The sequence below is a fragment of the uncultured Phascolarctobacterium sp. genome (assembly GCF_934190775.1).
Taxonomy (GTDB): domain Bacteria; phylum Bacillota; class Negativicutes; order Acidaminococcales; family Acidaminococcaceae; genus Phascolarctobacterium_A.
On sequence record NZ_CAKPTG010000015.1, the window covers coordinates 1 to 57,671 of the forward strand.

General features: G+C 45.4%; 53 protein-coding genes and 1 other annotated feature (1 of these 54 running past the window's edge). Of the genes, 23 read left to right on the forward strand and 30 right to left on the reverse strand.

Annotated features, from left to right (window positions below):
- Positions 1 to 371 precede the first annotated feature (371 nt).
- Positions 372 to 1,256: a YitT family protein gene (locus Q0G26_RS08405; protein ID WP_293829826.1), complete on the reverse strand. Its 885-nt coding sequence runs from the start codon at positions 1,254 to 1,256 to the stop codon at positions 372 to 374.
- Positions 1,257 to 1,518: 262 nt separating this feature from the next.
- Between Q0G26_RS08405 and Q0G26_RS08410 the strand changes: the two genes are divergently transcribed.
- Positions 1,519 to 1,827 carry a hypothetical protein gene (locus Q0G26_RS08410; protein ID WP_293808641.1) on the forward strand — a complete coding sequence of 103 codons (309 nt, stop codon included), beginning with the start codon at positions 1,519 to 1,521 and terminating at the stop codon, positions 1,825 to 1,827.
- 770 nt (positions 1,828 to 2,597) lie between these two features.
- Here Q0G26_RS08410 and Q0G26_RS08415 read toward each other — a convergent pair.
- From Q0G26_RS08415 to Q0G26_RS08450, 8 genes are all read right to left on the reverse strand, one after another.
- On the reverse strand, positions 2,598 to 2,960 hold the full coding sequence (locus Q0G26_RS08415; RefSeq protein ID WP_009145284.1) for a DUF1667 domain-containing protein: 363 nt from the start codon (positions 2,958 to 2,960) through the stop codon (positions 2,598 to 2,600).
- 12 nt (positions 2,961 to 2,972) lie between these two features.
- Positions 2,973 to 4,241 carry an NAD(P)/FAD-dependent oxidoreductase gene (locus tag Q0G26_RS08420; RefSeq protein ID WP_009145285.1) on the reverse strand — a complete coding sequence of 423 codons (1,269 nt, stop codon included), beginning with the start codon at positions 4,239 to 4,241 and terminating at the stop codon, positions 2,973 to 2,975.
- A gap of 2 nt (positions 4,242 to 4,243) precedes the next feature.
- Positions 4,244 to 5,707, reverse strand: coding sequence for an NAD(P)/FAD-dependent oxidoreductase (locus Q0G26_RS08425; protein WP_293829827.1), 1,464 nt, complete (start codon positions 5,705 to 5,707; stop codon positions 4,244 to 4,246).
- Positions 5,708 to 5,834: 127 nt separating this feature from the next.
- A complete protein-coding gene (locus Q0G26_RS08430) occupies positions 5,835 to 7,739 on the reverse strand; it encodes a P-loop NTPase fold protein (protein WP_293829829.1) in 1,905 nt (634 codons plus the stop codon).
- Between the two features lie 73 nt (positions 7,740 to 7,812).
- Positions 7,813 to 8,634, reverse strand: a complete 822-nt coding sequence (locus Q0G26_RS08435; RefSeq protein ID WP_293829831.1) for an Eco47II family restriction endonuclease — start codon at positions 8,632 to 8,634, stop codon at positions 7,813 to 7,815.
- Entirely contained in the window at positions 8,631 to 9,635 is a 1,005-nt protein-coding gene (locus Q0G26_RS08440; RefSeq protein ID WP_293829833.1) for a DNA cytosine methyltransferase, read from the reverse strand. The genes Q0G26_RS08435 and Q0G26_RS08440 overlap by 4 nt, the downstream gene beginning before the upstream one ends.
- Positions 9,636 to 9,660: 25 nt before the next feature.
- Positions 9,661 to 10,083: a very short patch repair endonuclease gene (locus tag Q0G26_RS08445; protein ID WP_293829836.1), complete on the reverse strand. Its 423-nt coding sequence runs from the start codon at positions 10,081 to 10,083 to the stop codon at positions 9,661 to 9,663.
- A 158-nt stretch (positions 10,084 to 10,241) separates the two neighbouring features.
- Positions 10,242 to 10,979 carry a phosphatase PAP2 family protein gene (locus Q0G26_RS08450; RefSeq protein ID WP_293829838.1) on the reverse strand — a complete coding sequence of 246 codons (738 nt, stop codon included), beginning with the start codon at positions 10,977 to 10,979 and terminating at the stop codon, positions 10,242 to 10,244.
- Between the two features lie 150 nt (positions 10,980 to 11,129).
- Here Q0G26_RS08450 and Q0G26_RS08455 point away from each other — a divergent pair, with 150 nt between their 5' ends.
- Positions 11,130 to 11,690: a hypothetical protein gene (locus tag Q0G26_RS08455; RefSeq protein ID WP_293829840.1), complete on the forward strand. Its 561-nt coding sequence runs from the start codon at positions 11,130 to 11,132 to the stop codon at positions 11,688 to 11,690.
- An 86-nt stretch (positions 11,691 to 11,776) separates the two neighbouring features.
- Here Q0G26_RS08455 and Q0G26_RS08460 read toward each other — a convergent pair whose 3' ends face one another.
- Both Q0G26_RS08460 and Q0G26_RS08465 read right to left on the reverse strand, forming a co-directional pair.
- Positions 11,777 to 12,766, reverse strand: coding sequence for an agmatinase family protein (locus Q0G26_RS08460; protein ID WP_293829842.1), 990 nt, complete (start codon positions 12,764 to 12,766; stop codon positions 11,777 to 11,779).
- 49 nt (positions 12,767 to 12,815) lie between these two features.
- A complete protein-coding gene (locus Q0G26_RS08465; RefSeq protein ID WP_293829844.1) occupies positions 12,816 to 14,060 on the reverse strand; it encodes an Nramp family divalent metal transporter in 1,245 nt (414 codons plus the stop codon).
- A 312-nt stretch (positions 14,061 to 14,372) separates the two neighbouring features.
- On the opposite strand from Q0G26_RS08465, the gene Q0G26_RS08470 reads away from it, so the two are divergent.
- Complete coding sequence (locus Q0G26_RS08470; RefSeq protein WP_293829846.1) at positions 14,373 to 15,149, forward strand: IclR family transcriptional regulator; 777 nt, start codon at positions 14,373 to 14,375, stop codon at positions 15,147 to 15,149.
- Between the two features lie 178 nt (positions 15,150 to 15,327).
- On the forward strand, positions 15,328 to 15,807 hold the full coding sequence (locus Q0G26_RS08475; RefSeq protein ID WP_293829848.1) for an L-2-amino-thiazoline-4-carboxylic acid hydrolase: 480 nt from the start codon (positions 15,328 to 15,330) through the stop codon (positions 15,805 to 15,807).
- Between the two features lie 100 nt (positions 15,808 to 15,907).
- On the opposite strand, the gene Q0G26_RS08480 is transcribed toward Q0G26_RS08475, so the two are convergent.
- A complete protein-coding gene (locus Q0G26_RS08480) occupies positions 15,908 to 16,711 on the reverse strand; it encodes a MetQ/NlpA family ABC transporter substrate-binding protein (protein WP_293829850.1) in 804 nt (267 codons plus the stop codon).
- Positions 16,712 to 16,783: 72 nt separating this feature from the next.
- Positions 16,784 to 17,035: a binding site (T-box leader), on the reverse strand.
- Between the two features lie 443 nt (positions 17,036 to 17,478).
- Between Q0G26_RS08480 and Q0G26_RS08485 the strand changes: the two genes are divergently transcribed.
- The 3 genes from Q0G26_RS08485 to Q0G26_RS08495 all read left to right on the forward strand — a co-directional run bounded on the left by Q0G26_RS08485 (position 17,479) and on the right by Q0G26_RS08495 (position 21,384).
- A complete protein-coding gene (locus tag Q0G26_RS08485; protein ID WP_293829852.1) occupies positions 17,479 to 18,618 on the forward strand; it encodes a PLP-dependent aspartate aminotransferase family protein in 1,140 nt (379 codons plus the stop codon).
- A 29-nt stretch (positions 18,619 to 18,647) separates the two neighbouring features.
- Entirely contained in the window at positions 18,648 to 19,829 is a 1,182-nt protein-coding gene (locus tag Q0G26_RS08490) for a MalY/PatB family protein (protein WP_293829854.1), read from the forward strand.
- Positions 19,830 to 20,142: 313 nt separating this feature from the next.
- Positions 20,143 to 21,384 (forward strand): hydantoinase/carbamoylase family amidase, encoded by a 1,242-nt coding sequence (locus Q0G26_RS08495; protein ID WP_293829856.1) that lies wholly within the window; start codon positions 20,143 to 20,145, stop codon positions 21,382 to 21,384.
- A gap of 106 nt (positions 21,385 to 21,490) precedes the next feature.
- On the opposite strand, the gene Q0G26_RS08500 is transcribed toward Q0G26_RS08495, so the two are convergent.
- The 12 genes from Q0G26_RS08500 to dnaA form a co-directional block, all read right to left on the reverse strand.
- On the reverse strand, positions 21,491 to 22,825 hold the full coding sequence (locus Q0G26_RS08500; protein WP_293829858.1) for an MATE family efflux transporter: 1,335 nt from the start codon (positions 22,823 to 22,825) through the stop codon (positions 21,491 to 21,493).
- 38 nt (positions 22,826 to 22,863) lie between these two features.
- Positions 22,864 to 25,314, reverse strand: coding sequence for a DNA gyrase subunit A (gene gyrA, locus Q0G26_RS08505; RefSeq protein ID WP_293829860.1), 2,451 nt, complete (start codon positions 25,312 to 25,314; stop codon positions 22,864 to 22,866).
- Positions 25,315 to 25,383: 69 nt separating this feature from the next.
- A complete protein-coding gene (locus tag Q0G26_RS08510) occupies positions 25,384 to 26,160 on the reverse strand; it encodes a TSUP family transporter (RefSeq protein ID WP_293829862.1) in 777 nt (258 codons plus the stop codon).
- 188 nt (positions 26,161 to 26,348) lie between these two features.
- Entirely contained in the window at positions 26,349 to 27,086 is a 738-nt protein-coding gene (locus Q0G26_RS08515) for a thiamine diphosphokinase (protein ID WP_293829864.1), read from the reverse strand.
- On the reverse strand, positions 27,086 to 27,385 hold the full coding sequence (locus Q0G26_RS08520) for a hypothetical protein (protein ID WP_293829866.1): 300 nt from the start codon (positions 27,383 to 27,385) through the stop codon (positions 27,086 to 27,088). Before Q0G26_RS08520 ends, Q0G26_RS08515 begins: the two co-directional genes overlap by 1 nt.
- Before the next feature lie 32 nt (positions 27,386 to 27,417).
- Positions 27,418 to 29,358 (reverse strand): DNA topoisomerase (ATP-hydrolyzing) subunit B, encoded by a 1,941-nt coding sequence (gene gyrB, locus Q0G26_RS08525; protein WP_293829868.1) that lies wholly within the window; start codon positions 29,356 to 29,358, stop codon positions 27,418 to 27,420.
- 2 nt (positions 29,359 to 29,360) lie between these two features.
- Positions 29,361 to 29,621 carry an extracellular matrix regulator RemB gene (gene remB / locus Q0G26_RS08530; RefSeq protein ID WP_049897182.1) on the reverse strand — a complete coding sequence of 87 codons (261 nt, stop codon included), beginning with the start codon at positions 29,619 to 29,621 and terminating at the stop codon, positions 29,361 to 29,363.
- Complete coding sequence (locus Q0G26_RS08535) at positions 29,608 to 30,384, reverse strand: DUF721 domain-containing protein (RefSeq protein ID WP_293829870.1); 777 nt, start codon at positions 30,382 to 30,384, stop codon at positions 29,608 to 29,610. Before Q0G26_RS08535 ends, remB begins: the two co-directional genes overlap by 14 nt.
- A 2-nt stretch (positions 30,385 to 30,386) precedes the next feature.
- Positions 30,387 to 31,514, reverse strand: a complete 1,128-nt coding sequence (recF, locus tag Q0G26_RS08540; RefSeq protein ID WP_293829872.1) for a DNA replication/repair protein RecF — start codon at positions 31,512 to 31,514, stop codon at positions 30,387 to 30,389.
- Complete coding sequence (locus Q0G26_RS08545) at positions 31,514 to 31,738, reverse strand: RNA-binding S4 domain-containing protein (protein ID WP_021720090.1); 225 nt, start codon at positions 31,736 to 31,738, stop codon at positions 31,514 to 31,516. Before Q0G26_RS08545 ends, recF begins: the two co-directional genes overlap by 1 nt.
- Before the next feature lie 12 nt (positions 31,739 to 31,750).
- On the reverse strand, positions 31,751 to 32,860 hold the full coding sequence (gene dnaN / locus Q0G26_RS08550; protein WP_293829874.1) for a DNA polymerase III subunit beta: 1,110 nt from the start codon (positions 32,858 to 32,860) through the stop codon (positions 31,751 to 31,753).
- A 261-nt stretch (positions 32,861 to 33,121) separates the two neighbouring features.
- On the reverse strand, positions 33,122 to 34,507 hold the full coding sequence (gene dnaA / locus Q0G26_RS08555; RefSeq protein ID WP_293829876.1) for a chromosomal replication initiator protein DnaA: 1,386 nt from the start codon (positions 34,505 to 34,507) through the stop codon (positions 33,122 to 33,124).
- A 360-nt stretch (positions 34,508 to 34,867) separates the two neighbouring features.
- On the opposite strand from dnaA, the gene rpmH reads away from it, so the two are divergent.
- From rpmH to Q0G26_RS08600, 9 genes are all read left to right on the forward strand, one after another.
- A complete protein-coding gene (gene rpmH / locus Q0G26_RS08560) occupies positions 34,868 to 35,002 on the forward strand; it encodes a 50S ribosomal protein L34 (RefSeq protein WP_021718820.1) in 135 nt (44 codons plus the stop codon).
- Positions 35,003 to 35,061: 59 nt separating this feature from the next.
- A complete protein-coding gene (gene rnpA / locus Q0G26_RS08565; protein ID WP_293695196.1) occupies positions 35,062 to 35,418 on the forward strand; it encodes a ribonuclease P protein component in 357 nt (118 codons plus the stop codon).
- Between the two features lie 15 nt (positions 35,419 to 35,433).
- A complete protein-coding gene (gene yidD / locus Q0G26_RS08570; RefSeq protein WP_044484312.1) occupies positions 35,434 to 35,643 on the forward strand; it encodes a membrane protein insertion efficiency factor YidD in 210 nt (69 codons plus the stop codon).
- A gap of 45 nt (positions 35,644 to 35,688) precedes the next feature.
- Entirely contained in the window at positions 35,689 to 36,333 is a 645-nt protein-coding gene (locus Q0G26_RS08575) for a YidC/Oxa1 family membrane protein insertase (protein ID WP_021720085.1), read from the forward strand.
- A gap of 27 nt (positions 36,334 to 36,360) precedes the next feature.
- Entirely contained in the window at positions 36,361 to 37,278 is a 918-nt protein-coding gene (gene jag / locus Q0G26_RS08580) for an RNA-binding cell elongation regulator Jag/EloR (protein ID WP_293829879.1), read from the forward strand.
- Between the two features lie 106 nt (positions 37,279 to 37,384).
- Entirely contained in the window at positions 37,385 to 38,764 is a 1,380-nt protein-coding gene (mnmE, locus tag Q0G26_RS08585) for a tRNA uridine-5-carboxymethylaminomethyl(34) synthesis GTPase MnmE (protein WP_293829881.1), read from the forward strand.
- A gap of 462 nt (positions 38,765 to 39,226) precedes the next feature.
- Complete coding sequence (gene mnmG / locus Q0G26_RS08590; RefSeq protein ID WP_293829883.1) at positions 39,227 to 41,110, forward strand: tRNA uridine-5-carboxymethylaminomethyl(34) synthesis enzyme MnmG; 1,884 nt, start codon at positions 39,227 to 39,229, stop codon at positions 41,108 to 41,110.
- Positions 41,107 to 41,826, forward strand: a complete 720-nt coding sequence (gene rsmG / locus Q0G26_RS08595; RefSeq protein ID WP_021721202.1) for a 16S rRNA (guanine(527)-N(7))-methyltransferase RsmG — start codon at positions 41,107 to 41,109, stop codon at positions 41,824 to 41,826. The genes mnmG and rsmG overlap by 4 nt, the downstream gene beginning before the upstream one ends.
- A 10-nt stretch (positions 41,827 to 41,836) precedes the next feature.
- Complete coding sequence (locus tag Q0G26_RS08600) at positions 41,837 to 42,715, forward strand: ParB/RepB/Spo0J family partition protein (protein WP_293829884.1); 879 nt, start codon at positions 41,837 to 41,839, stop codon at positions 42,713 to 42,715.
- Between the two features lie 128 nt (positions 42,716 to 42,843).
- On the opposite strand, the gene Q0G26_RS08605 is transcribed toward Q0G26_RS08600, so the two are convergent.
- Together Q0G26_RS08605 and Q0G26_RS08610 are read right to left on the reverse strand one after the other, a co-directional pair.
- Entirely contained in the window at positions 42,844 to 44,097 is a 1,254-nt protein-coding gene (locus Q0G26_RS08605) for a hypothetical protein (RefSeq protein ID WP_293829886.1), read from the reverse strand.
- A gap of 244 nt (positions 44,098 to 44,341) precedes the next feature.
- Positions 44,342 to 46,966 (reverse strand): autotransporter outer membrane beta-barrel domain-containing protein, encoded by a 2,625-nt coding sequence (locus Q0G26_RS08610; RefSeq protein WP_293829888.1) that lies wholly within the window; start codon positions 46,964 to 46,966, stop codon positions 44,342 to 44,344.
- A 287-nt stretch (positions 46,967 to 47,253) separates the two neighbouring features.
- Between Q0G26_RS08610 and Q0G26_RS08615 the strand changes: the two genes are divergently transcribed.
- The 5 genes from Q0G26_RS08615 to gatB all read left to right on the forward strand — a co-directional run bounded on the left by Q0G26_RS08615 (position 47,254) and on the right by gatB (position 51,900).
- Positions 47,254 to 47,808, forward strand: coding sequence for a hypothetical protein (locus Q0G26_RS08615; protein WP_293829890.1), 555 nt, complete (start codon positions 47,254 to 47,256; stop codon positions 47,806 to 47,808).
- 22 nt (positions 47,809 to 47,830) lie between these two features.
- Entirely contained in the window at positions 47,831 to 48,355 is a 525-nt protein-coding gene (locus Q0G26_RS08620) for a hypothetical protein (RefSeq protein ID WP_293829892.1), read from the forward strand.
- A 329-nt stretch (positions 48,356 to 48,684) separates the two neighbouring features.
- Positions 48,685 to 48,972: an Asp-tRNA(Asn)/Glu-tRNA(Gln) amidotransferase subunit GatC gene (gene gatC, locus Q0G26_RS08625; protein ID WP_009145481.1), complete on the forward strand. Its 288-nt coding sequence runs from the start codon at positions 48,685 to 48,687 to the stop codon at positions 48,970 to 48,972.
- Positions 48,973 to 48,988: 16 nt separating this feature from the next.
- On the forward strand, positions 48,989 to 50,458 hold the full coding sequence (gene gatA, locus Q0G26_RS08630; RefSeq protein WP_293812491.1) for an Asp-tRNA(Asn)/Glu-tRNA(Gln) amidotransferase subunit GatA: 1,470 nt from the start codon (positions 48,989 to 48,991) through the stop codon (positions 50,456 to 50,458).
- On the forward strand, positions 50,458 to 51,900 hold the full coding sequence (gatB, locus tag Q0G26_RS08635) for an Asp-tRNA(Asn)/Glu-tRNA(Gln) amidotransferase subunit GatB (protein ID WP_009145483.1): 1,443 nt from the start codon (positions 50,458 to 50,460) through the stop codon (positions 51,898 to 51,900). Before gatA ends, gatB begins: the two co-directional genes overlap by 1 nt.
- A 111-nt stretch (positions 51,901 to 52,011) precedes the next feature.
- Here gatB and Q0G26_RS08640 read toward each other — a convergent pair whose 3' ends face one another.
- Complete coding sequence (locus Q0G26_RS08640; protein ID WP_293829894.1) at positions 52,012 to 52,893, reverse strand: hypothetical protein; 882 nt, start codon at positions 52,891 to 52,893, stop codon at positions 52,012 to 52,014.
- Positions 52,894 to 53,068: 175 nt separating this feature from the next.
- Positions 53,069 to 54,175, reverse strand: coding sequence for a hypothetical protein (locus Q0G26_RS08645; RefSeq protein WP_293829896.1), 1,107 nt, complete (start codon positions 54,173 to 54,175; stop codon positions 53,069 to 53,071).
- A gap of 263 nt (positions 54,176 to 54,438) precedes the next feature.
- Between Q0G26_RS08645 and Q0G26_RS08650 the strand changes: the two genes are divergently transcribed.
- Together Q0G26_RS08650 and Q0G26_RS08655 are read left to right on the forward strand one after the other, a co-directional pair.
- Positions 54,439 to 55,674: a hypothetical protein gene (locus Q0G26_RS08650; protein WP_293829898.1), complete on the forward strand. Its 1,236-nt coding sequence runs from the start codon at positions 54,439 to 54,441 to the stop codon at positions 55,672 to 55,674.
- Between the two features lie 53 nt (positions 55,675 to 55,727).
- Positions 55,728 to 56,237 carry a flavin reductase family protein gene (locus tag Q0G26_RS08655; RefSeq protein WP_293829899.1) on the forward strand — a complete coding sequence of 170 codons (510 nt, stop codon included), beginning with the start codon at positions 55,728 to 55,730 and terminating at the stop codon, positions 56,235 to 56,237.
- A gap of 66 nt (positions 56,238 to 56,303) precedes the next feature.
- On the opposite strand, the gene Q0G26_RS08660 is transcribed toward Q0G26_RS08655, so the two are convergent.
- A complete protein-coding gene (locus Q0G26_RS08660) occupies positions 56,304 to 56,975 on the reverse strand; it encodes a TetR/AcrR family transcriptional regulator (RefSeq protein WP_293829900.1) in 672 nt (223 codons plus the stop codon).
- Positions 56,976 to 57,507: 532 nt separating this feature from the next.
- Positions 57,508 to 57,671: the 3' end of a phosphoribosylaminoimidazolesuccinocarboxamide synthase gene (locus Q0G26_RS08665; protein WP_293829902.1), read on the reverse strand. The gene runs 712 nt beyond the window's last position; only the last 164 of its 876 coding nucleotides appear in the window; its start codon lies off the right edge, out of view — the gene reads right to left on this strand; the stop codon is at positions 57,508 to 57,510.

The following is a 57,671-nucleotide window of genomic DNA, read 5'->3' on the forward strand; positions in this document are numbered from 1 at the left end:
CTAGCTCTTATTATTTAAAAAAGAAGTTATTTGACTTGGTCTTGCGCTTTCGCGCTCGACCCGCACATTCGCTTTTTCTAGGTTTATGTTCAGTTTTCAAGGTTCACTCTGTTGCGTTTGTTCGCAACTTTGTTGTTTGTGTTTGTCGCTGTATCCCGGCGACTTGTATATAATACCACGTAGGCAAGGTAATGTCAACACCTTTTTTACAACTTTTTTAGGATTTTTTAACGAAACACTTGGATTCGTGGATAAATAAAGTATCATGTATACACGCTTTGAAGGCTCTAAAAAACTTCTAAAATTTCTTCAAAAATCTACGAAAAATCCTTAAAAATCCCCTCAAAAACCTCCTTTTTCAACAAAAATTTCTATAATCTTTTTTCAAAATTTCCTATCACCGAGACATTTTCGTATTCAATAATAAAGATATTCGGATCACATTCTTCCAGCAAGTGACGTAATTTCATCGACTCAACCTTAGAAACAACGGTCAGCAACACATTGGTATCCTCACCACTATAAGCACCTATGCCTTTAATTTTTGTTACACCGCGATGCACAGCAGCAAAAATAACCTCTTCTACAAAATCTATTTTGGTAATTACAATCATCGTTACCGTAATACTAGGTAAATAAGCCTTATCCAAAACAACGGAAGTAATCACAGCAAAGAAGATGGAGTAGACTGCCGCAGCAACATCATATAATAGAATACAGCTGCCAAAGACAAAGATATTAATAATATTGAAGACTTTGCCTACACTCATATTATGATACCGGTGCATTAGCAGCAGTCCCAGAATGCCCTCACCGCCGCCGCTGCCCTTGCTCATCAGCGTCATGCCACAGCCCAGGCCGCACAGGATACCGCCTGCCAGACAAGCCGTAATCGTATCAGGCAAATAATTATGTTCCGCAACAGGCACAACGCTCAGCAATACGCTGTAGCTTGTGATGCAGACAGCAGATTTTACTAAAAAATCCTTGCCGAACTTGCGTATAGCCAACAGCATCAATGGTATATTCAGGAGAAAATAGATAATGCCGATATAGTTATCGGTAACAAAGCTCAGTCCCAGGACGTTTCTCATAAAATCTCCCAGCAGCTGTGCTATCCCTAAAAAGCCTCCATTATACAGATTACATGGCAAAATGAACATATTAAAGCCGATGGAATATACCAGCGAGCCGCCTATAATCAGGCACAGGGACTTCAGGGAAAGAAATTGTTTCAGATAGGTAACAGCCTTCATGCTACAGCCTCCTTTGCCGACTGACGGGGAAGGGGGTTGATTAATAACTACTATTATAATAACCTAAAATCTTCTGCTTGCGTATTAACCAAGTAAATAAAGCACTTTTTTCATATCCACATAAGTAAAATGCTAAAGTCTTTACAATTTTTTCTGCTTATTTTTTGCAAATCAGGCAAAATCGTCATAATTTCGCCATATACTGCCTTTATAATAAAAGCAACAAAGGTAAACAACCACTATTAGAAAGAAGGTGCCAAATATGATGACAACATTAACCAGGTATATGAAGAAAACCACGGCAATTGCTATGGCTGCCATGGTGCTTTCTCTGCCGCTGGCAAGCGTAGCATCCGCTCACGAAAGGCACGATGCTCCGCCACCGCGTCATTCTGACCGCTATGACAGACACGACCGCTACGACAAGCACGATCGTTATGACAGACATGACCGCTACGACAAGCGTCATAAGAACGACAATTACGTAACGAAAAAAGACAGCAACAAAAAAGCTACCACCAGCTTCATCATCGGTGCTGTACTGGGTGCGGTAATTGCCAAAAACACCTGATTAACATACTCCTTTCATACTCATTACTCATAATCGAGTAGGAGACTGCTCATTATTTGAGCAGTCGACCTCTCACACCACCGTGCGTACCGTTCGGTACACGGCGGTTCAAATACCCTAATGCTTGATTTGCATTGTCTCTTTCTCTGTTGTCCCGAGTTCCAACACTCGGCACTCCTGCATACCCTTCGCGTTCCACGCTATCTCTTTGCAGGCAGCCCTTTCGGTATTCTGCTTTCATCATGTTGGACTCCTTTCTCCAGTTACTCAAGACTGGTATTTGTTCAGTCCTTCCCGTAAAAACGGTACTATGACCTCTGCTGACTTCTCACAGCAAGCTTTACTCCGCATTTCGGATTTCCTACTTTACGTCTGTGAGACCTCCCCAGGTAAGAACGATAACTTTCATTCCATGTAGCCGCCTTATTTACTGTATAGAGTTCGGGTAGCATTGGACTTCATCTTGTGCGGCAGACTTATCCACTCTAATTCAGCCTTATATAAGGTTTCTGTTCGTCGGCTCAGAACTTTGCCCGCTGTCGATTTTCCGCAACAGCATCCGGCTTCCTTCAGATTCCACCTCACGATGGACACCCTTGCCTTCGGCTAACGCTTCCTGCTACCGAGCGCGTAGTGGACTTTCACCACCTAGTTATCGCCCATGCTGGGCGCACCACAAAAAGAGCTGCAGTTTTACACTACGCAGGGTAGTGCAACTGCAGCTCTTTAAATTATTACTATATTATATGTAACAAGTAATCCTCAGCTGATTACATATCACGGCTGGCGATAATATCTACACCAAGACCGAGAATATCCTTAACTACAACGTCACCGGTTTTAATCGGAGCGGTAACCTTTACGCTACGCAGGAAGCGTGCACAGTCCAGGATGCGTTCCTTCGGCAGTACATTAGCAGATACTACTGGCAGCAAAGGCAGCATACCGCCTTCTACAGCAACGGTAGAGGTCAGCATACGCTTCGGAGCAGTAACTTCATCGTTAGCATATTTAGCGCCACGCGGGCAGGTGTTGCCGGTAACATTGGTAACTGCACCATTTTCGATGGTAACAGTCATCTCGCAGCCCATAGGGCACATAATGCAGTTCATAACACGAGTTTCAACAGCCATTTTATACCCTCCTTACAGCACCAGACCTACGGTAACTTCGTCACCAATCTGGGCAAATTTTGCAGCCGGAATTTCTACGGCAATCATTTCACTGGGCTTTGCTACGGGCAGAGGACGGCTCAGCAGGACGTTGTCGCCGCTCTTAACCTCCAGCTTAACTTTGCGGTGCGGTGCAGCAACACGCATGAACAGCTTAACCTTCTCGTCAGCAGGAATTTCTGCAGGCATGGTCAGCTTCTGCGGTACGCAGGTACGTACGCCGTCAATAGCCTTCACGGTTACGGTACGGTTTTCGGTTGCCATTTTCTCCTGAGCCTTCAGTGCGGCATATTTGCCTGCGATTTCAGCTTCTTCGGATACGAAGTCAACCAGGTCATGTACATGTACTACGTTGCCGGCAGCAAAGAAACCGTCTAAGCTGGTTTCACGATGCTGGTCAACAACCGGACCATTGGTCAGCGGGTTCATTTCCAGATCAAGGCCGCGGGACAGCTCGTTCTCAGGAATCAGACCTACAGACAGCAGTACGGTATCGCACTCAATATCAAATTCGGTACCCGGAATCGGAGTCATACGCTCGTCAACTTTAGCAACGGTGATACCGGTTACGCGCTCTTCACCATGAATAGCAACGATGGTGTGGGAGAGGTACAGAGGAATATCATAGTCGTTCAGGCATTGAACGATATTACGGGTAAGACCGTTGGAGAAGGGGCAGATTTCCAAGCAAGCCTGAACCTTGCAGCCTTCCAGGCTCATACGGCGGGCCATAATCAGGCCGATGTCGCCGCTGCCGAGGATAACAATTTTGTGACCTGGCAGATAGCCTTCCATATTAACCATACGCTGAGCAGCGCCGGCAGTGAATACGCCTGCAGGACGCTCGCCCGGAATACGGATAGCGCCACGTGTACGCTCACGGCAGCCCATGGTCAGGATAACAGTTTTGCCTTCCAGCTTCAGTAAGCCTTTTTCCGGATTAACAGCAATAACGGTTTTATTGTTTTGTACATCTAATACCATGGTATCAACCAGGGTTTCGATTTCAGGTTTATCAGCAACGAGCTCGATGCAGCGATGTGCATAGCCGGGGCCGGTCAGCTCTTCCTTGAAGTGATGCAGACCGAATCCATTATGAATGCACTGTTGCAGGATACCGCCGAGTTCGCGGTCACGCTCGATAACAACGATTTTTTTAGCACCATTCTGCCATGCGCTGTAAGCAGCAGACAGACCGGCAGGGCCACCGCCAACAATAATTACATCATATAATTGGTTCATTATTATTCCTCCCCGCCATCTGCAGAATATTTTTCGTAGAACATATTGGAATCAGTACGTTCTTTTAATACTTCAGGAACAGAAATGTTCAGCTCACGTGCCAGAATCTGGGTAACACGCGGACCACAGAAGCCACCCTGGCAACGGCCCATGCCTGCACGGGTACGGCGTTTTACACCGTCAACAGTGCGTGCGCCAACAGGAGAGTTGATTGCTTCTACGATTTCACCCTCGGTAACAGTTTCACAACGGCAGATTACACGGCCATACAGATTGTCTTCGGCAATCTTAGCAGCCTTTTCATCAGCAGTCATATAGTTGAATGCTTTATGCTTCGGCAGAGCAGCCTTAAAGTCAGCCTTCTTGGCAGCGCCGCTTACGCGAGCAATTTCGTTGGCAATCAGCTCGCCAACTGCAGGAGCTGCAGTCAGACCAGGAGATTGCATGCCGGCAGCATTGTACAGGCCTTCAACCTTTTCGGAAGGACCGAGTACGAAGTCACCGGTGCTGGAAACAGCACGCAGGCCGGCAAATTCGGTAATAGCTGCGCCCATCGGCAGGTTCGGAATCAGCTTCTTGGCAGAAGCAATGATTTCATTCATGCCGGTAGTGGTAACAGCCTTATCCTCTTTGGAATCCTGCTCGTTAGCGTTAGGACCGATGAAGGTGTTGCCGTGGGTAGTGGTGCAAACCAGAATACCTTTGGATTTTTTTGTCGGGGTGGGGAATACCACGCCGTAAACCAGGCTGCTGCAAGCAGTCTTATCAAACAGAATATATTCGCCCTTACGCGGAGTGATGGTGAAGGTGTCATCACCGGCCAGCTTAGCGATTTCGTCAGCATAAACACCGGCAGCATTAACTACATATTTAGCAGCAATAGTGCCTTTAGAGGTTTCTACACCGGTAATTTTGCCGTCTTCCTTAACGAAGCCCAGTACCTTGCAGTCGCGGATAACTTCTGCACCGTTTTGTACAGCGCATTGAGCGAAAGCAATAGCAGCACCGAACGGCCAGCATACGCCGGCACTCGGAGCCCACAGAGCACCCTTGACAGTGGTCAGGTTAGGCTCCTGCTCAAGAACTTCTTCTTTAGACAGGATTTGCAGCCCTTCAACGCCGTTCTTTTTACCGCGTTGCAGCAGCTCCTGCAGAGTCTGCATTTCCTCGTCGGTGGTTGCAGCAACCAGGGAACCGGTCCATTTAATATCCAGGTCCAGTTCGTTTTGCAGCTCGTGGTACAGAGCGTTGCCACGAACGTTGGTAATAGCTTTGAGGCTGCCGGTAGGAGCGTCAAAGCCAGCATGAAGAATTGCACTGTTAGCTTTAGTAGTGCCGATAGCGATGTCCGGCTCTTTTTCCAGCAGAACGCATTTCAGGTCATACTTGGAAAGCTCGCGCAATACAGCAGTACCTACAATGCCGCCACCAATAACGACTACATCAGCAGATTTTACAAATTCCATTCCGTCACTTCCTTGCTGAATTTTCTCATAAAAATACATCTAAATTTTATCACAAATCTGCAAAAAATAGAAGAGGGAAGCGAAAATAAAAAGTCCATGGTGGGACATGATATGCCCCAAGGATACTCTATGCTAGTTTTTTACAAATACTGCTAATACAATCAAGTAAGTATTGTAGATGACGTCTTTTAAGTTTACTGTTAACCAATGGGACTTTCTTGCATAGTATGGTTTCCATTTCTCTAAATAACTCTAAATCTCCCGAACGGAAATCGTTTATGTTTTTCACATTAAGATAGTAATAACGTAATATACCATTGATTTCTCTTATATTGCTGTTTGGTAAATTAATAAATTTGTCTATCATTTTAGAAGCAGGAATACAATTTAACATACTTTTTTTATCTCCTAAAATAGAACTATCATCCTTTACTAACTCCCTAAAATGCTCAACAAAATCTTTTTCATCATCCAAAGCATATCTATATTTTTGCTTTTTTCTTTCAAGAAAATTTTTTTCTACAATACTGTAAAGTTCTTCGTTAAACGCATTCGCTTTCGTATTACCACTATTGAAATAATGCCAACTGCTTGCATCAAATTCATCCGCTCTAGCTTCTACATTTTTTATAATATCCTTTTTTAACAACTCTATTTTATGATTACTATCATCATATAAAGTTTCCATCAAAATAAACAAATTGCTTAAAATTCTCGGATATAATCCAAGACAATATTGATTTTCCTTAATATCATCTAACACTGAACCCAATCGTTTTTTTGCTTCAATGTCACTATCAAGACAATAAATAGAGTCTATTTTATCAGTATTATTTTTTATATCATTCATTTCGCCTAATACAAATCTCGTTATATCTTCTAAAAGAAGACCCTTGTTTAATGAATAATCATAGATATACTGATTCACATATCTACTTAACCTTATATGATTATTTATATTAAAGTCTATCATATCTTTGGAAAAACCATCTGATGAAAACGGCTTTACTACTACATCTCTATCTTTAGGAATAAAAACATCACTCATGCCATAATCTTTATACATAATAGAAACTGAAGTAACATTACATAAAACTAGTGCGATATATCTGGAGTAATATTTCTTGTCTATTTTAGCATCATCAAAAGCTAATTCTATTTCATGCTCAAGCTCTTTGAATCTCTTTAAAACAAAAATTAAAGTTCTCAGATTATGGGAACCTACCCTAGAAAATAACTCTAAAACCTCACTTTTATATTCAATTAAGCAATCATAACAATGTGATTGTTTGCCAACTATATTATCTAATATTTTTCGATAAACAGTTGATAAATCTGCAGCATACTTAATTGTAAAACCAACAACCTTTTCTTTGTATAAATTATAGTCATCTGTTAAGATTTTTTCCTCTGTATTGTTTACTGCTTTCTTATTATTGAAATTCTCATCATCTTTTTCTGCTTTTTTTAACAATGCTACTTCATTACAAACAATAATCACTTTCGCATGATTCTGTTCAACCATCTCATCAAATAACCCTAATAATTCTATTTTATCTATCACAGAACGCTCAAAATCATCAAATATAAACACATAGTCAGCAAAATTTATAGTATTTTTTTGTATATCACTGAAAAAAGCCTTGGCATTATCACCATTAGGAACTAACCTCAAGCCTTTATTGATAATACCAACAAAGACTGATGGTATCTGAGAAAACGAAGAACTTGCTTGTTTATTTGATATTTTAAGACCTATATTCACCTCTGCTCGCTTTTGCGCTCTTTTATTGGAATAGATGTTTAACACATGCATAGTAATAACATTGATTAAATCATCTACGCATTTTATTCCAAATAAGGAAATATAAATTACTGCTTTCATTTCTTCCAATACTGGTATTAATTCATTTTTTACAAAGTACGTTTTTCCAGATCCCCAACTACCATTCAACATAACAGCATAATCAGAATAACATTCATTAATATACACTTTTATTCCACTAATTATTTCTTGTTGACTTTCAGACATTTTATCACCTCTGACTTATAATCGAAAAGCCTAACCTGTAAAAAAAAAACTTCTACAAGCTAGGCTTATTTAACTATTGCTTGGCAAGCTTAGAGAAACCATTATATGTCGAAAATCCTAACATAAAAATTGCTATCTCCATAATCATATCTTTGTCTTCTACATTGCTTGCAGCAAGTCTTAATTCATCATATACAGTATCATGGGGTACTAAATTATTCCCATTGTTATCGACAACTTTTTGAATAATGGTAGGGAGTACCATACAAAGTTTAAAAAATGCATCTTCCTGACCAGTAACTAACTCATAAAACTTATCTATACTTACACGCCTGATAAGCTTATGTCCAACCCTTTGTCCGTCAACAGTTGTTTCCCATTTTATATTTTGGGATTTCTTAGCTATAGCTTCCACTAAAAAACATGCACAATCATCATCTTTCAATAATTGGTTCTGCATCTTGATAAAAGTTTTGCCAGCAGCAGATGAGTTCATAGTATTATGTTTATTTTTCATTTCAACATAAACGGTATGTACACAAGAACCATCAGGTAATATTATTCCTTCCGGATTTTTATAGATAACATCCCAACCACCTTCAGTGCCATTATCCGGTACATGGCATTTGTCAATATACTGAAATATACGTTGATGAAAATATCCAATATCATTATTGTTTGATTTATCACGCTGTCTGAAAATCTCATTACTGATAGTTTCTTTCCAATCAGCTTGGTAAACTGTCTTATCAAAAATAAGTTTAACAGGGTCGATAATGTTTTTATTAAACCGTTGTACATCAAATGATTTTAATTTATCACCATATTTTTCAATGGTATCTTGAACATGCTTAGTAAAATCCTCTTCCGTAATAAAGCTTAAATTCCAAGTCATAATCTTTCCAACGCCTCCTTGATTTTCAAACCGACTTCATAAGCCAAATTTACAGGTACAGCATTACCAACCTGTCTATATTGTGAAGCAACACTGCCACAAAACTTCCAATCATCAGGAAATGTCTGACAACGCGCATTTTCACGAATAGTAAACGGTCTTGCTTCTAATGGATGACATCTATCTGTTTGTTTTTGGCTAGGTGATGTAAGTACCGTAAGAGAAGGTTCATCAAGACTCATTCTTCTCAATATTCCTGTTCTGCCACCCTCCATATCCCAACAGCTTTTCATGTACTCTTTAGCTATCACAGGATCAATATCACGCCAATAACCACCAGGCGGTACTAGCTCAAAAATTTTAGTTTTATATTCAGAATACAACGAGCCTTCACTTTTAGGGCAATCTAATAAAATATCTCTTAAAACAGGCTTATACTCATGTTGTTTTGGAAACTCAAAATATACTTTCCCTAACAAATCATTGCGTATACCTATAGTTATTAATCGTTCCCGTTTTTGAGGTACGCCATAATTCCAAGCATTAAGAACTTCTTTTTGAATGGTATAACCAGCTTGCTCAAAGATAGCAGTCATAGTTTCATAAGTTTTACCTTTATTATGGCTCAATAAACCTCTGACATTTTCAAACAAAAACATTTTAGGCTGTAACTTTTCAAGAAACAAAGCATAATGATAAAAAAGAGTACCACGCGCATCCTCTAAACCTAATCGTTTTCCAGCATAAGAAAATGCTTGACAAGGTGCACCGCCAGACAATAAATCAAGTTCTCCTTTTTTTAAGCCAAAAAAATCAGTTAAATTTAGTGATGATATTTTAGCAACATCACCTTCAATAACATTCCAATATGGTCGATTTATACGCATTGTCGCACACGCATCTGCGTCAAATTCATTTAAAGCCAACGTGTGAAATCCTGCTTTTTCAATGCCGAGCGCCAGACCACCAGCACCAGCAAATAACTCTATTGTAGTAAGCATCCTTACATATTATCCCCCTTAAATATTATTGTCCAAAACTTTTCCTTATTGAAATATAACGAAGCACATCATCGATACAATTAGGCAAATTGTTTTGAATATCATCCTCCCAAAAACGTAAAACAATCCACCCATTATCTCTTAATTCAATAGTATTTTCCAAATCACGTTCTACATTACGCCTAATTTTTTCATTCCAATAACTGGAATTATGCTTTATAGGACGTTTCTGCAGCTCTTTACCATGCCAAAAATTTCCATCACAAAACACAGCAATCTTATATTTAGTAATTACTATATCAGGGTGACAATCAAAAACCTTAAAATTTTTTCGGTATCTAATACCTTTATGCCACAATGCTTTTCTTAGGCGCACCTCTATCCCAGTATCAGAACCTTTTATTGATTTCATTATCTTCGAACGCGTAATGGTTGTTTCCAGCTTCATTATATTCACCACACAAGTTGTGTTTGCTTATATATTTTACCATATGTTTACAATTCTTTCGAGTAAACGAACTGTGAAATAGCATATAACATACAAAAAAGCTGCTGCCATTTCAGTATTACTATAAGCAAAACCGAAAATGGCAACAGCCTGAAATTTTACTCTCTCTTCTTCACAAACCATCTCAGCGGCAGCTTCTGTTCCAGCCAGCTGATAAAGATATCTGCCAACGGTGTCAGCAAAATCCAGCTTAAAACAAGCAGCACAAAGGAAACAGAGCCTACAAAAACATCGGTAAACCAATGTGCGCCACCCATAATGCGGGGAAGGGAAAAAATAACAAATACAGCAAGTGCTTTAATGAAAGCGTCCTTGCCGATATATTTCCACATATACACAGCAAATATCAACAGCATCATGCCATGGTCACCAGGGAAGCTGCTACCGGAGCGGTCCTTGGCAGGCCAGCCGCTCAGCTGGCTAACCCAGTTTACATTATGATACAGCTGATCAAAATAAACAGATGCACTCACGCGATCAATCGGCAGTAATTTATCAAACTGCTTAATAATTACCGCGCTCACCAGCATAGCAACGCCGATGCAGAACAACCAGCGCTTACCTTCAACATTACTTTTACGATAATAGCTGTAAAAAATCGCCAGCATCGCCACAAACGCCACCACATCAAAGGCACGCAGATTAACAAAAGCCGTAAAATACGTAAAGGCTGTTCCCTTAGCCAGCTGTTGGTTAAAGAAATAGAATACGCTCTGGTCAAGTGCCAGCCACGGTCCGTGATAGCCGGCGGTAGGGGTGCTTGCCAGCCAGCTGCCCAAAAGCAGTGCGCCCAGGATATTACAGATAATTATCCAGATCAGGTTATTTTTCTTCATATAGTCTCCTCGTATTTCAAATTCCACTGTCCCTCAGATATCACCTAAAGTTCAGTTAACAAATTTACGTAAATATGATACCATATAATTGAGGATTATATAAGTCTTTTCTGAGGATTTTTCCTATCAGCTTCCAAAGGAGTGAGAATTATGCGCAAGCTGCTTTTACTGTTAACCTGCTTATTGATGTGCTGCTGCAGCGCGCTGGCGCTCGCCGCAGAAAAAACTAAGGCTGCAGATGATGCTGACTCAATCAAACCGATTGAAATCATCAGCGTAGCAGTAATGAATGAACGATTGCAGGCCGGCAGTAACGAAGACCTGCTATATGTAAAAATTAAAGATGACAGGGTAGAGGTTTACCAAGGGTTGGCAACAGACCGCTCTTTGCGTAAGCAGTTGATTTTGGCCATGCCCAATACAGAAATGCTGCGCTTATATACCAATAACAAGGATACCTTTGCGCAGATGAACAAAATGCTCAGCGATTATGAAAGCTCCAATACCAACTTCAACGGCTATAAGATTATCACTGATAAGGATACACCGAAAAAGCTGGACAACGGCGGTAAAATCTATCGCCTGTGGTTTATGAAGATTGAACGTGAAAAGCAAAGCCGCAGGGGTGGCTGGAACTTCCCGATTGGCATAGGTATCGGCATTGGCGGCGGCCATCACCACCATGGCCCCTGGATTGGTGTAGGGTGGTAAAAAATATAGCGTTTGCCACACAAAAAACTTTAGAACAGCAAAAGAGCAGTCTGCATCTGCACAGACTGCTCTTCTTGTATTTTAAATTATTTACTTTCCAGCTTCATGCGACGTTCAGCAACACCGTTAAGGAAGTACAGCGCCAACCAGCAGCCAACATGAGATGCTGTTTGCAAAGTACCGTTTTCCGGATAAATTTCTACGAAATCCAGAGAGCAGGCACCGGCGAGAGCTGCCTCATGCACCATGCTCAACAGCTCATAGCTGGTCAGACCGCCCATATCTTGCGGGCCTTGCGGCATATAAGCAGCGTCCAGAGCATCGGCACAGATAGTAATATAAATTACTTCCGTATCCTTGGAAACTACAGCCAAAGCTTTTTTAATAGCGGCCTTCCAGCCTTCTTCTTTAATCTCGCGGCAGGGAATAACGGTAGCACCATATTTTTGGGCGTTTCTGTATTCCTGCTGATGATTACGCGGTCCGCGGATACCGATATGAGCAATCTTGGTTGCATCCATATTGGGGTCATTATACAGCTGGAAGAACGGAGAGCAACGAGAGTATTTGTCATCACCGAAGTTATCGTAGTTATCCAGATGTGCATCAAAATGCAGTACGCCTACTTTTTTCGGATGGCGTTTAGCCATTTCGCTAATCAGCGGATAAGCGATACCATGGTCACCGCCTAAAACAATAGGCACACATTTGGCATCCAGCAGCTCGCCATATCTTTCACGAATCTGTGCAAAGGTAAATTCATAGTTACCATTTTGTACAGCAACGTCGCCATAATCACCACCGGTCAGATGTTCAAAAGAGTCAATATCAAAATCAGGCAGATAGCCGGTATAGCGAATAGAAGCAGTACGGATGGATTTAGGACCATCAGTGCAGGAGGAATAACCGCCAATAGTGCAGCCGCCTTCCCAAGGCACACCCATAACAGCAACATCAACCTTCTTTAAATCTTCCTTGTTTTCCAATACAGGCAGATTCAAGAATGTCGGAACGCCACTATAAATATTAGTCGGTAAAAAATTAGGGTCATAGATAGTAGGTCTACTGTCTTTCATTAAAATATCCTTCTTTCCTAGTCAAAAATTCACTATTTTATACATAAGATCAGAACAGGCTGATAACGCTGCTAAGACCAAGATATAAGCTGATTAAGAAGATTATCCAGCCTAATGCAGTTTGCAGAGTACTGTTAGTAAATTCACCCATGATTTTCTTGCTGCAGGTAAGGTAAACTGTTACGCCTACAACTACAGGCAGAACGATACCGTTAACAGCCTGTGCCGTCATAATCAGCGCAATCGGATTAAAGCCGAAAGCGGAGATAACAATACCGGTTACAAGAACTGCTGCATTAGTGATGATGAAGCGTTTATCGCTTCTGTCAGTCTTCCAGCCCCACAAGCCGGCAAGCACATAGGATACACCCATCGGTGTGCATACAGCGCTGGAAATACCGGCAGCAACCAGGCCTACAGCCATAAACGGCTGAGCAAAATCACCAAGAGTGGGCTGCAGCTGAACTGCCATATCCATAGCATTTTTAACGGTCATGCCCTGCATAACGGCAGCGGAGGTAATCAAAATCGCACCGGTTACAATGCCACCGATAATCATCGGAATGTTAGTACCAAAGGCAACCAATGGCAGCTCTTCGGCGCTATGCCAGGTACGCTTAGCGCTGGCAGCATGTAAAAACATATTATACGGAACAACGGTAGTACCAATCAAAGCCAGGCAGGTCATCAAAGAACCTTCCGGAATATGCGGTACAAGACCGCCAAACAATTCGCCAAGATTAGGTTGTACAACAATCATTGTAATCAGAAAAACAATGCACATAACTACAACGCAGACAGCCAAAAGCTTTTCCAGATATTTCAAAGCATCACCGGCAAAGCTCAAAAGCACCATAATGCACAGGCCCCAAATAGGTGCGATGATATGTGTCGAAACGCCGGTCAAGGCGCTGACACCCAAAGCAGTGCCGGTCAAATCTCCGCCCATATAAGCAAAGCCGCCTACGGCGATAGCAACAGCAACCAGACCTACAAGGAATTTTCTAAGCAGCGGACGGTCATCAAAAGCAATCTGCAAAGTTTCTGCCAGATCCTTTTGAGTTACTACGCCCAAACGCGCTGCCATACCTTGTGTAACAATAACAGCAATTACAGAAAAGACTATGCACCATAATAATTCATAGCCATAACCGGCGCCGGCTCTGGTGGAGCTTGTTACGGTACCGGGACCGATAAAGGAACCGCAGATTAAAAAACCTGGTCCCAAAGCAGCTAATTTTTCTTTAAAAGTAAAGTGACGCGGTGCTTTAGCACCATTTGTTTCCTTTTGCATTATATAATGCCCCCTCAAAAAAATAAATGTGCCAGACGTTTTCGCTTTACATTATCGTTTTTCTTTTTATATTATCGTCTGTTAGTATTTCTTATATCACTTTACAGTAGCTCTGTCAAGATTTTTTTCTCCCATTTATCCAAAATATCTCCACATATTACATTTTCAGATATTTTACTTGTTGAAATGGCGAATTAGCCTGCACTAATCAAAAATAACGTAATACAAAAGAGGTTAGACAGCTCTTTATTGTCAGTCTAAATATATGTTATAATATCTTTAATGTATAACGGATATCGAAGGAGCATTATCATGACTACTACTACACCAAAGCTAATTCAATCAGTCCAACGCGCTATTGATATTCTCAACTGCTTCACCAACAGTAAACCCGAGATAGGCATCAACGAAATCAGCGCCAAAACAAAACTGAACGTCAACACAGCCCGCGGACTTATCAATACAATGGTAGCAAACAATCTGCTGCTTTTAGACCATGACACTAATCATTACCGTCTGGGTAGCTTTTTTCTGAGCAAAGCTGGCATCATCCAAAGCCAAATCCGTTCTTATATCATTCTCTGTAAACCTCTGATGAACGCGTTAGCAGAAAAGTATCATATAACTGCCAGCCTGCAGATTGTCAATCAGGATGAAATTGTCACGATTTATTGTGCCTATCCCGTCAGCACCTCTTATTACATCACCTTGTCAGAATATACACCTCTGCCAGAATACGTTACCTCATCAGGCAAGCTGCTTTTAAAGCATGTACTGCTTCCTGCACGTCCTGATTATCTGGACGATATTGAATTTAAGCCCTATACGCCGTATACCTTAAAAAATAAACAGGAACTGCAAAAACAGCTAGATGAAATTACGGTTAAAGGCTATTCTGTGGAAAAAGAAGAATTTAATCTTGATGTCGGCAGTATCGCTGTACCAATTTTTGATTTAAATAAAGACCTCATCGGCACTGTCAGTGTCACTGTCTTTGCCAGTGCCATGCCCCGTCTGGAAAAAAATTTAGTGCATGACCTGAAGCAGATTGCTGATCAGGTCGGCGGTTTGATTGGTACGCAAAAATAAGCCTTTTAAACAATCTCGTTGCTTCCTTGCGCAAGTAACGAGATTTTCTTTTTACGATATTATCGTTTTGAAATTTGAAATTTCGTCTTGTATGATTTGCGACTTTTTTGTATAATGCATATGAGCTATATAGGTTTCCGTATATAGTCCAATGCAAAACAAGTGAGGGATTATTAAAATGCAAGAAGAAGTTAAAGAACCGGTTTCCATGTTTGTTTTATTTGCCAGAATGTTTTCTATTACCGCCAAAAATCTGGAAAAAGAATTTGGCGAAAAAGGCCTGAAGGTCTTAGAAGACAGCGTTAAAGAATTTGGTATTGAACGCGGCAAGGACATTGCTGCCCGCGCCAAAGCCAACGGCAAAGAAAATACGCTTGAAAATTATCTGGATAACTACGATATGGGCCGCAGCGAAGAATTCGGTTACGATACTATTTATAAGCAAGACGGTATTCATCAGGATTTTCACCGCTGTGTATTTGCCAAAACCTGGATGGATGCAGATGAAGAAAAATACGGACGCATTTATTGCGAAAACATCGATCCCGCTATCGCCGAAGGCTATAACGAAAATATGGAATGTGTGCATGACCATATCATGTATGCAGATGGTCATTGCACCTTCTGCTTCCGTATGAAAGAAAACAATAAAAAATAATAATTGCAAACTATACCGATGAATAAAAACTCCCCTTAATATACTGTACATTTGCTGCAGCTGATATTAATGGGAGCTTTTCTATATATTTTTTTCTACATTAAAATGCAGGCTCAATGGTTCCTTTATATTTATCGGCAATAAACTTCTTCACAGCCTCAGACTGGTAAGCCTTCACAAAAGCCTTGTAAGCCTCTTTATCCTTATCATTGTTGCGGGCAGCAATAATCATTACAGCCAGCGGTTCGTCCTTAGGCTCAAGGAAGATATTCTGCTTTTTAACATCCAGGCCACCGCTCATTACATAGTTCATGGTAATAGCAGCAGCATCTACATCAGCCAGGCTGCGCGGCAGCTGTGCTGCCTCCAGCTCCTTAAATTTCAGATGCTTAGGATTATCGACAACATCCTTCGGAGTAGCCTTCATGCCCACGCCATCCTTCAATTTCAACAGGCCGGCGCGCTGCAAAAGCAGCAGACCGCGACCGCCGTTTGTCGGGTCATTAGGAATAGCAATCGTCGCACCATCAGGAATATCCTTAACATCATGCACCTTATCGCTATAAATGCCCATGCGCATTAAAATAGCATTGCCGATGGGTACAAGGTCAGTCTTGTTCGTCTTGTTGAAATTATCCAGGAAGGGCTTATGCTGGTAGCTTACCAAATCCAGCTCACCATCCGCCAAAGCCTTATCCGGCGTAACGTAATCAGAGAACTCCACAACCTGTACCTTCAGGCCACTTTTGGCCGCTTCCTTGGCCGCAGCCTCCACAACCTCGGCATGGGGACCGGCGGTAGCACCAACCTTAATCGTTGTTTGAGCCTGTTTATCACCGCCGCCGCAGCCTGCTGCTGCCAATGCCACTACAGATAACGCAATAACCAATAATTTTTTCAACATAATTCATCGTCTCCTTTGTAAAACTAAAATAAAAAAAGCCTTCGTTTATCCATACCGCATTTTCATTATGCAGTAAGGGACGAAAGCAAACTTCGTGGTACCACCCAAATTCACTGCTACCTCACGATAGCAGCCTCCTCAAGTACGCCGGACTAAGCCATTAATACTTCAGCACTGTAACGGGTGCACCCGGACGACCTAAACTTGCGCTTCAGCCAATCAGCTCCAAGACCATCTTCGGCAAATTCTCCTGCGCTTCCTTTCACCAAACGGAAGCTCTCTGTGGCAGTACTCCTTGCGTACTCTTCTTTTCATTGCTCGTATATGAACTTGTGAGTAAAAATATACAACTTGTCAAAGCATCTGTCAACAAAAAAACGGAAAAAATTTCAAAAAGCCTAGTATTTTAGTAGATTTGTAAACGATGTTACAAAAATCACTTGGCTATATAGTTTGCTAATAGCGAAGAATAAAATAAATATAATTTTTAATTTTACATTTCTTCATTATAGCGCCCAAAAACATAACAAAAGCTGTAAATTCACCTATTGACAAGCTAGGTTTTATCGTGTAAATTATCAAGCAAACATCACACAAGCACTGCTTGTTGATTTTGTTTCACGAATAAAAATTTTGATAATATCACGTTTAACAGGTGAGAAGATACCGGAGAAAAAAATGCAGTAACATGCATAAACCAGCTTCCGGCAATCCTGATGAAGTATCCGGTATCTTGCCGCCTGACCTTGAAAGGAGAAGATGACACTATGGAATTTGCAACAAAATGTATTCATGAAATCGGCGCAGCTGACGCAACCGGCAGCATTACCCCGGCAATTTATCTTTCCTCAACCTTTGCACACCCCAAGTTGGGGGACACCACAGGCTTTAACTATACACGTGAATCCAACCCGACACGTGCACGTCTGGAGCAGCTTTTGGCAGCATTGGAGAACGGTGTCGATGCCTTGGCTTTTTCCTCCGGTATGGCTGCAGTTGATGCGGTTATGAATCTGTTCGCGCCCGGCGACCACATTATCACCGGCAACGATCTCTACGGTGGCTCCTTCCGTCTGTTCCGCAACCTCAACGCCAAAAACGGTGTAGAGTTTACTTCTGTGCATACTTCTAAACTGGAAGAAATTAAGGCTGCCATTAAGCCCAATACAAAAGCCATCTTTTTGGAAACACCTACCAACCCCACAATGGAAATCAGTGATTTGCGTGCTATCAGCAAAATCGCCCACGAAAATAATTTTTTGGTTATCGTCGACAATACCTTTCTGACACCATATTTTCAAAGACCGCTGGACCTTGGCGCTGATATCGTTATCCATAGCGGAACAAAATATCTTTGCGGTCATAACGATGTACTCGTCGGCTTTACCGTAGCCAAGGACCCTGTTATTGCCGACAAGCTGCGACTGATTTATAAAACAACCGGTGCCTGTTTGGGAGCACTTGATGCCTGGCTCGTTATCCGCGGTATCAAAACTCTGCCGCTGCGTATGGAGCAGCACCAGAAAAATGCTTTTGCCATTGCCAAATGGCTACAAAAGCAGCCGCGTGTACAATACGTTTTATATCCCGGTCTGGAAAATCATCCCGGTTATGCAATCAGCAAAGCGCAGACCACCGGCTTCGGCGGCATGATTTCCTTTGCTGTAGACAACGCGGAAACGGCACGCCAAATTCTTGAGGGCGTCAAGCTCATTAAATTTGCCGAAAGCCTTGGCGGTACGGAAAGCCTGATAACCTATCCGATTCGCCAGACGCATACCGACCTTACTGCCGAAGAATGTGCCGAAAAGGGGATTACAGATTGTCTGCTGCGCTTCTCTACAGGCATCGAAGCAACGCAGGATCTTATTGATGATTTGGCACAGGCCTTTGCTGCGGTAGAATAATTTATAAGAATAAAATTTGGTGATAGATTATGACTAAATATGATTTTGACAAGATAATCGACAGACGTAATACAGACTGCCTAAAATATGATTTTGCCATCCAGCGTGGTCGTCCGGCAGACGTCTTACCTTTTTGGGTAGCAGATATGGATTTTCCTATTGCCCGGGAAATACCGGAAGCACTTGTTGAACGCTGCCAACATGCCATCTTCGGTTATAGTGAAAGTACAGAAGCATATTTTCAAGCTGTCCGTGACTGGTATACTAAGCATTTTAACTGGACTCCCAAAGCCGAATGGCTCACCAAGACTCCCGGCATAGTTTTTGCCCTTGCGATGGCAGTGAAGGCCTTTACTAAAGAAGGTGAGGGCGTGCTTGTACAGCAGCCTGTTTACTATCCTTTCAGTGAGGTTATTGAAGATAACAACCGTCAGCTGGTAAATTCACCGCTCATCCTGAAAAATGGTCATTACGAAATGGACTTTGCCGATTTGGAAGAAAAAATTATCGCCAACAATGTTAAGCTGATGCTTTTGTGCTCACCACATAACCCCGTTGGCCGTGTCTGGACACGCGCTGAGCTACAAAAAGTGGGCGATATCTGCCTTAAGCATGGTGTAATTACCGTAAGTGATGAAATTCACGGCGATTTCGTCTGGGGAAATAACTCTCAGACGGTTTTTGCAAGTTTGGGTGAGCAGTACGAGCAAAATTGTGTAATCTGCACTGCGCCCAGCAAAACCTTCAATATCGCCGGCTTACAGATATCCAACATCTTCATTCCCAACAAAATTTTACGCCGCCGCTTCCGCAAGCAAGTGGCAGCAGCAGGCTATAGCCAGATAAATACCATGGGACTCGTTGCCTGCCAGGCAGCCTACACTTATGGCGAAGATTGGCTAAAACAGGCAAAGACTTATATCGAAGATAACATTAAATTCGTTGATGATTATCTGAAGCAGAACTTGCCGCAGATTAAGCTGCTCCATCCTGAGGGGACATATCTGATTTGGCTTGATTGCAGCGCCTTAGGCCTTACAGCTGCCGAACGCGAGCAGTGGCTCTGGCATCAAGCACACCTCTGGCTTGACGGCGGCGGTATCTTCGGCAAGGAGGGCGAAGCCTTTGAACGTATCAACGTTGCCTGCCCCCGTGCGCTATTATTACAGGGACTTGAGCAGCTGAAACAAGCTGTTCATGCATTAAATTAAATTTATTAATTCCATTCTTTTGACGACATATCTCCAAAAAAAACTGCTGCCTTCTTTGTAGCCAAAGTGAAGGCAGCAGCTTATTTTTATTTTCGCTATACTTTTGCAGGTTCATTATTACATCTTGTAAATTGACGCTGATTTGTATATAATGCAAATAAGCTATCCTATGCTTGTTTGCTGTAACGCTCTTATCGGAGCATATAAAACAGCGGAACAAATTGGTTTTAAAGCTATAATAAAATATAATAAACTTACTTTTTAGGCTTTTGCCGTTATGCAAAAGCCTAATGAAGCAGGAAGGGAGCATTATATGAAACGTGAACAAATAGCCAAAAACATTGTTGCTGATCTCAAGGAGCTGGCAGCCTTAACCTCTGATGCAGACGGTGCACAGCGCATTGCCTGGACACCTACATTCAAGAAAGCAACGGAATGGTTTGCTAAAAAGATGCAGGCCGCAGGTGCGGAGGTCTGGACAGATGCTGCAGGTAACAGCTGGGCCAAATTTGCCGGCGAAAGCGAGGAGTGCATTGTTATCGGCAGTCATCTCGATTCCGTACCTGACGGAGGCTGGCTGGACGGCGCTTTAGGCGTTGTAGCAGGCATGGGCATCGGTGCCTATGGTCTGGCAGATAAAAAGCCTGCCAAAACTCTTTACGTTGTCGGTTGGGCAGATGAGGAGGGTGTAGCCTTCGGCAAAAGCTGTCTTGGCAGCAGCGCTGTCAGCGGCATTGTCACAAGCAAGGATGTACTGCCCTTAATCCATCAGGAAAACGGCCGCAGCTTCAGCGATGTCTGGCAGGAATACGGCCTTGATGCCAGCAAGATAGGGGAGGCACACACTGCCTTTGCCAAGCTGCCGGTTAAAGCTTACCTGGAGCTGCACATTGAGCAGGCACCGTTGCTGGCTTTAGCCAAAAAAAGCGTAGCCTGCGTTTACGGCGTTTGCGGCTGCAACCGCCAGTATATCACCTTCCGCGGACAGCAGGGACATTGCGGTTCGCCTGTTGCCCTGCGTCAGGATGCCTTTATTGCGGCAGCGCAGACCACACTTGATTTACGTGAAATTGCGCTTAAATATGATTCCTATTGCACTGTAGGCAATATCGAGGTAAAACCTGACCTGACTACTATTTCTCCGGGCTACTGCCGCATTTCGCTGGACCAGCGCAGCATTAAGCCGGAAACAATGCAAATCATTGTTGCAGAAGCCAAGGCTGCGGCGCAGAAGCATGCACAGGAGGGTAAGCTCACTGTAGAATTTGAGCCTATCTGGCATGCTGAACCGATTCTCTTTGATGAGCAGCTGGTAGAGGACTGCAACGTTGCCGTAGAGGAGGAAACCGGTGCAAAACACAGCATGTATTCCGCACCGCTGCATGATGCCGTGCCTCTGAATGCCGTTGTACCTTCGGTAATGATGTTCACCCAGTCCGATCCCGGAATTTCTCACTGCAAGGAAGAAAATACCCCGCAGCCACAGCTGGAGGAAGCAATCCGTGCATTCATCCGTCTGGCTGAAAAAGAGCTGGGGACGAAATTTGCAGAGTAGGCGGTATAGGTTCGCTATGACCTTGCAATAAAGTAATTTTATATTTCAACACGACAAAAAGCAGCTTCTGCGAGGCAGAAGCTGCTTTGCTTTTTATACAGCATATTTATTTTATTAAATCCTTAAGTCCGCGTATCCGCATAACCTTCCAGGTAAAGCACAGACTACGCAGCGACTGGTCCAAGAACATCGGTACCCAGGCGCCCACAATCCCCAGCTTGCAATAATAGATAAAGAAAGCCGTCATCAGAGGACGCAAAACGGTAATTAGCACAAAGGAATAGACGGCAACAGCAGTAGTCTGACCGCTGCCACGCAATATGCCTGCCGTGATAATCGTATGCCCCTGCGGTATGCAAACGGCAGCTACCCAGAACATTACCGTTTCACTTAGAGCAAGTGCCTGTGCATCCTGGGAATAAACGCTGAAAATCGGCACGCGTGCAGCATACAGGATAATAAAAGAGGCAACGGAAAGTCCCAGGCCCCATTTAAAGCCTATGCTGCGGCAACGCTTCCAGGTTGCATAATCAGCAGCACCGCGCATCTGCCCGGCAAGCACCATATTGGCCTTACCGAAGCCAAAGATAAAATCATAGGAAAAATCGCAGATGTTATAGCAGATGCTGTGTACTGCATAGGGCAGAGTACCAAGACGCGCAGTCATCCAGCCATAGGCCAGCATACCGATGCGTTCCGCCCCCAGCTCACTGAAAACACCGCCGAATACCGGCATAAATTCCCGCCAGAAGACTTTGTCCGGCAGCTGCAGCAGACCATCACTGAAAAAGCCCTCATGCTTCATAATACAGACAGTGATGCCAAGAGTGCACAGGGAACCGATAATCGTGCTGATTGCCGCGCCACGCACGCCCCAGCCGGCAAAGCTGCCAAAGCCGGTAATGAGAAAATAATTGCAGACGATATTCACTACATTGCCGACAATATTGCTTTTCATAATAGCGCTTGTCCGACCTACGCCCAACAAGGTTCCCTGCAATAAAAGCGAAAGAGAATTTAGCAGTACTGCAGCCACGGCAGGATTGCCGTAAGCCAGCGCCAACTCCAAATAGTCGCTCTGTGCACCCATCAGCACCACCAGCTTCTCAAAAAAGCCATAGAAAAGCAGATGCAGTACTATAAGCAGGATACTGCTGACAGTAAAGCTCTGTCGCAGCAAAACCTTAATGGCAGAATGCTGTCCGGAACCGAATTTATTGGCTGTCAATATAGTAACAGCAGATGCCAGTGAGCGTGATACTGTCAGCAGTACCAGGCGCAGCGGCAGAAAAATGCTTACTGCTGCTATGGCCTTGGCACCCAATACGCCTACCATAATCAAATCGGCTGCTGCCAGAAAGGTCATAAAAATGCCCTCCAACGCAGCGGGGAGGGCAATACGCAAATATTTACCTGTTAATGAATCATTAAAGCTCTTCATTTTCTAGAAAACATATACGTTAAAACAAATAAACAAATTTATTCAGCATCCTCTTCATGATGGATTGCTGCCAAAGAAACAACTTTGTCATCATCGTTTAAGGTCATCAGTTTTACACCCTGGGTATTACGGCCATATTGAGAAATCTGGTCCACATCGGTACGGATAATCAGACCGGCCGCGGTAATCATCATAATTTCCTGCGCCGGGTTAATTACCTTCATGCCGATTACCAGACCAGTTTTTTCGGTAATCTTCATATTGATGATACCCTTGCCGCCACGAGTCTGCTTACGATATTCCTTAACCGCTGTACGCTTGCCCATGCCAAATTCAGTTGCCGTCAGCACCTCGGAATTTTCATCGGAAACGCTGTCCATAGCAACAACCTCATCGCCGTAGTTGAGGGAAATACCCTTTACGCCATGCGCGGTGCGTCCCATGGTGCGTACATCCTGCTCATCAAAGCGGATGGCAATACCGTTGCGGGTTGCCAAAATGATTTCGCTGTTGCCGTCAGTAAGCTCTACACCGATCAGGTCCTCATCATCGTCCAGATTAATAGCAATCATGCCGTTTTTGCGGACGCTTTCCAGATCCTTGAGGTTGATTTTCTTGACGGTACCCTTATTGGTAGCCATAAACATGTACTGCTCTTCTCTGAATTCCTTCACCGGAATAACAGCCGTAATCTTTTCACCGGGCATCAATGCCAGCAAATTGATAATAGCTGTGCCCTTGGCAGTGCGGCTTGCTTCGGGGATTTCATAGCCCTTCTGGCGATATACACGGCCACGGTTGGTGAAGAAGAGAATGTTATGGTGAGTGGTGGAGAGGAAGAGATGCTCTGCGGAATCATCAATTTTCTTGCCGCTGCCGCCAGTTTTGCCTACACCACCGCGTTTTTGGCTGCGGAAGTTGTCTAAAGTCTGGCGTTTGATATAGCCCTGATGGCTGATGGTTACAACGATATCCTCTTCAGCAATCAGGTCCTCAATATCCATTTCGGAGCTGTCGATGGAAATTTCGGTACGACGCTCGTCACCGAAGCGTTTCTTCATTTCCAGCAAATCTTCCTTGATAATGTTCATAACCTTATGCTCATCTGCCAATACGCTTTCCAGCCAGTCAATGGTTTCCAGCAGGTCAGCATATTCTTCGTCAATCTTCTTGCGCTCCAGGCCGGTCAGGCGCTGCAGACGCATATCAAGAATAGCCTGTGCCTGGCGCTGGCTCAGCTTAAAGTTTTCCATCAAAGCAGTGCGGGCAATTTCTGCTGTTGCGCTGCCGCGGATGGTGCTGATTACAGCATCAATATTATCCAGAGCAATCTTCAAGCCCTCTAAGATGTGAGCTCTGTCCTTGGCCTTGCCCAGCTCGTAGCGGGTACGTCTGGTGATAACATCCTTCTGGTGCTCCAGATAGTATTCCAGCACCTGCTTGAGGTTCAGGACACGCGGCTGACCGTTAACCAGCGCCAGCATAATGATACCAAAGGAGCTCTGCAGGGCAGTATGCTTGTACAAACGGTTCAGAACAACGTCAGGAACAGCATCACTCTTCAGCTCAACAACAATCTTCATGCCGTCTTTAAGGCTGGAGAAGTCATCAACCTTAGTAATACCTTCGATTACGCCATCCTTAGCCAGATTAGCAATATCCTTAATCAGGTTAGCTTTGTTAACCTGGTAGGGGATTTCGGTAATAACGATATGGTGCTTGCCCTTGTTGGCAGGCACGATCTCAGCTTTAGCACGAATTTTTACAACGCCGCGGCCGGTGTTATAAGCGCTGGTGATGCCTTCCTTGCCCAAAATGCAGGCACCGGTCGGGAAGTCAGGGCCTTTGATAGCTGTCATCAGCTGCGGAATTTCTACATCAGGGTTATCAATCAGCATAACCAGGCCATTAACAACCTCACACAGATTGTGCGGCGGAATGTTAGTAGCCATACCAACTGCGATACCGGCACTGCCGTTAATCAGCAGGGCAGGGACCTTAGAAGGAAGTACACTGGGCTCTTTTAAGGATTCATCATAGTTAGGTACAAAATCAACTGTATCCTTTTCGATATCCTCCAGCATTGCCTCAGCAATTTTAGCCATACGCACCTCGGTATAACGCATTGCTGCCGGACTGTCGCCGTCAATACTACCAAAGTTACCATGACCGTCTACCATCAGATAGCGGGTAGAGAAATCCTGCGCCAGGCGCACAATTGCATCATATACGGAACTATCACCATGAGGGTGATATTTACCTAAAACGTCACCGACGATACGAGCGGATTTTTTATAGGGTTTCGTCGGAGTCATGCCTGCTTCCTGCATTGCGTATAAAATACGGCGATGTACAGGCTTCAGACCATCGCGGACATCAGGTAAAGCACGTTGGATGATAACGCTCATCGCATAATCGATATAGGATTTTTGCATTTCCTCTTCGATATATACGGGAAGAACTTTACCAGTGGTATTTTCTAAATCCACTTTATCACCTTTCCTTTACAAAAAACAATATCACAACCTGTTAAACAGGGCAGAGTGCCTCAGCACAGGTTATTTTAATAATATCTCATAAACCTGCTTGCCAATCAGCAGGGTGGTAACCAACAAATACAAGGGGCGCACATAAGAAGCGCCTTTTTTTATTGCCAAACGGGTACCGACAACAGCACCGGCAATCATCGCCGCAGCCATAATCAGGCCGTAGCTCCAGATAATCGTGCCGCTGACAGCAAAGGATACAAGAGCACCAACGCCGCTGGCAAAATTCAACGCCTTGGCATTACCGGCAGCCGTTACAAAGTCATATCCCAAATACAAAAAGCCAAAAATCAGGAAAGAGCCTGTACCGGGACCGAAGAAGCCATCATAAAAGCCCATGGCAAACGCCATGACGATGGCACCGATTAAAGCCTGCATACCAAGCTTTTCTATCGTACCGGCATCGCCCCAATCCTTACGGCGATAGGTATAAACAGCAACAGCAACCAGCAGCACGACGATGATATTTTTCATCAGCTGCTCCGGCAGCAGGTAAACTACATAAGCACCTAAGGCTGAACCGATAAAGGAAAGCGGCATCAGCGTAAAGGCAGCCTTTTTTATTTTACCGGCGCGCCAAAAGGAGAGCACACTGGTGAAGCAGCCGATAGAGGCTGCCAGCTTGTTTGTTCCCAAAGCATAGGGAACAGGCAAGCCCAGGCTCAAGAGGGCAGGGGTGGAAATTAAACCGCCGCCGCCAACTGTTGAATCAATAAACGAAGCTATAAAGCCTGAGATAATCAGGAAGATAACTGTCGTCGTATCTAAATTCGCCACAAAAGTTTCCAAAAAATTCCCCTCATTTCGGTGACTAGTGATTAGTTGTCAGTTATTAGTGGTTAGTTTTAAGAGAATGGAGTTCATTGTTTCCAATATCAGAATGCACGCCTTAACTATTCACTATTCACTATTCACTATTCACTTTTAACTTTTAACTTTTAACTATTCACTGCACACTATACACTATTCACTTTTACCTATTTACTGCCTTCCGCCCAACGGATATACAAGCCTAAAGCGCCGCTATGACAGGTGCAGCAGATTTTTTCGGCATCAGCATTAACTTCATTGCTGATAGCGTAGGGGTAGAGCTGGCGCAGCGTTGCCTGCTGTAGCGGCCAGCGCACGCCGGTAAAATCTACTGTCGTGCTTTCGCTTAAGGGCAGCAACGAAACAGCTTCGGCTGCAGCCTGCAGCTTCAGCTCTACGCTTTCGCCTGCTGTCAGCAGCAGCATAAATTCCTTATCATCTGCCAACATCACCTGACAACCACGTTGCTTTTTTACACCCAGCAGCGTATAGACGTTGCTGTATAAATGGTCGAAGCGCCCGCCCCAAATGCCGGTAGCAAGAATGTCTCCCTCAGGCAAATTATGCAGTAAAAGCTGTAAGTCAGTATCATCCTTTGCAGGATTAAAACTGTGCACTACAGTACCTGCAGCGCGTGCCTGCTGATAAACAGCCTGCGATGAGCTGTCGCAGTCGCCAAACAGCTCCGAAGGCACACAGCCGGCTGCGAAGCAGTATTCAGCGCCGCGGTCGGCGCAGTAAATTTTCTTGCCGTCACTGACACTGTGCAGCCACTCTAGTTTAGGTCCGCGTCCACCTGCAACCACCAATAAAGTTGCAGCAGGGGAGAGAGCAGCAGCTTGATGTTTCACGTGAAACATCAAGCGCAGCTCCAGCTCAGGCAGTACAAAAAGCTTAGCAGCCATTATTTTTTCGCTACAGCGACAGGCTTAATCACAATTTGGCCATTTTCCTTGAGAACCTTCCAGGTGCAGTCACCATTCTTGTTCTTCAGCCATTCCATGCTAATTTCCAGAAGAAAACGGTTCAGACGCTCCTGCGCATTCTCCGGCAGCAGCAGCTCTTTTTTTGCGGGTGCCTTAGCACCCTTTAATTTGCTTTGCTTAACCTTTTCATCAGCATACATGCCATTTTCAAAGGTCAGCTCCTCGCTGAAGCCCTTCAGCATATCTGCATCAGAAAGTCCTTTTTTAATTTTAACCATTTAAAGCACCTCTTTTTATGCTACAAGCCTGCTTACAGGTCCAGGTTACGAACCTTCTTCGCATTATCCTCGATAAACTGACGACGCGGCTCAACCTTATCTCCCATCAGGATAGAGAAAATGCGGTCTGCTTCAGCAGCGTCCTCCAGATGAACCTGCAGAATAGTACGTGCAGCAGGATCCATAGTTGTTTCCCACAGCTGGCCGGGGTTCATCTCGCCTAAGCCTTTGTAGCGCTGTACATACGGGTTAGTATCGCGGCCAACCTCGTCGAGGATTTGCTGCAATTCTTCATCGCTGTAAGCGTAGTAATGCTGCTTCTGGTTTTTACGGATTAAATACAGCGGCGGCTGTGCAATAAACACATGTCCTTCCTTAATCAGGGGCTGCATATAACGGTAGAAGAAGGTCAACAGCAGCGTACGGATATGCGCACCGTCGACGTCGGCATCTGTCATAATAATAATCTTGCCATAACGTGCCTTCTCCAGATTGAAGTCATCGCCGATACCACAGCCGAAGGCGGTAATCATATTGCGGATTTCTTCACTGCTCAGCACCTTATCAAGACGTGCCTTTTCTACATTGAGGATTTTACCACGCAACGGCAAAATAGCCTGGAAGTCACTATTACGACCTTGCTTAGCGCTGCCGCCTGCGGAGTCACCTTCGACCAGATAAATCTCGGTATCCTCAACATTACGGCTCTTGCAGTCAGCCAGCTTGCCGGGAAGACCGCCCAAATCCATAGCGTTCTTACGGCGTGTCAGCTCACGTGCCTTACGCGCTGCCAGACGGGCGCGTGCAGCAATAATAGCCTTTTCCACCAGCTTTTTGGCAACCTGCGGATTTTCCTCCATAAACTCGGCCAGAGTATCGCCAACCAGGTTATCTACGATTGGCATAACCTCACTGTTGCCCAGCTTGATTTTGGTCTGGCTTTCGAACTGCGGGTTCTGTACCTTTAGGCTCAAAACTGCAGTCAGGCCCTCACGCACATCATCACCGCTCAGTGCATCCTCATTTTCCTTGAGCATGTTGGTTTTACGCGCATAAGCGTTAATTGTGCGTGTCAGCGCCTTACGGAAGCCGCTGAGGTGAGTACCGCCTTCCTCAGTATTGATGTTGTTGACATAGGTGAAAATGTTCTCGCTGTAGGTATCGCAATATTGCATTGCAACCTCAACGATGACAGCGTTCTTTTCGCCCTCCAGATAAATCGGTTTCGGATTAATCTTATCCTTGTCCTTATCCATAAATTCGACGTATTCGATAATACCGCCGGCAAAATGGAATGTTTCACTCTTATCCTCGGCACGCTCATCAGTCAGAGAAATGGTAATGCCTTTATTCAAAAAGGCCAGCTCACGAATACGCAGACGCAGGGTATCATAGCTGTATTCAGTTTCCGTAAAGATAGTAGCATCCGGCTTGAAATGCACCGTAGTACCGGTAACATCGCAATCGCCCTTTTCATAAAGCTTTTTAGAGGTCTTGCCCTGCTTGAATTCAATACCGTAGCATTTACCGCCGCGGCGAACCTCAACCTCCATATGCTCACTCAAAGCGTTAACGCAGGTAACACCTACACCATGCAGGCCGCCGGAAACCTTGTAGCCGCCGTCACCGAACTTACCGCCGGCATGCAGCACCGTCATGATAACCTCAACTGCAGGCTTCTTTTCCTTTTTCATCATATCCACGGGGATACCACGGCCGTTGTCGACAACTGTAATACTGTTATCCTTATGGATAATTACCTTGATATCACTGCAGTAACCGGCCAAAGCCTCGTCAATACTGTTGTCCACAACCTCATACACCAGATGGTGCAGACCGCGGGATGACGTACTGCCGATATACATAGCAGGTCTTTTGCGTACAGCCTCCAGGCCTTCTAACACGTGAATCTGTTCAGCGTTATAACTGCCCTTGACCGCTGTAGCTTCTTCAATATCAATTTCCTGGGTCATATTTACCTCCGTTTTAAAATTTCTAGATTAGTATAGACAGCGCCGTCCAGAAAACCTGATTCAGCGCGTTTTTTCAAAGTCACCGAAGAAATCGAGGACAAATACATCGTATCACCGGTCAGAACACAGCTATAATAGCCTTCGCCGCCGGAAGCATCAACCACCCTGTAGCGTGAGCCATACTTCTTGACGAAATCGTCATAAACCAGTGACTGAGGGTGATTCAAATTAAAAATAGCGATAATCTCACTATTTTTTACCATGTAATCTACTCCCAAATGCAGATACACACTGATCCCTCCTTAAATAAGTTAAAGCATTTTCATATAAAGCTAAGGTAATTTCGTCCGGCTGCTTCTCCAGCAGAAACATTACCGCCAGCAAACTTTCCTTCTTATCGGCAAAGCCGCAGCGTACACGCTCAAAGTAGTAGCTTTGCAGGCTTTCCTTTACAGCCGTAAATAATATTTTATCACATTTGTAGTAGGCCAGACAATCTTCATACTTCAGCCAGGGCTGAATCCGCAGCAGCTCCGCCAGCTTGCTGCGCAGCTCCTCGCGCTGCTCGCGCTCACAGATGCTGCACATTGCCAGTCCCTTGCGCATTTGGGCACCGCAGACAGGGCATTTTGTATATTCCGCAGGCGGGGCAGGCGGCTCGGCCTCCTTGGCCTTTTGCTCCTGCCTTTTGAAAAAGCTGCCGGTATGAAAGTAAACCTTTTTTATCAGCACACGTCCCAGCAAAAAGGAGTTGATTTTTTGCAGGAACAGCTGCTGCATCATATACAGCTCATTAGCCAGCATACTGTTGGCCGTACGCACATAAAGCTCGTTGCCGCTGATTTTTTCAATCGCACAGCTGCGCGCCAGGTTTTCGCCCACAATCTCGCTCCATCTGCTTTCCAGATAATGCTGCAGATAAGCCATTTTGATTTTCGGCGAAATATAAACATCTTTATAGGTGCGGCGCGGGTCAAACAGACGGCGGATAACCTCCTCCGCAGCCTCTAAATTTTCAGCATACATAATTAGGCCTCGCTTATACAGCCACCGGAAATTTTAAAATAAGCATTGCCTGCAAGCTCCGGTATCAGCTCGCGGTCATTTACTGTGATAAAGGTCTGCACTCTGCCGTCGATAAACAGCAGCAGCTGGGAGCGGCGACTGTTATCAAGCTCGCTCATAACGTCATCTAATAGCAGGACGGGGAATTCGCCCAGCTCGTTTTTGACATACTGCAGCTGCGACAGCTTCAGTGCCAGGGCACCGCTGCGCTGCTGCCCCTGAGAGCCGAAGGAGCGCAGGGACAGACCATTGAGCAAAAGCTGCAAATCGTCGCGGTGGGGGCCGATGCCTGTATTGCCGCGCAGAATATCGATGCGCTGACGCTCCAGCAATCTGTCGCGATAAAAATCCTCTGTGGCTTCCGCAGCAGACTGCGGATAAAGCAGCTCGCTGTTGTTGGCCTTCTGTTCATAGCGCACCTGCAGCATTTCGCTGCCCTGCGTAATAGAAGAGTAAATCTCGCCGGCAATAGCCTGCAGCTTTGCCAGCGCTGCCAAACGCCTGCGTACAATAGCTGCTGCCAGACGGATAAATTCCTCGTTCCAGGGCTGCAGCACCTCAGCACTGCCACCGTTATCACGCAGCTCCTTTAAAAGACGGTTGCGCTGCAGCAGCACGCGGTTATACTTCAGCAGCAGATCGTAGTAAACAGCATCAGTCTGCGCAATCTGCATATCAAAGAAGCGACGTCTTAAGGCAGGCTCACCCTTGACCAGCTGCAAATCCTCCGGCGAAAACATTACTGCATTCAGCGCGCCATAATGCTCCTTAGGACGCACGCGCGCACCATCAAGCAGTATTTCCTTGTGCCAACGCTCATGCTGACGGTATTTTTTGATTTTTACCTCATGACTGCCGCTGAAGCTGGCATATTCTACGCCTACAGCCATCGCTTCCGTACCCATTTTCAGCATTTCCTCTTCAGCCGAGGTACGGTGCGACATACCGAAGGCACCATAAAAGATAGCCTCCAGCAGATTAGTCTTTCCCTGGGCGTTTTGCCCGTAAAAAACATTAATCATAGCGGGAAGCTGCAGCTGGCAGCTTCCATAATTGCGGAAATTAACCGCATAAAGACTATTGATTTTCATTAAGCTTCTTTGGCAACGGTCAGCTCTATCTGGTCATCAATATTAACTACATCACCAGGATGCACCTTTTTGCGTTTTTCCGTTACCAGCTGGCCGTTCAGGCGGACAACGCCATCTTCAACCATCATAAATGCCTGGCCTCCGGTATCAGCAACACCGGAAAACTTCAGCAGCTTATCCATAGTAATGAATTCTGTTCTGATTTCTACAGTTTCTTTTTGCATAATAGCCGCTCCTTAGAAAACAACGCGTACCGGAGTAACGATATAGGTATAATCAGGCTCTTCAGCGCAGGTAACGCAAACAGGGCTGAGAGAGGTATTCATGGATAAAACTGCTTCTTCTGCTTCCAGGTTCTTCAGAATATCCAAGATATACTTAGCATTAAAGGCAACATTCAGCGGGTCACCAACAGTCTGGCAGGCAACAACCTCTAGGCCGGTACCAACATCAGGGCTGCTGCTGGTAATCGTAATTTCCTCAGCAGCTACGCTCATTTTTATAATGCTGTAATCACCGTCAGTAGAGAAGAGTGCTACACGCTCAACAGCACCTGCCAGCTCTTTAATATTGACCTTGCTGGTCAGAGCGAATTTAGGCGGGATAACACGACGATAATCCGGGAACTGACCTTCAATCAGACGGGAAACAATAACAACATTATCAATCACAACCATAATCTGGTTATTCAACAGGGAAATAAGTACCTGCTGAGGTACTTCGCCGGTCAGGTTACGGGAAATTTCCGTTAGTACCTTAGAAGGGATAATCATGCTGATAGCTTCATTTCCTTCATAAGGCAGAGATTTGATAGCCAGACGATGGGTATTGGTACCAACAAAGGTGATTTTGCCGTCTTTAGCCTCTACGAGGATACCGGTAAACAAAGGTCTTGCTTCATCAGTAGAGCAGGAGAAGATAGTTTTCTTAATCAGCTCCTTAATCATACTGTCATCAAGTGCAATGGTTCTGTCTGCATCAAAGGTGGGAAATTTAGGATAATCATCTTCATTCATTAAGAAGAGCTGATATTCAGATTTACCGGAGCTTACTTTAATAGCATGTTTTTCAGCATTCTTGCTGATAGTCAGGCTTTCACCGGGCAATTTACGGATAAGGTCAGCAAAATGCTTGGCAGAAACAACTATTTCCCCCGGCTCGCTGATTTCAGCATCAATGGTGCAGGAAATGGCCATGTTTAAATCCATAGCTTGTATTTCCAGCTTGTCAGCTGATGCGATTACGTGAATACCGGAAAAGATAGGTGTGCTTGGCTTGGAAATAATTGCTCTTTGAACTGTTTGGATGGCTTTATTTAAGCTGTTGGTATTACAGGAAATTATCATTTGTTCACAGTCCTCCTTGGTTTTTTAATACTGTTATAATATATAAAAAGTAGTCGACGTAGTAGTAGAGCCTGTTAGTTATGGGGAAAAGTACCTCAAGCTCAGTTGTGGTGGGTTATTTCCCATGTATATAAAGCTGTTGATAACCGGGAAATAATATACACACAATCTACAGGAAAAAATTTTATCAACTGGTGCCCCAAAGTTATACACAGTTTAGGGGCTAGTTATCAACAGTTTTTGTGGATAACTTTTTTACTGTTATTGCCGTAAGATTTCTATGATTTCCTGCAGCTCGTTTTGGAAGGTGAGGCTGCTGTTTTTGCATTTGCTGATTTTTTCATAAGCATGGATAACGGTGGTATGGTCACGTCCGCCAAAGAGCTCACCGATACGCGGATAAGATAAATCAGCCAGTTCACGGCAAAGATACATAGCTACCTGACGCGGGAAGGCAATGTTTTGGGTACGCTTTTTATTGAACAGCTCGTCCTGCTTCACATTGTAGTGGTCAGCAATAACCTTGATGATGCCTTCAAAGGTGATGGTTTTGCTTTTGAGTTTGATATCGTTACCCATGTCTGCGAGAACCTTTTGCGCAGTTTCCACGGTGATGGGCATATGCATCAGGGAGGTATATGCTACTATTTTGTTGTAGGCGCCTTCGATCTCACGGATGTTGGTGGCGATGTTGGTTGCCAGCAGGGTGATGACATCGGTAGGCAGGGTGATATTGTCGGATGCTGCCTTGGTACGCAGGATGGCCATACGTGTTTCCAGGTCAGGTGTCTGGATATCAGCTGTCAGTCCCTGGTCAAAACGGGAACGCAGGCGGTCTTCCAGCGTTTCAATTTCACGGGGAGGACGATCACTGGAGATGATGATCTGCTTATCAGCATCCTTCAGTGCATTAAATGTATGGAAGAATTCTACCTGTGTCTGCTCCTTGCCCTTCAGAAACTGGATATCGTCGATAATCAGACAGTCGATATTGCGGTATTTCTGACGGAAGGCTTCCGTGGTTTTGTTCTGAATAGAGTTGATGATTTCGTTGGTGAATTTTTCACTGGAGGTGTACAGTACCTTCATGCTGGGATTATTCTGCTTGATGCGGTTGCCGATAGCGTGCATCAGATGTGTTTTGCCCAGACCAACGCCGCCATAAAGGAAGAGAGGATTGTAGGCATGCGCCGGGTCATTGGCTACTGCCTGCGCTGCTGCGTGGGCGAAGCGGTTGGAGTTGCCGATGACAAAGGTTTCAAAAACGTATTTAGGGTTCAGGTTGCTTTCATCGGGCTGCTGCACGGAGGTGTTTTCGTTAAACAGCTGCTGCTGTTCACGCTTTGTTGGTACAGCGGGCAGCTCCTCAGCTGGAGAATTGTCGCTGCTGCCGTTGTCCATGGTTTCGATGATGAGCTTGATGTTTTTGCTCATAATGCCTGCAAGGACGCCTTCGATAACCTGAGCGTAGTTTTCCTCCAGCATAGTTTTAAAGAAATCGTTTTTGACAGCTACTTTGTAGTAGGTATCTGTCACCTCTAACGGCATAATAGGTTTTATCCAGACGTTAAAAACCTTTTCATTAAAGGATTCCTTTAATTTGTCCTTACATCTGACCCAGATTTCCGCTAAATCATAGGAATTCATATAGATACATCCTTTCTCGCTAAAATTAGAAAAATAAAAACGACAGCCTGCATTGCCCGCGGAAGGGCGTGTAAGCGCCGGTTAAATTACAAGAGAAGCTAAATTTCCATATATATTTTAGCAGACTGTGGATAACTTCGCAAATTTCCTAAGAAAAATTTCGCAGTTGGCAGAAAAATAGCTGTTTTTACTTGACGAAGTTTTTATTTTCCCATATAATAAGTTAGTAATACCTTGCGTGGTGCTGCAGGTGCTGAAAAAGCGCGTTACGGCCGCGTTGGTAGAACAAATAACAGCTATCAATATTCACATACATTAGAAATTGATAAAATTTTGCGGTGGATAAGGAGGGAATACTGAATGAAGCGTACTTTTCAACCTAACAATCTCAGAAGAAAAAGAACTCATGGTTTCAGAGAAAGAATGAAAACTTTGGGCGGTCGTCAAGTTCTCAAAAGAAGACGTGCTAGAGGCAGAAAGAAATTGTCTGCATAACATTATAAAATAGGCCGCGCAAGTGGCCTATTTTTTCCATGCGGGCAGGTGTGCATTTGATGCAAAAGAAAAAGTTTACTTTAAAAAAATTAAATCGACTTAAATCGAAGAAAAGTTTCCAGCTTGTCTATGTTAAAGGACGCACTGTTGTCGACGCTATGTCGGTTTTTTATATTCTTCCGGAACAGGGCGAGGATATAAAAATTGGTCTGGCAGTGGGCAAAAAGCTTGGCTGCGCTGTGGTGCGCAATCGTGTTAAGCGTATGATGCGTGAGGTATTCCGCATGCATAAGGCAGAACTCAAAAAGGGCTATCATATAGTTTGGGTGGCTCGCAAGAAGCTGACAAAGGCTGACTACAAGACTTTTGAGCGTGTATTTTTAAGACTGGCAAAAAGGGCAGCTCTGCTGCAGTAATAAGGATAGAAGGCTATGAGCAGGTTACTGATTTTGTGTATAAGATTCTATCAGATTTTTATATCACCTCTGAAACCGCCGACCTGCAGGTTTTATCCTACATGTTCAGCGTATGCTATTGAAGCGATTCAGAAGAAGGGACCGGTGAAGGGTACCTGGCTGGCTATTAAGCGTATTGCTAAATGCCATCCCTTTCATCCCGGTGGCTATGACCCGGTGCCGTAAGCATACTATTAAGCTATAACACTTTGTTTATTAAGGAGTGATATCTTGGATTTTCTCGCTAATATTGTACAACAGGTGTTAACTGTGCTCTATAACTTTACTGAGAGCATTGGTATACCGAACCTTGGCCTGGCTATTGTGTTAATGACCATTATTATTAAGCTGATTATGTATCCGCTGACTCAAAAGCAGATTCAGTCAACTAAGGCTATGATGGAAATTCAGCCAAAGATGAAGGCTTTGCAGGAAAAATATAAGGATGATAAACAGCGCCTGAATATGGAGCTGGCTAATTTATATAAGAGCGAAGGCGTTAATCCGCTGGCAGGCTGCCTGCCTCTGCTCATCCAGATGCCGATCATGATTGGTATTTTTTATGGTATCCGTGATTACAACTATGCAGCACATCCGGAACTCATTACCAGCTTTTTATGGCTGGCTGATATTTCCAAGGCAGATCCGACCTATGTTCTGCCGGTGCTTTCTGCATTGACTACCTTCATTCAGACTAAGCAGACTATGCCGGCAAGCGGCGGCGGTGCACAGAACAAGATGATGATGTACTTCATGCCGTTGTTCATCGGTTATATCAGCTTGACCTTCCCTGCAGGCCTGGTTCTGTATTGGGTTGTAATGAATATTATGCAGATTGCACAGCAGTCTATTATGAACAGAGCTGCGGCTAAATAACGTGTAAGCGTATAGGAGTTGGTAAAGATGGCTTTTGTTGAAAAGACCGGTAAGAGTGTGGACGAAGCTGTTGCAGCAGCTTTGGCAGAACTGAATGTTACAGCTGATGAGGCTGTTGTTGAAGTATTAGAAGAAGCAAAGAAGGGCTTTTTAGGCTTTGGCCGTAAGGATGCCCGTGTACGCGTAAGCGTTAAGCCTGCAGTTGAAGAAAAACCTGCAGAGGCTGCACCCGCTGCTGAGAAAACAGTAAGCGAGGCTGCTGCTGATGCTGTAGCTGCAGTGAAGGAAGCCGCTGCTGTTGCTGCCGTTGCTTTTGCTAAAAAGGCAGATGCTGTGAAGGCTGATGCTGCTGTAGCTGCTGAGGACTTCAAGAAAAAGGCTGCAGATGCTAAGGATGACGCAGTGGATGATGCTATTGCAGCGCTGAATGCTTTGAAGAGCGAGCGCCGCGAACGTCAGAATCGCGAACCGCGTAAATACAATGTAAGTGATGAGGCAGTTGCTGCTGCTAAGGAATTTTTGCAGAAAATCTTCAATGCTATGCATATTGAGGTTGCTATGGAAAAATTCATCAACAAAAATGACGGTAGCGTTACCTTCCGCCTGCATGGTGATGATATGGGTATTTTAATCGGCAAGCATGGACAGACCTTAGACAGCTTGCAATACCTGACCAATCTTGTTGCTAATAAGAACAGCAACGAGCGTGTGCGTGTAATCATTGATGTTGAGGATTACCGCGACCGCCGTATCGAGACTCTTAACCGTCTGGCTGCACGTCTGGCGGATAAGGTTAAACGTACCGGTGAGCGCGTAGCCCTGGAGCCTATGAATCCGCACGAGCGCAAGATTATCCATATGGCACTGCAGGGTGACCGTCGTGTTACTACTCTGAGCGAGGGCGATGAGCCTTATCGTCATGTGGTTATCGAGCTGAAAAAATAAAATATAAAGCAAGGCTGTCGCGTTAAGTTAATTAGAGGCTTATTTGCGGCAGCCTTTTTTCCGTACTGAGCTTTTTGTGCGGTACAGATAAAAGAAGGGGTGTCATATGGCTGAGGATACAATTAGTGCTGTTACTACGGCTCTTGGCGAAGGCGCTGTAGGTATTGTGCGTATTAGCGGACCAAAGGCGTTGGCGGTGGGTGAGACCTTGTTTAAGGCGGCTTCCGGCAAGGCGCTGGGTGCATATCCTGTGAATACGCTTGCTTATGGCCATGTTTATGATACAGACGGCAGCCTGGTAGATGAGGTGCTGGCGGTGTATATGCGTGCTCCGCGGTCCTATACGGCGGAGGATGTGGTAGAAATCCAGTGCCACGGCGGTGTGCAGCCGCTGCAGAAGATTCTGCAGCTGACGTTTGCTGCCGGTGCGCGTCCGGCGGAGGCCGGCGAGTTTACGAAGCGCGCGTTTTTGAATGGCAGGATTGACCTGACGCAGGCTGAGGCGGTTATGGATATTATCCGTTCGCGCAGTGAGGCGAGCCTGAAGCTGGCTGCGCGTCAGCAGCAGGGCCAGCTGGCAGGTGAACTGCGTACTTTGCGTAAGCAGCTTGTGGATGTGGTTGTTAATCTGGAGGCTGTGATTGATTATCCGGAGGAGGATATCGAGGATGTTACCTATGGCAGGGTGCAGGAGAGCCTGACTACTGTGTGCAGCGGGATTGAGCATTTGCTGGCGCATGCGCATACGGGCAAGATTTTGCGCGAGGGCTTGCGTACTGCTATTGTGGGACGTCCGAACGTGGGTAAGTCTAGTCTGCTGAACGCTTTACTGCGGGAGGAGCGCGCGATTGTTTCGCAGTACGCCGGTACGACGCGTGATGTTATTGAGGAGCAGCTGCTGCTTGATGGTGTGCCGCTGGTGCTGGCGGATACTGCAGGTATTCGTGCTACCGAGGATTTTGTGGAGAAAATCGGCGTGGAGAAGAGCCGTCAGCTGTTGGCGGATTCGGAGCTGGTTATCTGCGTGATTGATGGCAGCGAGGGCCTGACGGCTGAGGATGAGGCGATTTTAGAGGCTGCGGCCGGGAAGCCCTGTGTGGTGATTGTGAATAAGAGCGATTTGCCGCAGCAGGTTGATTTGGTGCAGCTGCGTGAGCGTTTTGGTGCTGATAAGGTGATGACGCTTTCTGCCAAGACTCTTGTTGGTATTGAGGCGTTTACTGCCTGGCTGAAGAGTTATGTTTATGGCAGTAAGGGTACGCTTGATGATGGTGCGTATATTCAGAATGCGCGTCAGGAGCGTTTGCTGCGTGAGGCGCTTGCGGGTTTGCAGGATGCGGAGGTTGCGGCGCAGGATTATCTGCCGTATGATTGTATTGTGATTGATGTGCGCTCGGCGATTGACCTGTTAGGGGAGATTACGGGTGATACGGTGCAGGATGAAATTATCAATGAGATTTTTGAGAGGTTCTGTATCGGTAAGTAGGGTTGTGCATCGCAATTAAATATCGTTCCAGTCAGCAGCAATTTTCCCGTGCCGTAGGGCACAACGTAAATTTCGTGTGGAACCAGGACGAAGCTTCGGTAAAATTTGACAGACGGTAAGAGAAAGTTACGTACCCTTGCTTCTATGGTTCCGGACACTCATTTGCTAAAATTGCTATTCCTTACACGATATGTTAATTGCTTGAGTTAGTGTTAACTACTAGCCTTTTATATGCTCCCTGCAAGGGAGCTGGCATCGCGTAGGCGATGACTGAGGGTTGTGCGCTGCGATATATAAATTGCTCGTTAGAGCGTTCTGCTAACCTTCTTGCCTGCCCCTTGGGGAAGGTGCCGAGCGAAGCGAGGCGGAAGGGGGTTGTGCGTCGCAATTAACGCATCGCGTTGCAATGAAAAATTTGGTTGTGCGTTCACTAATACATATATTTTTAAGAGGTCTATGAAGATGAGTTATATTACAGATACATTTGATGTAATTGTGGTTGGTGCCGGCCATGCCGGCGTGGAGGCGGCGCTGGCTGCTGCCCGCCTGGGCGGCAAGACGCTGCTGGCAACGTTGTCGCTGGATAATGTGGCGCTGATGCCATGTAATCCGTCTATCGGCGGTCCTGCTAAGGGCCATCTGGTGCGTGAGCTGGATGCTTTGGGCGGCCAGATGGGTATCAGTGCGGATTTAGCGTGTATCCAGATGCGTCTTTTGAATACCGGTAAGGGTTATGCTGTACACGCGCTACGTGGTCAGGAGGATAAGCCTTTTTACCATACCCTGATGAAAAAGATTGTTGAGGATCAGGCGAATCTGGAGCTGAAGCAGCTGATGATTGATAAGCTGCTGGTGGAAAATGGCGCGGTTGTTGGTGTGGAGGCTGAAACCGGCGAGGTTTTCGAGGCGAAGTGTGTTATTCTGGCTACCGGTACTTATCTGCGCGGTCGTATTGTTTATGGCCAGGTTAATTATGAATGCGGTCCGAACGGCTTGCGTAGTGCGCAGAAGCTTTCAGCTTCGCTGCTGGAAAACGGCGTGGAGCTGATGCGCTTTAAGACCGGTACGCCGGCGCGTATTGATGCCCGCAGTCTGGATTACAGCAAGATGGAGCCGCAGTATGGCGATGAGGAGGTGCGCAATTTCTCCTTTATCAGCGATATCAAAACACGTGAGCAGGTGCCTTGCTACCTGACATATACGAATGAGGCGACGCATAAGATTATCCGCGATAACCTGCATTTATCCGGTATGTATAACGGTATGATTGAGGGTGTCGGTCCGCGTTACTGTCCGTCTATTGAATCTAAGATTGTGCGCTTTGCCAATAAGGAGCGTCATCAGCTGTTTATCGAGCCTGAGGGACGTAGTACCAATGAAATGTATGTACAGGGCATGAGCTCTTCTTTGCCGGCGCATATTCAGTTGCAGTTTATGCAGACTATTCCCGGTCTGGAGCATTGCAAGATGATGCGTGCAGGCTATGCGATTGATTATGATTGCCTTGATCCGCTGCAGCTGCGTCCGTCGCTGGAGCATAAGGCTATCAGCGGCCTGTTCAGTGCCGGTCAGTCCAACGGTACCAGCGGCTATGAGGAGGCTGCTGCCCAAGGTCTGATGGCAGGTATCAATGCAATGATGAAGATTAACGGACGCGAGCCGCTGGTATTGCGCCGTGATGAGGCATATATCGGCGTGCTGATTGATGACCTGGTTACCAAGGGTACATCCGAGCCTTACAGAATGATGACCTCGCGTGCGGAATACCGCCTGCTGCTGCGTCAGGATAATGCGGATTTGCGCCTGACGGAAAAGGGCAGAGAGATTGGTTTGGTTGATGATAAGCGCTATGGTATTTTCACCGAAAAGCGCAGTGCGCTGGAGCGCACAGTGAGCGAGCTGGGCAAGCAGAATATTTCTCCCAGTGCGGAAAACAATGCCAAGCTGGAGGCTATGGGTACGGCGCCGCTCCGCAGCGGCAGCAGTCTTTTGGATTTGCTGCGTCGTAAGGAGGTTACCTACAGTAAGCTGCAGCAGGCCTTCGGCTTGCCGGAGCTGGCACCGCAGGTGGCAGAGCAGGCCGAGATTTTCGCTAAGTATGAGGGCTATATTACTAAGCAGCGTCAGGAGGTTGAACGCTTTATGAAGCTGGAAAACAAGCGCTTGCCTGATGATATAGATTATCGTGCGATTAAGGAGCTTTCCAGCGAGGCCGCTGAAAAGCTGGACAAGGTGCGTCCGGTGAATATCGGTCAGGCATCGCGTATCAGCGGTGTTTCGCCGGCTGATATCAGTGTGCTGATGATTGCGCTGGAGCTGAAGCGCCGAAAGGAGCAGGAAGAATGACCTTTGCAGAAATTTTAGCTGAAAAGGGTGCGGAGGCCGGTTTGAGCTTTACGCCGCTGCAGCTGGAACAGTTCAGCCGTTATTACGAGCTGCTGGTGGAAACCAATAAGGTGATGAACCTTACTGCGATTACTGAGCCGGAGGAGGTTGCCGTAAAGCATATGGTAGACAGCCTGCTGGCCTACGAGGCGGAGATGGCCGGCAAAACCTTGGCAGACGTGGGCACGGGCGCCGGCTTTCCCGGTGTACCGCTAAAAATCTACTGCCCCGAGCTGAAGGTGACACTGATTGATTCCTTGGGCAAGCGCCTGCGTTTTTTGCAGCAGGTGATTGAGGAGCTGGGGCTGAAGGGTATCCGCTGCGAGCATTTGCGTGCTGAAGATGCCGGTCGCGATAAAAAGCATCGCGAAAAATATGATTATGTAACGGCACGCGCGGTGGCGCGTTTGAGCGTGCTGAGCGAATACTGTCTGCCGCTGGCCAAAAAGGGCGGTCAGTTTATCGCCCTGAAGGGCAGCAAGTTTGCGGAGGAAATTACCGAGGGCGAGGCTGCGGTAAAAATCCTCGGCGGCAAAATTATCAGTGCAGAGCCTGTAAAATTACCCGGTCTTGACGATGGACGTGCTATAATAAAGATAGCTAAAATCAAAACAACACCGGCGCAGTACCCGCGTAAGGCAGGGACGCCGGAAAAACAGCCCTTAGGCGCTAGATAGGGGGAAGCAAATGTTAGTAGATGATGGATTTTCGGTATTAGATACAGATTGCGGTATTATTGGTGAGCGTAAGGCTGTCAATGAGGTGAAGGTTGTGAAGGTGCCTATCGGACAGATTTTCCCTAACCCTTATCAGCCGCGCAAAAGCTTTGACGAGGCAGCCTTAGAGGAGCTTTCTGCTTCCATCGCTCAATATGGCGTGCTGCAGCCTCTTTTAGTATCCCCGACGGAGGACGGTCGTTATCTGCTGATTGCCGGTGAGCGACGCCTGCGTGCTTCCCGTATGGCGAAGCTGACAGAGGTACCGGTGATTATCAGCGATTACACTACGCAGCAGATTGCAGAGATTGCGCTGATTGAAAACCTACAGCGTGAGGACCTGCACTTTTTGGAGGAGGCTGAAGGCTACGAACAGCTGATGGAGCAGTTCCATCTGACGCAGGAGGCAATGGCTGCGCGTGTAGGCAAGAAGCAGTCCACTATCGCTAACAAGCTGCGTTTGCTGCGCCTGTCGCCTGCTGTACGCAAGGTGCTGGTTGATGCCGGTCTGAGCGAGCGTCATGCCCGCGCCCTGCTGAAGCTGGATGATGATACCAGGCGTCTGGAAGCGCTGGAGGTTATTGTGGCCAAGAATTACAGCGTGCGCCAGACTGAAGAATATATCAGTAAGCTGCTTGATGACAAGCAGCAGGAAAAACGCCGTCGCATGGTGATTGTCAACGATGTCCGCATCTACCTGAACAGTATTAAGCAGGTTGTCAACGCTATTAAGGACGTTGGTATTCCCGTTAACATGGAGCAGACTGTAGAGGGCGATGAGGTTATCGTCAGTGTCCGCATCAAGAACCAGAAGAAGCCGAAGGGTGGCAACAGCAAGCCCTTGTTCTAAAAGTAAATAGGCAGGAAGCTTTCCTGTAGAAACGTTAAAAGCAGAGAGACTTGTTTCACGTGAAACAAGTCTCTCTGCTTTTTTTGCGAAAGGAGTTATGTTGTTATGTACTGGCATCAGCCAGTATTTTACCAGAATTTGAGCATTTGGAAGAGGCTCTTTTTGAAGCCTTTTTCCGGCGGGATTACCTCATGCAGAAATTTGGGCTTTACGTAACGCACAATCATCGGCGGTGTGCGCAGCGTTGTTTCTGCAAAGCGCGGCAGCTTGCTGTTGGCGGGAAGCTGCAGGCTGCGTACCTTGTCCTTGCTGTTGACGAAGCGGGCGCTGGCAGCGCCAGTCTGGCCGTTGACTACGATAACGAAGCGCTCGCCGGAGCTGTTGTCGGTATAGTCAACATAATAAATCGGCAGCATGATGTCAGCAGAATGCTTGCGGATATTGCGTGCCCATTTTTCAATCTTAACATCCTTTAAGCCGTAATTTTCGCAGAGCTTATTGCAAAGCTGCTCATTAATCATGCGGTCAAGATATTTTTGCACCGGGAAAAGGTTGCTGCGGGTGGTGATATGCACGTCGCCCTCCAAAAATACCGGGTCGAAGGGGGCGAATTCATCAAAGTTCCAGGGAGCAACCATATCGACGGCGTTTTCGTCAAAGACATAGGTTTGCGGATATACCCAGTTCAAAACCTCCTGATAAATTTCGCAGTCACCCTTGTTGCTGGAGATTTGCGCCTTGACGCGCAGGTCCGCAAGTGTATAGGGAGTATAAAAGGCGGTAAATTTTTCCTTGATGGCCTTTTCCGCACCCTTGAAGGACATAGGCTCACGCTTCATCAGCAGCTGTGCTCTGCCAAAGGCCTGCTCCTTAGTGAGCTTGAAGGGCAGGGCGATGGAGGGGTAGCTGCGGGAGCCTGCGCCGATGAGCTGGTCCTTGTTGTAGCCGCCGGCCTTTAGTTCTTCCTGCGTCAGACGGTGACCGCAGTATTCGCAGGTAAAAATAGTCTGCGTGGATTCGCCGGTAACATCGGCGCCGCAGAGCGGGCAGGGCAGCTTGATGGTGTGGCTTTCTTTGTAAGTCTTGGTGCTGAGGGCGCTGAAAACGCCCAGCTTGTCTTCAATGCTTTGGGTATCGTTTTTGAGCATTTCGGGCAAAGGCTCCATAAAGTATACGTGGCCCAGCTTTACCAGACCGTTGACAACTTCTACCGGCTTATGGCGGTATTTGATTTCGGTATCAAGAATATTTTCGCTGTTCGGCCAAGGCTCCTTGCTGCCGCAGAAGGAGCAGATGAAGCTGGTGCTGCCAGCGTCGGAATACATGGTGCCGCCGCATTTTTCGCATTGTATAGCACAACATTCGTCGTTTTCTTTAAACATAGGAACATCTCCCTTCTTTATCTTACTTTCATTATAGCGCAAAAAGAGTATCAGCGCCCCACCCGAAAGGGGATTTTTGGGTAGGATGGGGAGAAAATATTAAAGGCAAGGCATAATAGTGCAAAAACTCAGATAGCTTCTAAAGAAATTGAGCAAAGAAAAATTGTGCGGCTTTTTACGACCGCACAATTTTTATTGTTTACTAAAAACGCGAGATGCTTTGTGTGTTGAAAGGACTAACTTGTCAGAAGGTCCAGCGCATGCCTACGTTCCACTGCCACGGTGTCTTGTAGTCGCCGCCGAAGGCTTTGGCAACATCTGCATACAGGTAGCTGTTATCCTTGGTCTTGAGATTGAAGCCAATGCCTGCCTCGTACCAGGTGTCACCAAAATCGTTGCTGTAGGTAGTAGATACGCCATTATAGCTCAGGCGGGTGTCAGCGCTGCCGCCGAAGTCATGCAGTACAGAAGCTCTGGCGTAAACGTTGCCCTTGTCGCCCAGCTTGCTGCCAAGCTCGAAGCCTAGACGGCCAATGGTGCTGCTCTGGCTATCTTGACTGATAGCAATGCCGTTGGCGGTAGTGTAATCCTTACCGGCAATACGCAGCCAGGAAAGCTGTGCCTGCGGGGTGAAGTAGGCCTTATCGCCCATAGCGATTTCTCTGCCGTATTCAGCACTGATGCTGCTGCCCCAGGTTTTGTAGTGACCATGGGTGAAGCCAATCGGTGCATAGATATCGTAATCATTGCTCAGACGACCTTCCTTCAGTACGATGTCTGCATAATGTCCCTTGTTGCCCAGCCAGGTGCCGTACAGAGTAAGTGCTAAGCTACGGTTTTTCGCTGTTGCGTCGCCATAGCTGGTTTTACCGCTGTTGCGGCTGATAGCAGCGCCGTAATGCCAATCGCCGCCAGCTTTATCATAGCCCAGCTGGAAGAAATTATTCTGGTTCTTGGCATTGTCATATTTAAATTCGCCGCGGTTCAGGCGAACCCAGAAGCCTTGGTCGCCTTCGCCCTGACGCAAATCGCCTAAACGCTTGCTGAGAGTAGCGTCCTCTTGTCTCCAGGACAGTGCTGCAGCGTTTTGCATATGGCTGATAGCATCCACAGTAGTGCTTTGGGCAATTTTTACATTGGCGATTGCGTTGCCGTCAATATGATTGATGGTATCTGCTTGCATCTGGCCGATGAGCAGACCTTCGTTTACCTGAACGTCAAATTTTGCTGCACTGTCATCGTGAATCTTCAGGCTGTTTTTAACGAGGCCTTCTAAGCCGTCTGCGTCCTTAACGTTATCAGCATTGATGCCTGCATAGGAGGTATGTACTGTGGTAGCATCGGTGTCAGCGTTGTTTACGCAGAAGTAGCCGGTCTTGAGGTTGGCATCAGCTTCCAACGTCAGCTTGCCGCTGGTGCCCTTCAGGTGCAGAACGTCAATGTTCTGCGCCTCTTCTTTGGTCATGGTGATGTTACCATCATTCAAGGTGAGGTTTTCCAGATAGCTGTAGCCGTTGCCGTACTCGCCTATAGCATGCCAGGTAGCTTTGTTGGCGAGTGTGAGGTTAATGGTACCATCATCATCCGTATCTTGACGAGAACCGCTTTGGTCGAGATTGCCTGTAATACTGGAAGCATCAGTGTTCAGGTTGAGGTTAACGATGGCGGTGTTGGCTGCGTGTACGTCGCCAACGATTACAACATCGTTAGTTGTACCTTGGTTGATGTTGACAATAGTGTCGGTATGCCAAGTCGGATCCGGATCCTCGCCGTAAGCATTGATAGCGTTGAATGTTCTATTGTTCGCGTTGTTGACACCGGTGATGCTGCCGCCAGACATGTTGAGAACGGCACCATCCTCAACAAATAATACATTGACAGTACCACCATCACTATTGTTTTCAGCTCTGATATCTGTAATGCCAAGGTTGACCTCGGAATATAACCCTGCGCGTACACCAACGGCCATAACCGAACCATCGCCGCTGCTTTCAGCGCGAATAGTGCTGTTGTCACCGAGAGTAATGGTGGAGCTGTGAATAGCATTGAGTCCATAGCTGTAGCTTGGTTCATCAGGATTCGTAGAAATGCCTTTTACGTTAATATGCGTTTCTCCGGCGTTGATTTCGGAGTTGCCTGCGGCAAAGATGCCGTTAGTGCGGGCTAAATCTTCAGCTGTAGCTTCGGTAGCAATTGTCAGCTTGCCAAAGTTCATTTTGGCTTGGTCTTGGGCTTCAATACCTGCTGCCCAGGCATAATAGCCATTTTTAGAAACAGCCTTGATATTTGTATTGCCGGTTACGGTCAGAGTATGCTCACTGTCTTCATCATCAAGATCGCGGCCCATGAAAATACCATCAGCAATACTTTCCGGCTTGCCGTCGGCAGTAATGTCGATATTGAGGTTTTCCATCTTGATATTGGCAGCATAAGTTTCAATGCCGGAAATATAGATTTTATCTTCATCTGCTTCACCTGTAGACTGACCGGTAATATGAACATCCTTGGCGGTGAGCTTGCAGGGATTGTCATAGTTAGAGGTTGCTGTAAAAATACCATTGGTGTAACTATCCTTAACATCAAGCTGCAGGTTCAACGGTGTAGTAAATTTTAAATGCGTTCCTTCGTCCCCAATCCAAACAGCAGGGCCGGGGTTAGTCCATTTTACTACGTCGCCTTCAGCAAAGGTATAAGTGGATTCCATACCAACTGTAGTGCGGATGCCATGAGCAGCATAAGCATCACTTGCACCGTTAATCTGGTCAGTATACTCCTGCGCAGAAATGATGGATGGTTGTGCCCCCCCGATGTACAGCGCAAGCATTATAGCTGTTGTTAGGGTTCTGGATATTAATTTTTTGCGTTGCATAAACAAGACCACCTTTCTTTAAATCGGCCAACATAAAGAAAACTTTAAGAATATTACAATAATTAATCAGCCGATTCTTTTCTACATCTGCATTATATATCAGGCAACAGAAAAACACCCCACCCCAAATGGCAATTTCGGGTAGGATGCAATGAAAAATTTTAAACTTTGCGAAAAATTTTGAAGTTTTCCTCCCATCCTACCCCAAATCACTCTTTCGGGTAGGGACAAAGCTGCGTTGATACGCTATGCTATAAGCAGAAGAGTAGCAAAAGGTGGTGAGCAGCATGCGCAAACAAAAAAGTAATAAGCTGAGAATTATTCACCTGCTGTTATTGGCAGCGCTCCTGCTGCTGACAGCAAAGCTGATTTATGCCCAGGTGCGGGGAGGCGATAGCATGGGACGTATAGAATGGACGGGTATGCAATTATACAGAAACGGCTCGAATTATGATTATAGCTATAATTATGCGCTGCGTTTGGACGCTAAAAGCGGGCAGATGCTTTATGACTGCAGTTTTAAGGCTCCGGTAAATCTCAATGACGAAATCTGGCGCTGCGAGCTGGAGAGCGTCCCTGTGACGCGCGAGGAGCTGGCGCCTCTTGATGCGCTTATCCAAGGACTGCCGCTGGTACCGCCCAAGGAACCTGAGCCGGTTGATGAGGATTTGCTTGTCTGTGATGAAACTAATGAAATTTTTGATGTGCGTATTGCCAATTATAAGGATAGAAGCGTCAAAAAGCTGACGGCGCCTTTGAGCGGGGAGCAAAGAGAGGAGCTGCAAAAGCAGTTTCTGCAGCTTTACCTGAAGGCTAAGGACAGAGCGCCGATTCACAGATAAGAGTAATGAGGCGGTGAGCAGTATGTACAGCAAATTGTGGAAAATCGGCAAAATGCTGCTGGTGGTACTTGTACTGCTGACAGCTAATATAGGTTGTGCGCCGGTAAAAGGAGAAGATAAGATGACAAACGTAGAATGGTCTGCCTTTTATATGAACCGGAACCATCAGTTCCGCACTCTGTGCTACCGCTTTGAGGTTAACTATGATCCCTTTAAGGAAGGGCAGGCTACCTTCAGCTGCTTTTTTGTCGATAAAAAGGGCGATAATTGCCTGCTGTCATCAGCTAAGGTGACAAGTGAGGATCTGGCAGAGCTGGATGCTTTTATCCAGAAGCTGCCGCTCGCAGAGCAGGAGCAAAAGCAGAAGCAGACGGATATGCTGTTTGCGCACGATGCGACAACAAAGGAGTTTTATATTACTCTTGGCAGCTATAAAAATAAGAACAGACGCAAGGTAAAGCCGCAGCTAAGCAGTATGCAGCAGGATAAAGCATTGGATATTTTGAAGAGGTTGTATGCTGAGGTGAGCAAGCGAGAGGGGAAATAGCGCCAGATGCTTTGAGTTTAGAGAACCGCCGTGAGGCGGTTCTTTTTACGTGTGCAGTTTTCAATATTGCCAAATCACTGAACGAATTACGTCCAAATGACCTAATAAATCGCGTCCAAATGACCTAATAAATCGCGTCCAAATGACCTAACAAATCACGTCCAAATCACTGAAAAGACTTGCAAAGCCCCATGAAAACTGAGTTTCCTAAAAATATCCCTGTAACAGCGTTCAAAACACCTTACTCAGTGTACTTTACCTGCTAAATGTGTTATAATAAAACAGGTTATTTGTAAAAATAAAACGAGTTTTTATAGGATGGTGAAAAAATGAAAGTTTCTGCTGAAGACGTAAAGCATATCGCACAGCTTTCCCGTTTGACTGTTCCTGCTTCCGAAATGGAAGTGTTCACCGAGCAGTTCAACCAGATTCTTAACTATGCCGACATTCTTGAAAAAATTGATACCGCTGGTATTGAACCTACCCCGTACGTACTGCCGGTAAGCAACGTACTGCGTGAGGACGTTGTCAAAGAAGGCGTATCCCACGAGGAAGCATTGAAGAACGCTCCTGCTGTTCACAATGACGGCTTTAAGGTACCGCGCGTAATCGAATAAGAAGGAGGCAAACGCTGTGGATTTGTATAAACTTACTGCGCACGAGCTGCATGAAAAGCTCGTCAACAAAGAAGTAAGCTCCGTCGAATTAACTAACGCTGTTATTGCGCGTGTCGACGCAGTTGAAGACCAGGTTAACGCTTACGTAACCCTGGATAAAGAAAACGCTCTGGCACAGGCTGCTAAGGTTGATGCCAAAATTGCTGCAGGCGAGAAAATCGCTCCGCTGGCAGGTATTCCTGGCGCAATCAAAGATAATATTTCTACCAAAGGTCTGCGCACTACCTGTTCTTCCAAAATGCTGGAGAACTTCATTCCTGTATATGACGCACATGTTATCAAAAACCTGCGCGCTGACGAAACCATTTTCCTGGGCAAAACCAACCTGGATGAATTTGCTATGGGCTCTACCACCAAGACCTCTCATTTTGGTGTAACCCATAACCCCTGGAACCTGGACCGCGTTCCTGGCGGCTCCTCCGGCGGTAGTGCTGCTGCTATCGCTGCAGGCGAAGCAATCTGGACTCTGGGCTCCGATACCGGCGGTTCTATCCGCCAACCGGCATCCTTCAACGGCTGCGTTGGTATTAAACCGACCTATGGCCGCGTATCCCGTTATGGCTGCGTAGCATTCGCATCCTCTCTGGATCAGATCGGACCTATCACCAAAGACGTAACCGACGCTGCTCTGGTACTCAACAGCATCTGCGGTAAGGACGAGATGGACTCCACCTCCCTGAACGTAGAGGTTCCAGACTTCACCAAAGCACTGGTAAATGACGTTAAAGGCCTGCGCATCGGTCTGCCGAAGGAATATTTCGGTGAAGGCGTTGATGCTAAGGTTAAGGCTGAAATCATGAAGGCCGTTGAAAAATATAAAGAGCTGGGCGCTGAAATCGTTGAGGTTTCCCTGCCGCATACCGAATATGCTGTAATCACCTATTATATCATTGCTCCGGCTGAAGCTTCCGCTAACCTGGCACGCTTCGACGGCGTTCGCTACGGTTACCGCAATGTTGATGCAACCTCCGCTCCGGAAATGACCACCATGAGCCGTACCGAAGGCTTCGGTCAGGAAGTACGCCGCCGCATTATGCTGGGCACCTACGTACTGAGCAGCGGTTACTATGACGCATACTACAACAAGGCTATGCAGGTTCGTACCCTCATCCGCCGCGACTTTGAAGCTGCGTTTGAAAAATGCGACGTACTGCTGACCCCGACCTCTCCGGTTCCTGCTTACGGCATCAACGACAAGATGGATCCGCTGACCATGTACATGCTGGACGTAACCACTATTCCGGTAAATATGGCTGGTCTGCCGGGTATTTCCATTCCTTGCGGCTTTGCTGATGACGGCATGCCTATCGGTATGCAGCTGATCGGCAAGGTTCTGGACGAAGCAACCATTCTGCGTGCTGCTTATACCTTTGAACAGGCAACCGAATATCATAAAGTATTCGCACCGCTGGGAGGTAACAAATAATGACTAAATATATTACCGTTATCGGCCTGGAAGTTCATGCCGAGCTGAAAACCAAAACTAAAGCATTCTGCAGCTGCTCCACTGCCTTCGGCAGCCTGCCCAACACCCACGTATGCCCGGTTTGCCTGGGTATGCCCGGTGCACTGCCTGTGCTGAACAAGCAGGTTGTTGATTTCGCTATCAAGGCTGGCCTGGCGCTGAACTGCGATATCCAGAAATACAACAAATTTGACCGTAAAAACTACTTCTATCCTGACCTGTCCAAGAACTATCAGATTTCCCAATTTGATAAACCTATCTGCCTGGGCGGCCATATCGACATCGTTGTTGACGGCGAGCATAAACGCATCGGCGTTACCCGTATCCACATGGAAGAGGATGCAGGCAAGCTGAACCACAGCGGCGCCACCATCAGCACCTCCGACTCCTCCGCAGTTGACTACAACCGTGCAGGCGTACCGCTGATTGAGATTGTATCTGAGCCGGATATGCGTAGTGCTGCTGAAGCTCGTGCTTACATGGAAAACCTGAAAGCAATTCTGGAATATACCGATGTTTGCGACTGCAAAATGCAGGAAGGCAGCCTGCGCTGCGACGCTAACATTTCCATCATGCCTGAAGGCGCTAAGGAATTCGGTACCCGTGCCGAAATTAAAAACCTGAACTCCTTCCGTGCTCTGGAGCGTGCTATCAACTACGAAGTTGAGCGCCAAAAAGAGGTTCTGGAGGATGGCGGCCACGTTGTTCAGGAAACCCGTACCTGGGACGAAGCTAACGGTGTAACCCTGTCCATGCGTTCTAAGGAAGAAGCACATGACTATCGTTACTTCCCTGAGCCTGACCTCGTTCCGGTACAGCTGGACGATGCCTGGATTGAGCGTATCCGCGAAACTCTGCCGGAGCTGCCGGCTCAACGTCAGGCACGCCTGATGAGCGAGCATGGTCTGCCGGAATATGATGCTTCCCAGATCGTTTCCACTAAGGCTATGGCTGAATACTTTGATGAAGCAGTTAAGACCGCTAAGGACAGCAAGGCAGTTTCCAACTGGCTGCTGGGCGATGTATCTGCTTACATGAACAATGAAGGCATTACCATTGCTGATTTCAAGGTAACCCCTGCACACCTGGCAGAGCTGGTTAACCTGATTAAAGACGGCGTGCTGTCCAGCAAGCTGGCTAAAAAGGTCTTTGCGGAAATGCTCAAAGAGGATGAGGCTCCGAAGGCTCTCGTTAAGAAGCTTGGTCTGGAGCAGGTTAGTGATGAAGGCGCTATCCTCAAGCTGGTTGAAGAAACCATCGCTGAGAACCCGCAATCCGTTGCTGACTACAAGGCTGGTAAAGATAAGGCTATCGGCTTCCTCGTTGGCCAGATTATGAAAAAATCTCGCGGCAAGGCTAACCCGGGCATGGTTACTAAGATGCTTAAGGAAAAAATGCAATAAGGCATACATAGCCTGGCAATATCTGCGTGTATTAAAAGCATAAAAATCAGCACCTCGCTTTGACGTAAATTTTACGTTTGAGCGAGGTGCTTTTTACTGCTCAATATTAATTTATTGATTGTTGTTGCGAAACAATTTCCAGTAAAATAAAAGTGTACGGTAATTATGTTCGTGGTCTATACCAATGACAAAGAAGTTTAAGGTGATTTCACTCTGACCGGCTACGCATATACTGATCCTTTCGTGATTATCATGGTTGATGCAAATAATTGGTTTATAAGCTTCAATTTTTTCGATTTGTTTCCAGGATATTGTTCGTGGTATCTTTAGCGGCTCAAGAAAGCTCCATCTGATTTTATAATTTTGCTGCAAGCCGTTTTTATCAATACTAACAATAGGCGTATGCTTTTTTATGGACATTTTAGCAAAATACATATGACGGATATAACAGATTGTTAAACCGGCACCTATTAAAAAGTGAGGAACAGCAAAAAATATGCCATAGTATAAAAAATAAATGGCAATAAACATGAATATCGTAGCAAATATCAGGTTGAAATAATCGCTTAAATTACAATTGTAGAAGTAACTTTGACGAAAATCGCTCTGTAAAAAATATTTACTGTCATTATAATTATGCTTAAGGATAAATGCGTTGGCTGTTGCTTCTTCATTGGCATTACGGCTTTTGGTAACAACTATAAAACTATCGCCTTGAGCAGCAGTGTTTATTATGCGTAAATCGTAGGCTGCTTGCATGAAAATTTGTCTGAAGCTGTTAAAGGTTTCGATGCTGTCAACATGGACAGGGTTTATAGCAAAGCAAATTTTTTCAGGTGTAATGCCACCTCTTTGCATTGAATTTACAAAATTTTGGATGTCTGTGGTATTGTTGGCAACAATAATGTCATGGCGAATGAAAAGTTTGTTGTCTTCGCCAAGTATAACGATGATGCTTTGTGTTTCTTCTATTTTTATACCGCCGTAGAGCATGAGGGCACCTTCTTTGCTTTAGATGATATAAGTATAGCATTTCTTTATAGTGATATAAAGTTACCTATAAGATATACAGACAAATTTTTTTGCATATAAAAATCTGCCCGGCTTAATTTTTTAAGGCTCCCCGTCTGAACGGCACGTTCAGGAGGGGAGCCTTTTTATCTTTAGCTTACTGATTAAATCTGATAGACTTGGCAGATTTTACTACTGCAGCCTTCTGTCGTTTGGCATCATCAAACGGATATTGATAGTCAAAGGAAATAAATTTACCATCCCTTACGAAGATATAATCCATCTCCGTGGAATTGGATAAATCAAAGCTTACATTCAAGCAATTTTCACCGCCAATAGTGATAAATTGAGCTTTGATATTTTCAAGCTTGTATTTAGGATTTTCTTTTTGCCTTGCTTCTACTTTCTTTTGTATGCGTGCAGCTTCTTTAGCAGCAAGTATTTCTTTATCTTTATCGCTAAGGTTAGCAAAAGAATTAGGATAAAAGCTTAACTCTGCTTTATCAGTAATGTTTACAATCATGGGGCTGACGAAAAAATAACCATTAGAATAGGCGAATGTGTGATGGGGATCATTTTTTATAGGCATTAGTATACAGTTAGCTGGCGTAGTAAAGGATGCAGGATAATCTTTTAGAGTTTTTGTGGTAAAAGGACGTCTGTAAATATCATCGCTTAGAGGAGTAATTTTAACGGATTGGATTATTTTAGGGAGAAATAATTTTTCGTCAATAGGATAGATAAATCTATTTCCCACGTAGCTAAATTTATAAATACCATTTGGTGTAATGATTATGTAATCATCAAAAATAGCTAGTTCTTTCTCAGGTAAGTAGTATGAAAAACGCATTGCCGGGTATTTGGCAATAGAGAGCAGTTCTTTGAGCAGAATCTTATAGCCTTTCTCTTCCAGGTCAGCTAGCTTTTTGTAAAAAAACTTGGTGTTCAGCGTGTTTAAATCTTTATCTTTAAGGATAAACGGGCGACAATCAACGAGAAAAACTCTTCCATCGCCGCGAAAAGAGTATAGGATATTCTTGTTTTTACTTTGATATTCTTTGTAATCTTTTTCAGGCACTGCAAAACTGAAGCCATATTCTTCGTTTTTATAATGCTGCATACTGATATTCGTCTTATCAGGATTAATGTGGTATAGGTCTAAAATTTGTATCTTTTCTTTTTCGGTAGCAGATTCTTCTGCTTGGACGGTACTATTTAGAGCAACACAGGCCAAAAGAGCTGCGGCTAAAAATTTTTTAAGCATGGTTAAGACCTCCTTGGATATTCCTGACTAAAGTATAGCATTTCTTTATAGTGATATAAAGCTACCTATAGGATATAAAGACAATTTTTTGGCATATAAAAATCTGCCCGGCTTAAATTTTTAAGGCTCCCCGTCTGAACGGCAACGTTCAGGAGGGGAGCATTTTTAGATGCTACCTTGCTTACTGCTGCAGAAATTTCAACAACTTCATTAGTGATATGTTATAATTTATATAACAGTTTGTTACAAGGATGGTGAGCAACGTGAATTATCAAATTGAAGATGTTTTTAGTCCGCGTTCTTTTCCTCAAAATACATATATTTCCCGTAAGCTTGATGATGAAGAAACTGTTGATGACAGATTAAGACGTGCTTTGGCGATGAAGGGAAACCTGATTTTTGTTTCCGGTGCGTCTAAATCCGGCAAAACAGTGCTTTGCCATAAGGCCATAGCTGCTGAAAGCTACATTGCACTCAGCGGTAACCAAATAAGCACTAAAGCCGATTTTTGGAACCATATTGCGGAGCAGCTGCCGCTGTCAGACGCAGTTGTAACGACAACCGGCGGGCAGGATACTGCTGCTAAAACAGGCCAGGCGCAATTTGCTGTTAATTTTGGTGTAGCTAATATGGGAGTAAGCATCAATAAAACCAGCGGTGCTACCTTTAATCAGCAGCTGGCAATGACCAACAACAGAACAGAGCGCCAGATAATCCAGTATCTGATTGATAATGATAAGGTATTGGTAATCGACGATTTTCATTATGTAGCGCGAGAGATGCAGATGTATATTGCACGTACCTTGAAAACAGAGCTTTTTAACGGTTTGAAGGCGGTAATCATTTCCTTACCGCATCGAAGTGATGAAGCAATTATCTGCAATCCTGATTTAATCGGCAGAACTACCTCGATTGAAATTTTGCCGTGGACTGCAGCCGAGCTAAAGGCTATTGCTGTCAAGGGCTTTAAGCTGTTGGGCATGCCGATAGGCGAGGCCGAAGAAAATCTTTTGGCGCAGGAAAGCATTACTTCGCCACAGCTGATGCAGGAAAATTGCTTTCAGCTGGCCTTTGCAGCAATGCAGAAAAAACAGCCTATCAGCCGGGAGCTGGTGCATTTTGCCTTTAAGCAGACAGCACGAAATTACGCACATTATGAGCGCCTGGTCAAGGCGATTGTGCAGGGACCTGTGCAGGGAATTGGCAGACGTAAGCTTTATGCGCTGGAGCAGGGCAGTGTAGATATTTATCATTTGCTGTTGTTGGCGTTTAAGGCGGATCCGCCTGTTACCGAGCTGAGTATGGTTACCTTGAAGGAGAGAATCAAAGGCTTATTGCTTAGCAAAGAGCTGCTTTCCAGTACGATTATTTCTGCAACCATCAACAAAATTATTAAAATTGTTGAAGCGACAATGCCTGACCTGGATGCGCTGGAATATAAAGCGCAGTGTCTGTATATTTTAGATCCGTTTTTGTTGTTTTATTTGAGGTGGAAGTAGCTTGCGCAAACGCTGTATAATATTCTTGTAAAGCAAATGAGGAGGTTTTTGTTATGACTATGAAAAAAATCAACGCCTTTGAACAAGGCGAAGCAATTTTAAAAACTCTGTCTAAGGGTGCCTTTCTTACTACTGCTGCCGACGGCAAGCAGAACACAATGACAATCGGCTGGGGTAGTCTGGGCTTTAAGTGGGGCCTGCCGACCTTCACTGTTATGGTGCGCCAAAGCCGTTATACCAAGGAGCTGATTGACGCTAATCCGGAATTTACCGTCAGCTTCCCGGTAAAAGAAGGCTTTGCGCCGGCACTTGCTCTGTGCGGCAGCAAGTCCGGCCGTGATTTGGACAAGTTTGCAGCAGCAGGCCTGACTACGGAAGCAGGCGAGACCGTCAGCGTTCCTGTTATCAAGGGCTGCGGCCTGCATCTGGAATGCAAAATCGTGGAGCATTACACCATGACTGAGGATAAGTTCGACAAGGAGCTGGGCGAAAAATGGTATGCCAATAAGGATTGGCACACCTGCTACACCGGTATCATTACTGCCGCTTATGTAGAGGAATAACAGGAACATACATGTTACAAACGCAAAAGCAGCTGCCGCATGCGGCAGCTGCTTTTACTATGCACGTCAACGTGCGTTGCCGCGCAAAAAGTGGTCGGTAATTATTCTTGCTGCTTCCTCGTCCGTCATATCAGCAGCAATATCATCACTTTGGTTAAAGATGCTCATAGCTACACCAAAGAAAACAAATTTGGTGGTAATCTCTGGTACAGTATCCTCTTTCAGTAGATTGTCCTGCATCGCTTTCGTAATAAGCTGAGCTAAAATATCATATTCATCATGCAGGATTTTGTGGTAACGCAGGATGCGTTCGCTCGTTTCCTCGCTCACTTTCACAGAGTTGTAGCGTGGGATAACCTTAAAATCGTCACCGTCAGGCTCAACTCTGCAGCCATTGGTGCCACCGAGCATTTCAAAGCAGATAATCTGCCACAGAGTACTGTTGGCAACATAAAAATGCACCATTACCTCAAAATATTTTTTGAGCTTGTCCTCAAAGCTGTCGACACTGTTGACAGCTTGGTGCAGCTTTTCTAAAAAGGGGGCATTTTTATCAGCAACCAGCTTGTAGAAAAGGTGCTCCTTATTACCGAAATATTTATAGACAGTTCCTTTGCCTACATCTGCCAGGGCGATTATTTCATCAAGTGTAGCCTTTTCATAGCCATGCTGCGAAAAAACCTCTTCCGCTGCCTGCAAAATTCTTATATCCTTAGGTAATGACGCGTCTATTGCCACTATGAAACCTCCAATTATCCTAAATAGGAAATTTTTTCGTACATTTATTACATTAATTATACCTTTTTATGCGGATAATTGCTAGTGATGTTTACTTGTTTTATCATTAGGAATGCTACTTTTCCCGGAAAAATAAAAAACCCGCTCGCCGCGGGCGTTTTTATTTCGCGTAACTGCTGTCCGGCCCCTCAGCCGTCAGTGCTTTGTGCTTTTAGCATTTCCAAAAGTCCCCTCAATTGGCCGCTTCCACGAACCACCTTGTCTGTTTTTACGGTGGCGATACGTTACGCGATTAAGCACTATTATATTTACGGATTCTCTTACACTAATATATAGTATGTGCAGTGCTCGGAGAAACAAAAAACAACAACGGAAATAGACAGCTTGCGCTGTTGCAACTCCGTTGTTGTTTATGGTGAAATTATACAACCAATGTCCATGGTTGTAAACAATTTTTTTGTAAAGAGCGTTAAATTTTTCCTGAGCCTGTTGCTACTGCAACAAAAGTTACAGTTTTAAAGCATTTTCAGAATTAAAAGTCAAACTTTTGACCTGTCAGCAGTTCATATGCTTCGATATATTTGCCGATGGTTTTGTCGATAACATCCTGCGGCAGCTCGTAGCCTGCATCCGGATTAGCGCTCAGCCAATCGCGGACAAACTGCTTGTCATAGGAGGGTTGGCTCTGACCAACCT

Coding starts and splice junctions, on each gene's coding strand:
- Q0G26_RS08405 (WP_293829826.1), bottom strand. CDS start 1,256: ATGAAGGCTGTTACCTATCTGAAACAATTTCTTTCCCTGAAGTCCCTG.
- Q0G26_RS08410 (WP_293808641.1), top strand. CDS start 1,519: ATGATGACAACATTAACCAGGTATATGAAGAAAACCACGGCAATTGCT.
- Q0G26_RS08415 (WP_009145284.1), bottom strand. CDS start 2,960: ATGGCTGTTGAAACTCGTGTTATGAACTGCATTATGTGCCCTATGGGC.
- Q0G26_RS08420 (WP_009145285.1), bottom strand. CDS start 4,241: ATGAACCAATTATATGATGTAATTATTGTTGGCGGTGGCCCTGCCGGT.
- Q0G26_RS08425 (WP_293829827.1), bottom strand. CDS start 5,707: ATGGAATTTGTAAAATCTGCTGATGTAGTCGTTATTGGTGGCGGCATT.
- Q0G26_RS08430 (WP_293829829.1), bottom strand. CDS start 7,739: ATGTCTGAAAGTCAACAAGAAATAATTAGTGGAATAAAAGTGTATATT.
- Q0G26_RS08435 (WP_293829831.1), bottom strand. CDS start 8,634: ATGACTTGGAATTTAAGCTTTATTACGGAAGAGGATTTTACTAAGCAT.
- Q0G26_RS08440 (WP_293829833.1), bottom strand. CDS start 9,635: ATGCTTACTACAATAGAGTTATTTGCTGGTGCTGGTGGTCTGGCGCTC.
- Q0G26_RS08445 (WP_293829836.1), bottom strand. CDS start 10,083: ATGAAGCTGGAAACAACCATTACGCGTTCGAAGATAATGAAATCAATA.
- Q0G26_RS08450 (WP_293829838.1), bottom strand. CDS start 10,979: ATGAAGAAAAATAACCTGATCTGGATAATTATCTGTAATATCCTGGGC.
- Q0G26_RS08455 (WP_293829840.1), top strand. CDS start 11,130: ATGCGCAAGCTGCTTTTACTGTTAACCTGCTTATTGATGTGCTGCTGC.
- Q0G26_RS08460 (WP_293829842.1), bottom strand. CDS start 12,766: ATGAAAGACAGTAGACCTACTATCTATGACCCTAATTTTTTACCGACT.
- Q0G26_RS08465 (WP_293829844.1), bottom strand. CDS start 14,060: ATGCAAAAGGAAACAAATGGTGCTAAAGCACCGCGTCACTTTACTTTT.
- Q0G26_RS08470 (WP_293829846.1), top strand. CDS start 14,373: ATGACTACTACTACACCAAAGCTAATTCAATCAGTCCAACGCGCTATT.
- Q0G26_RS08475 (WP_293829848.1), top strand. CDS start 15,328: ATGCAAGAAGAAGTTAAAGAACCGGTTTCCATGTTTGTTTTATTTGCC.
- Q0G26_RS08480 (WP_293829850.1), bottom strand. CDS start 16,711: ATGTTGAAAAAATTATTGGTTATTGCGTTATCTGTAGTGGCATTGGCA.
- Q0G26_RS08485 (WP_293829852.1), top strand. CDS start 17,479: ATGGAATTTGCAACAAAATGTATTCATGAAATCGGCGCAGCTGACGCA.
- Q0G26_RS08490 (WP_293829854.1), top strand. CDS start 18,648: ATGACTAAATATGATTTTGACAAGATAATCGACAGACGTAATACAGAC.
- Q0G26_RS08495 (WP_293829856.1), top strand. CDS start 20,143: ATGAAACGTGAACAAATAGCCAAAAACATTGTTGCTGATCTCAAGGAG.
- Q0G26_RS08500 (WP_293829858.1), bottom strand. CDS start 22,825: ATGAAGAGCTTTAATGATTCATTAACAGGTAAATATTTGCGTATTGCC.
- Q0G26_RS08515 (WP_293829864.1), bottom strand. CDS start 27,086: ATGGCTGCTAAGCTTTTTGTACTGCCTGAGCTGGAGCTGCGCTTGATG.
- Q0G26_RS08520 (WP_293829866.1), bottom strand. CDS start 27,385: ATGGTTAAAATTAAAAAAGGACTTTCTGATGCAGATATGCTGAAGGGC.
- gyrB (WP_293829868.1), bottom strand. CDS start 29,358: ATGACCCAGGAAATTGATATTGAAGAAGCTACAGCGGTCAAGGGCAGT.
- remB (WP_049897182.1), bottom strand. CDS start 29,621: ATGGTAAAAAATAGTGAGATTATCGCTATTTTTAATTTGAATCACCCT.
- Q0G26_RS08535 (WP_293829870.1), bottom strand. CDS start 30,384: ATGTATGCTGAAAATTTAGAGGCTGCGGAGGAGGTTATCCGCCGTCTG.
- recF (WP_293829872.1), bottom strand. CDS start 31,514: ATGAAAATCAATAGTCTTTATGCGGTTAATTTCCGCAATTATGGAAGC.
- Q0G26_RS08545 (WP_021720090.1), bottom strand. CDS start 31,738: ATGCAAAAAGAAACTGTAGAAATCAGAACAGAATTCATTACTATGGAT.
- dnaN (WP_293829874.1), bottom strand. CDS start 32,860: ATGATAATTTCCTGTAATACCAACAGCTTAAATAAAGCCATCCAAACA.
- dnaA (WP_293829876.1), bottom strand. CDS start 34,507: ATGAATTCCTATGATTTAGCGGAAATCTGGGTCAGATGTAAGGACAAA.
- rpmH (WP_021718820.1), top strand. CDS start 34,868: ATGAAGCGTACTTTTCAACCTAACAATCTCAGAAGAAAAAGAACTCAT.
- rnpA (WP_293695196.1), top strand. CDS start 35,062: ATGCAAAAGAAAAAGTTTACTTTAAAAAAATTAAATCGACTTAAATCG.
- yidD (WP_044484312.1), top strand. CDS start 35,434: ATGAGCAGGTTACTGATTTTGTGTATAAGATTCTATCAGATTTTTATA.
- jag (WP_293829879.1), top strand. CDS start 36,361: ATGGCTTTTGTTGAAAAGACCGGTAAGAGTGTGGACGAAGCTGTTGCA.
- mnmE (WP_293829881.1), top strand. CDS start 37,385: ATGGCTGAGGATACAATTAGTGCTGTTACTACGGCTCTTGGCGAAGGC.
- mnmG (WP_293829883.1), top strand. CDS start 39,227: ATGAGTTATATTACAGATACATTTGATGTAATTGTGGTTGGTGCCGGC.
- rsmG (WP_021721202.1), top strand. CDS start 41,107: ATGACCTTTGCAGAAATTTTAGCTGAAAAGGGTGCGGAGGCCGGTTTG.
- Q0G26_RS08600 (WP_293829884.1), top strand. CDS start 41,837: ATGTTAGTAGATGATGGATTTTCGGTATTAGATACAGATTGCGGTATT.
- Q0G26_RS08605 (WP_293829886.1), bottom strand. CDS start 44,097: ATGTTTAAAGAAAACGACGAATGTTGTGCTATACAATGCGAAAAATGC.
- Q0G26_RS08610 (WP_293829888.1), bottom strand. CDS start 46,966: ATGCAACGCAAAAAATTAATATCCAGAACCCTAACAACAGCTATAATG.
- Q0G26_RS08615 (WP_293829890.1), top strand. CDS start 47,254: ATGCGCAAACAAAAAAGTAATAAGCTGAGAATTATTCACCTGCTGTTA.
- Q0G26_RS08620 (WP_293829892.1), top strand. CDS start 47,831: ATGTACAGCAAATTGTGGAAAATCGGCAAAATGCTGCTGGTGGTACTT.
- gatC (WP_009145481.1), top strand. CDS start 48,685: ATGAAAGTTTCTGCTGAAGACGTAAAGCATATCGCACAGCTTTCCCGT.
- gatB (WP_009145483.1), top strand. CDS start 50,458: ATGACTAAATATATTACCGTTATCGGCCTGGAAGTTCATGCCGAGCTG.
- Q0G26_RS08640 (WP_293829894.1), bottom strand. CDS start 52,893: ATGCTCTACGGCGGTATAAAAATAGAAGAAACACAAAGCATCATCGTT.
- Q0G26_RS08645 (WP_293829896.1), bottom strand. CDS start 54,175: ATGCTTAAAAAATTTTTAGCCGCAGCTCTTTTGGCCTGTGTTGCTCTA.
- Q0G26_RS08655 (WP_293829899.1), top strand. CDS start 55,728: ATGACTATGAAAAAAATCAACGCCTTTGAACAAGGCGAAGCAATTTTA.